Here is a 57,671-nt window from a genome sequence, read left to right as displayed (position 1 = left end):
CGCTCGTCATCGGGACGGTCGGGTAGGTGGGTGAAACCACACTCCCCCCCCATTTCCATGATTTGCTTTGCGATAGCCCAAGCGATCGAGTGATCATTGGCAACGCCTAAGATAAGACCTTTTTTACCTTCAAATTGCATTATTTCTTTTCCTGAGAAGCTATTCGTCAACCTATCCGGTAAGGGATAGCTGGGTAAAGGATACCCGTAACGGCCATGTTCGTCTATTTGCCTAAAATAGGCCTCATCGGTTAGCGCTTGGCAAGAGCGTTATTAATAACTTTGACGGTCCTGATGATTTTGCCCAAAACCACGGACCCAACTCGACAACATGAACAAAAATGCATTATACCTATCAAGCCGAAGTCAAATTCAAGTGAACCCCGTCATGCAATCTGCTATCGACCCAAGAGCACATCACGTAAAAATGCCGAATGACGAGAGACCCGAAGCGGGCGGTATCCAAGGTATGCTATCGTTCAAAATCCTAAAATTATTGCAATCGAGTTCGAACGTCAAAGAGTTTCTGGGCACGGCCGTTGCGGAGGTCGTGCAACTGCTCGGCCGCACCGAGGGTGGGTTGGTGTCCCAGCAATCAGGCGAATGGGCGGTGGACGCGTGGACGGGCGAACGGACCCGTTTTCCTGCTGGTTTGGTGAGCGAAGCGATTGATTTGGCAGCACCCAAACGCTGTGACGACTGGTTGGCCGTTCCCCTGGATCCGCAGCAATCGTCTTCGTTGGCCGCAAACTCCCCAACCGCGTTTGTGATCCGCGTCGCAGGTAACCCAACCAATGCATTGCCAATCGAAACGAGCGAGACGATACAAGCGGCGGTGGATTTATTGGCGACGGGACTGCATCGGATGCAACGTGATACTCAAAACGTTCAACGAATCGAGCAGCTTCAGGCCGTTTTAACCGAAGCCGCCCAGTGGCAACGCATTTCGGAGGATGAGGCGTTGCTGAAACAGATCGCTGCCGCGGCAACGAAATTGCTGAATTGTGAGCGTGCCAGCATTTTTTTGTGGGATCGCCGCCGCAAAAAATTGATCGGCCGGCCAGCCTTGGGTGTGGAAGGCGTTCCTCTCGAAGTGAACGACCATGAGGGCGTGGTCGGCGAAGTGCTGACCAGTGGAGAGCCCAAAATATGGAACGCCAACAGCCAAGATGAAGAGCGGCGAGTGAATCGAGCGGTCGACCGGTCTCTCGCTTTCCAAACGCGATCGCTCGTTGCGGTGCCGATGCTCGGTCATCGTGGCGACCCGCAGCGAGAAGATAAAATCGGTGTGTTCGAAGCGATCAACCACCTCGACGACGGCTTTGATACTCTCGATGTTGCGGTCTTGACCGATTTAGCCCTTCACGCGGCGGTCGCGATTGAAAGTCTGAAAACTCGAAAATCATTGACCAAATCCCGCGACCAATTGGTTGCCACAGCGGCGTCGGCGGCACCCCTTATCGGCAACCACCGCTCGATCGAGTCGGTTCGTAAAAATGCGGATCGAATTGCCAAGACAGACCTATCGGTTCTGGTCCTTGGCAATAACGGCACGGGTAAAGAAGTGCTGGCCCGACATATCCACTACCACAGCGATCGTCGGCACGCCCCCTTTGTCGCCGTGAATTGTGCGGCACTCGTCGAGTCGCTACTCGAAAGTGAACTCTTCGGACACGAACGAGGTTCCTTTACCGATGCATCACAGACCCGGATCGGGAAATTTGAGTTGGCCGACAGTGGAACTCTGTTTCTTGACGAAGTCGGCGACCTCAGCCCCGGCGGGCAAGCCAAATTGCTGCGAGTGCTGGAGGATAAAATGGTCGTTCGTGTCGGCGGCTCCCAACCGATTCCGGTAGACGTCCGCGTGATCGCCGCAACGAACCAGCCACTCGAAACCCACATTGCCGAAAAGCGGTTTCGCGAAGATCTGTTCTTTCGCCTCAACGTTGTTTCGCTTACCCTTCCGCCGCTCGCATCACGAGGCGATGACGTCCTGTTGCTGGCCGAACACTTCCTCAGCCATTTTTCTCAGCAAATTGGTCGGCTACCTCCGAAGCTCGATCCTCAGGCGCAACAGGTATTGAGAAGCCATCCTTGGCCCGGCAATATCCGCGAACTGAGAAACACGATGGAACGCATTTGCTATCTAAGCCCCGAGGAGACGATTACGGCGGATGACATCAGGCAAAACGGATTGTCGACGTCACAAAACGATGCGCAGGGTCCCAGCAGTCTGAACGACTTGTCCGAGGCGCCAGCAGCATTGTGCGATGCAACGCGGATCTTCCAAGTGGGACACATCGAAAGAGCGATCGCCGGATGCGGAGGCAACATGACCGAAGCCGCCGAGTACCTCGGTTTGCATCGCTCCAACCTCTACCGCAAAATGCGTCAGCTTGGCATGTCCACAACGAGTGACTAATCGGGCGTATCGAGGTAGGGGTCCTGGCCGATTTCCCGTTGCATTTTCTTGCGTTCTTTTTCGTGGTGCATCAGCACCATGCGGTCGCGAAAGTGTTTTCGCTCGACCTTGCGTTGAGCCCTCACAAAGAGGCTGGCCAATTTGTCGGAAGATCCCTTGAGCAGTTCTCCTTTGGACTTCAACTTCTCTGCTTTGTCTGGCCCCAACCCTCCCTTCAAAATGTCGTCATCAAGCGATAGGTATTGACGGTACGAGCCTCGGTCACCTTGCCGACCACAACGTCCGATCAATTGGCGGTCGATTCGCGCGGCATCGTGAAATTCGGTACAAATCACATGCATTCCGCCCATCCGCTCCACGTCATCCGACAATTTTATGTCTGTACCGCGTCCAGCCATGTTGGTTGCGACGGTAACCTTTGCTCTTGCCCCTGCCGCCGAAACGATTTCAGCTTCCTTGGCGACGTTGTTGGCGTTGAGAACTTCGTGTTCGATGTTTCGTTCGGTCAGCATTTTGGACAAGATCACGCTCTTGTCGATCGACCGAGTTCCGATCAGAACGGGCCGGCCTTGCCTGTTGATTTCTTGTACTTCATCGGCAACGGCTTCGTACTTCGCCAGCATTGTCCCGAACACACGATCGGGCATCCGCTCTCGACGTGGCGGACGATTGGTCGGGACGCGAATAACGGGAGTGCGATAGATCTTTCGCATTTCGCGAGCACTTGTCGCCGCGGTACCGGTCATACCGGCCAAGTGCGGGTAACGCAAGAATAGATCCTGTACGGTGATTCGAGCCGCCTGACCCGTCGGCACGCTGATTTCAATCTTCTCCTTCGCTTCGATCGCTTGGTGAATTCCATCACGCCATTTGCGTCCCTCTGCCAAGCGACCGGTGAACTCATCGACAATCACGATTTCTTCCACGCCCTTTTCATTGGGGCGGACGACGTACTGACGATCGAGCAGAAATTCGCGGTAAACCTTCACCGAACGTTCGATGTACTCGTACAAGTCGACCAAGCCCATTGTGCGAACGAGGTCACTCTTCGGTAACGCTCGGACCTTTTGTCGGCCTCGAGCGGTCAATTCGTATTGCTTCGTTTCATTATCGATTTCGAAATGCTCGTCGAGTTCGAATTCGGGCGCATGCTCGGATGCCCACTGGTAGGTTTCGACAATCTGGTCACGCACGGTATCTTCGATACTGCCGATGATGAGCGGGGTTCGGGCTTCGTCAATCAGAATACTGTCGGCCTCATCCACCAAACAGAAGTGCATTCCGCGCATCACGATTTCGTCACCGCCGCCTGAAAAGCCAACACCTCCATCGCCGAGCATCTCCGTTTGCAGGCGGTTCTGTGCACGAAGCAAAAGTCGGTCGCGGAGGAAGTCAAAGCCGAACTCTTTGGCCGTTCCGTAGGTCACCGCACAGGCGTACGATCGACGCCGATCTTTTTGGTCATCGCTCGTTTGAATCACCCCGACGCTAACCCCTAGCTTCTCGTAGAGGACTCGCATCCACTCGGCATCCCGCTTGGCCAAGTAGTCATTGACGGTCGCCAAATGAGCTCCTTTGCCGACGAGTGAATGCAGATACAACGGCAGCGTTGCGGTCAGTGTTTTTCCTTCTCCGGTTTGCATCTCCGCAATACAACCTTCGAAGAGTGCAATGCCACCGATCATTTGGACATCGTAGTGCCGCATCGATAAGGCTCGGCGTCCGGCTTCCCGCACTAACGCATAAGCTTCCGGGAGGAGCATTGCCAACTTTTCACCCGCCATCGCGCGGTAACGCAACGCAAGGGAGCGTTTGCGGAGACTTTGATCGTCCTCGGCCTTAAGCATCGGCTCGAGTTCATTGATTTGATTTAGCTTGCGCCGCCAACGGATCATGCGCGGGCTGATCCCTTGCCGCGAAAACGGCGAGAGAGCCTTATGGGTGCCGCCGATATGTCGATCGCTCGTCCCCGGTGCCCCGAGTAGCTCCCCTTCGACAACCTTCGGTTTAGACGCTTCGGACTTTGGATTGGATGGTAATTCCGATCCCCCATCCTGTTCGCCGGTGGAAATCGCAGTTTCTTCGTGTTTTTTTTCGGTCATATCGTTGCTTGTTCGGCCCAATCGCACCGCTAATTCGCGTGAAACATTCATTCTAACATTTAATCCAGGAATGCTAGATAAACATTGACCGCATTTTGTTTCAAACTAGGCAGCTTAGGCGGAGTGTTCCTGGAGTTCCGGCGGTGCTACATCTGACGGTCAGTTCAGTCGATTGAGTTATACCAGTCAATCCTGTGTTCCCGGACTGTACGAGATTTCTAATGAAAATGAATATGCGTGGCATTACCCTGGCAGCCGTCTTGCTGTCTGCCTCAAACGTGAGCTTTGCTCAACAGGGTGTAACGAGCGTTGGCGACCTACCAGGTTACGACGAAGACGCCTACTTCGCTGATGAAGCGACTTACCAAGAGCAGGTGGCACCCGTCGCACACGCTCAGGGCGACCAAGCTGAAAATGATTATGGCTATGACGACCAGCCGGCTGCTGCCGAAAACTTCGCTCCGGTTACCCCCGAAGCGTTGCAACCGGTTGCATTCCTGGACGGACAAATGCTCCGCAAAACAATGAACATGGTTTCCCCGAATCGCAGCTCCTACCAACCGCATGGTAGCCACTGTGACGGTGGCTGTGATGGTGGCTGCGACAGCTGCGGTGGCGGTTCCTTGGGAATCGGCAAAATTTTCGGCTGCGGTAGCAACACCTGGGCAACCACCGAGTTCCTCATGTGGTTCGCTCCTGATCGCAACATGCCTGCTTTGGTCACGACCAATGCCCCCGGCGTTTTGCCGACCTTGACGACTCCAACAACCGTGTTCGGTGACGATATCGAAGGCGACATGTCGGTCGGATTCCGCGGCGATTACGGTAAGTACATTACCAAGAACGTCGGTGTCGGCGGTCGATTCTGGATCATGGATGAAAATAGTGATTCCTATGCGAACAGCGGAGACGGTACAAGTGAAACCATTGGCCGCCCTTTCTTTGATACCAACACGAGTGCAGAGAACTCACTGCTGATTGCTGCGGACAATGCATCGGGTGCAAACTTCACCGGTTCCGTTCAAGCAGAAAGCGACTTAAACCTGTTCGGTGCCGAAGCCTACGCACGTATCAACTTGGGTAGCTGCAGCACGCACAAGCTAGAACTAATCGGTGGCTACACTCACCTAAGCATCGACGACGAACTTCGCATGACCAGCCGTTCGCTCAATCGAGACACAGGTGACGAGACACGATTTAACGACTTGTTTGAAACCGAAAATCGTTTCGATGGAGGGCAACTTGGTTTTGAATTGAGTGCGACTCGTGGTCGTTGGATCGTCCGTTCGCTAACCAAAGTTCACTTGGGTAACATGAACCAACGCGTCAATATCGCTGGCTCGTCCCAGTTCGGTCCTGTTGGTACCAACCCACCAGTCTTGCCAGGCGGGGCGTTGGCACTGGACAATCAAGGGGTATATGAGCGTGATGTCTTCGCCTTTGTCCCCGAAGCCAACTTCAAGCTTGGTTACCAGTTCCGCGAAAATATCGCCTTCACGGTCGGCTACTCGTTCCTGTACTTCGACAACGTGGCATTGACGGGTGACTACGTGAACCCAACCTTTGACGGGACGACCAATAGCACCGGCGGCCCCTTCGGCAGCCCAGCGTTCCAGTTTAATGATTCGAGCCTCTGGGTCCAAGGAATTGACTTGGGACTCGTTATCAGTCTCTAAGAGTTGGAAATTGGCCCAGCGGCTCCGGCAAAGATGACTTTGGTCCGGAACACCGCACCGGAGTCCGCTAGATGAGTCAAACCCCAAGAAGGGCGTGAAGGAATTTCCTTCACGCCCTTTTTTTTGTGTGTGGCCTAGGCCTTTGTGTGGCCTAGGCTTCCAGCCTGGGATAGTGCTGGTCCCAGGCCAGAAGTCTAGGCCTTTGTGTGGCCTAGGCTTCCAGCCTGGGATAGTGCTGGTCCCAGGCCAGAAGCCTAGGCTTTTGTGTGGCCTAGGCTTCCAGCCTGGGATAGTTGCTGGTCCCAGGCCAGAAGCCTAGGCTTTTGTGTGGCCTAGGCTTCCAGCCTGGGATAGTGCTGGTCCCAGGCCAGAAGCCTGGGCTTTTGTGTGGCCTAGGCTTCCAGCCTGGGATAGTGCTGGTCCCAGGCCAGAAGTCTTGGCTTTTGTGTGGCCTAGGCTTCCAGCCTGGGATAGTGCTGGTCCCAGGCTAGAAGCCTAGGCTACAGCCTGGGATAGTTGCTGGTCCCAGGCTAGAAGCCTAGGCTACAGCCTGGGATAGTTGCTGGTCCCAGGCTAGAAGCCTGGGCTACAGCTTGGGATAGTGCTGGTCCCAGGCTAGAAGCCTAGGCTACAGCTTGGGATAGTGCTGGTCCCAGGCTAGAAGCCTAGGCTACAGCCTGGGATAGTGCTGGTCCCAGGCTAGAAGCCTGGGCTACAGCTTGGGATAGTACTGGTCCCAGGCTAGAAGCCTGGGCTACAGCCTGGGATAGTGCTGGTCCCAGGCTAGAAGCCTGGGCTACAGCTTGGGATAGTATTGGGTCCCAGGCTAGAAGCCTGGGCTACGACCTGACCTCTCGCAACTGATCCTTCTAGCGACTATTATTCCCCTATGGAAAAAACAAATATAGCTATTGTTGGGCTGGGCACCGTCGGTGCAGGCGTTGCTCGTTTACTGTTGGATCATGGTGATCGCACGGCGCGCCACGCCGGGCAGACACTGTGGCTGAAGAAAGCGGTCGTTCGTGATTTGTCGAAAAAACGCGATGTCGATCTGCCCGCGGGCGTCCTCACCGAATCACTCTCGGACGTCATCAACGATCCTGAAATCGAAGTCGTCGCCCAACTGATAGGCGGTCTCGAGCCTGCTCGGACGATCATGCTACAACTTCTCGAAGCGGGCAAGGACATCGTCACGGCTAATAAGGCACTTTTGGCCGAGCACGGGGCCGAGCTGTTCACGCGAGCTCGTGAACTGGGCCGCAGCATCGCCTTTGAGGCTGCCGTCGCAGGCGGGATTCCGATCATCGCCAACATTAGCCAATGCCTGTCCGCAAACCAAATTTTGTCACTCGAGGGCATTCTCAATGGGACGAGTAACTTTATTGTCACTCAAATGGACGAAAAGGGCAGCTCTTATGACGACGTTGTCCGCCAAGCCCAAGAACTGGGCTATGCCGAAGCCGATCCTACGATGGATGTTGACGGCACCGATGCAGCCCAAAAATTAGCGATTCTGTCTCACCTGGCCTTCGGTGCGACGGTGGTTTGGTCTGACATACCAAAAGACGGCATCGATCGGCTTGATCCCGATGATCTGCGATACGCTCGTCAACTGGGTTATCGTATCAAACTTATCGCCAACGCCCGATTGGCGGATGATGGCCTCGAATTATCCGTAGGTCCTACCTTGGTTCGTATTGGCACGCCGCTAGCCGAGGTGCGTGATGCGTTTAATGCGATTCGCGTGATCGGTGATGCTGTCGGGCCGGTTTTCTTTCATGGACTTGGTGCGGGCCAAATGCCAACCGCTTCGGCGGTAGCCGCGGACCTGATCGATACCGCGGTCGGTCGAACGCGATTGACGTTTCAAACTTTGGAGTATTTCTCGATTGACCAACCGCCGCGAGTTAAACTTCGCGATGCTGACACGATCGTCGAGCGATTCTATTTCCGCTTGAGTGTTGCGAACCATCCAGGGACACTTTCGGCGATCACCGCCGTCTTGGCTAAACATAAAATCTCGATCGCTTCGGTCATCCAGCACGAAAGTGAGGACGGAGCGACGACGGCGAATCGGGTCCCGCTTGTGATTATGACCCACGCCACTCCAGCTGGAGCGGCGCGTCGTGCCGCGGATGAAATTGAGGCATTGCCGGCGATTTCGGGTCCGGTTGTACGGCTTAGAGTGAAGGTTTGACCTTCGGGCAAGAATCGTTCCACCGATGAGCTGCTTTTTCAACTGGCCGTTTTTGTTGCAGCTAAGATGGGGCTAGGTTTAGTAGCCGCGTCTCTCCGAGACGCGATCGGTACTCTGCGTCTCGCGAGATATCTCGCGAGATGCCCGAGGCACTTCGCGTCTCGGAGAGACGCGGCTACTAATTAACGAACCTGTTTGATCGATGGAATGCCCTAATATGATTCAAGTCCAGCATTTGAGCAAGCTTTATGAAGACTTGCACCGGGGCACGTTTGCAGCCGTCGACGGCGTTTCCTTCACTGTCGCTCCAGGCGAAATCTTTGGGCTACTTGGCCCCAACGGGGCTGGGAAGACGACGGTTTTGCGAATTCTAAGCACCGTGCTGCGGCCAAGTTCGGGGATCGCCAACGTTGCGGGTTATGACGTTGAAATCGATCCTGCGGAAGTTCGGCGACGAATCGGTTTTGTCAGTAACAACACCGCGATGTATGACCGAATGACCGCTTGGGAAATGGCTGAATACTTCGGTCGCCTTCATGGTATGGAGCCCGCTCATCTAAGAGATCGGCTCGAAAGATTATTCACCCAACTCAGGATGAATGATTTCCGTGACGTACCGGGCGGAAAAATGTCGACAGGGATGAAACAAAAGGTCTCGATTGCCAGAGCCTTGGTCCATGATCCTCCCGTCCTGGTATTTGACGAAGCAACCCTTGGTCTCGACGTCTTGGTCGCACGCAACTTGCTTACCGTGATTCGCGACCTGCGGGACTGTGGCAAATGTCTGATTTTCTCGACTCACATTATGAGCGAAGTGGAACGACTTTGCGACCGCATCGCGATCATGCACCGAGGGAAGATCCTAGACAGCGGCACGCTCGAGACCTTACGAAACCGGCACGGACAAGAAGATTTTGAAGAACTATTTTTTGGACTGCTTAGCCAGCATGAACGGGCGGAAATTGATCAATTGGATACAGGTTTGTTGAGCACAGGAGCGGGCGAATGAGATATTGGAAAACGAGCGAGCCCCAAACGTCCGAGCAAAAACGTCGGGCGGCGAAAAAGGCAGGCCAGCCAAGGTTGTCCGCTGTCGGTTTGATCTACATGCGTGAAATGCGCGACCAACTACGAGATCGCCGGACACTCTTTACGATCGCCGTGCTGCCGATTTTGCTGTACCCAATCGTCGGTTCGCTACTCCTGCAAATCGCTCAATTTACTCAGCAGCATCCGACCAGTGTTTGTGTGATCGGGACCGAGCATTTGCGGAATGCACCTCCACTGATCGGCGAAGAGGGCTTCGTGCCGGCGGTGCCGGAGGAGCATCAACCGATGAAAGTCATCACCTATCCTTGGAGCGAGATCGAACGAACGACTGCGGTTGAAAATCGCGCCAACGATTGGGTCGAGTCAGGGATTTTTGATTGTGTCGTCATGATTCCTCCAAAATTCGCCAACGCAAACGAGCGCACAACGAACGATGAGGCGTCGATACGCTTGCTCTACAATGTCGCATCCGATCAATCGATGGTCGCGCGCGTACGCGTCATCAGTGTGCTTGAGCAATGGCGAAAAGATTGGATGCGTGATCGTTTGGCTCGTTCGGGAATCGACATCGATGCGCTCGCACCCTTCCGACTCTCGGATATTGATGTTGCCCCCCTGCGAACACGCGAGGCGGCTTTATGGAGCAAACTATTGCCGTTCATCATGTTGATCTGGGCGATGACCGGTGCGTTTTATCCGGCAATCGACCTGGTCGCGGGCGAAAAAGAGCGTGGTACGCTCGAAACATTGCTTTGCTCACCTGCCCTGCGTTCCGAAATCGTACTTGGCAAGTTGGCGACCGTGACCACGTTTAGCATGATGACGGCAATCCTGAACGCAGGGAGTATGCTTGTCACCAGCTCGCTCGTGTTTCATCAAATCGGTGTCGGGGGCGTCGGCAGCTCGATCGGAGCGCCGCCGCTGATCCCCATGCTTTGGTTGCTAGTCGCACTCGTTCCCTTGTCAGCACTCTTTAGCGCTTTGGCGCTTGCTGTTGCTGCGATGGCACGCAGTAGTAAAGAGGGCCAATACTACTTGATGCCGCTGATGATGGTGACACTCCCATTGGTGATGTTACCGATGCTGCCGGGTACGACATTATCGGTTGGCACGAGCTTGATTCCAGTAACCGGAATGTTCTTGATGGTCCGAGCCTTGGTGGAAGGTCAATACGGCGTGGCACTCATCCATTTGCCAATCGTTGCATCGGTAACCGCAGCCTGTTTGTACATGGCCGCAAAGTGGGCACATCGGCAATTTGAAAGCGAATCGGTACTGTTTGGTGGTGACGATAGCTGGGAACTTCGCCGCTGGGTACGCCATTTGTGGCGAGACCGACAAACCGCTGCGACGCCTGCCCAAGCCGCCGTATGTGGAGCGATCATTCTGGTCGCGTTATTCTTCGGTAAACTTGCTGTCACGGAAATGCCTAGCGATTTCCCAGGCATCGCCAAACTCGTCATGATGCCACAAATCGGATTGATTTTGGCACCGACCCTATTGATGGCGGTTGTCTTAACGACCTCACTTCGCACAAGTCTTCGTCTTCGAATGCCTCATTGGCCGACTTTGCCGTTAGCCGTACTTCTGGGGATCGCATTGCATCCTCTCTACGTCGAATTGGCATCATGGATTAGCTACATGTATCCGGTTAGCGAACAAGCCTCTGCTGCGATCGAACCGTTCGCTCAGCAGATTGCTTCTGCACCATGGCTGTCGGTCCTATTTCTGATGGCTGTCTTACCAGCGATTTGTGAAGAGCTGGCGTTTCGCGGCTTCATCTTTGCTGGGCTCAATCGCGAAAAGGGCGCGTTGCGAGCGATTATTCTGACGTCGGTTATGTTCGGCTTATCGCATGGCGTGCTTCAGCAATCGATTGCCGCAACCTTCATGGGTCTACTGCTCGGCGGTATCGCTCTAAAAACAGGTTCGGTGTTGCCATGCATCCTACTGCACTTCACGAACAATGCTTTATCAGTCTCTATGGGCCGGATTGCCGAAAGTAGCTGGGGTGGATCCGCGATCATGTATCGTATGACCGACGAAGGACCTGCCTATCATCCGCTTTGGATCGTCGGCAGTGTGATGATTGCAGCGATCTGCGTGTGGTGGTTCGCGACGTTGAAAGCCGAAACCTGCGACAGCGATGCGGATCGAATCGAAGTGGACAATACGATGGTTGACCCTGCGGCCCAATTGGCATCGACCTAGACCTTTCATCGCTGGGCTGGAAGAGCTGTTCAAAACTTGGTGTTGACGTCCCAATCAGGAATTGTACGTCTTGCTAAAGTCAAGACGGTTCCGCTAGCCCGGATGATTCATGGGCTTGCAAATTGTTTTGCTAACGTCTACGCCTTCAAGCGTTTACGTTCATTGCTCGAAAAACAGTCTGCGTATTAGCCGTTTTGGCGTTAGCGGGCTGATGCTAGAAGAGCAAAACAAACCAGCACGACATCTGCGGAGCGGCGAACTTTTATGGCCTGAGGGGCGTCGGGCGTCAATTGTATGACGGAGCGTAACCACCTCCCTCCACCAAAGAGGGCGTGCCGCTTTCAAGTGCTTGTTTCACAAGCGTTTACGCTTCTTGTACCTCCCCCGGCGCAGCCGAGCGACCGTGTCTTCACTTGGCAAGGGCAACTTGCTAAAAAGGATTCTATCTTTTCGCTGCGGATTTATTTATTGACCATTGCGTTGGCTTGCGAAGCACTCTCTCGGGGCCCAGCGAAAGGGACTCACCGCAGCTTATCACAATAGGTTATCATGTTTGATCAAGCGATCGTAGAAAGCCTTCATACTTGGGTCATGCTGGCGAGCACAAAAGGCTGCCAAAAATAATGCGTTGCGGACCTCCGCTCAACCTCCTCGCACTCGAGCATCAATGGTGTCTGTTTTTTCGCGTTCCCCCTGACCTTCGGCAAAATGTCGAATTTGTCTTGGGTTGGCAACAACCACGTCGATATCATGATCGTGAAGCAGATCCATCATTGTCCAATGATAGGTTGCCGTGGATTCGCAAACGACAAGCGTTTTCGTATCCCCGTCGATACGTTGAATCGAGTTCTTGAGGATCGATTTTTCGTCGTTGTCGAACTTCGCCTTGAGAACTCCGGCGGAGTCGTAGAGATCGAGTTTGTCTTTGGCGACATCGACTCCGATGACGCGTTGGTATCCTGATCGAGAAAGAGAACCTGTGGTCAATTCTGCTTTGATACTAGGTCGAGCGATGCCATTTAGGCATTCGCGAAGGAGGGGGCCTGCAGAATTCACATCGTGGAGGCCCCCTCCCGAACGGCGGCTTTAGGCCGCGTTCGACCTCCCCCAAGCTGCGCTCGGTGGAGGTGGTGTAGGGCGTGGGCAAACAAATGGTTACGGCATCAACCAACCAAACCGCCAAGAAGGCTAGCGAACTAGCGGGCACCTTCGCGGTGCATGGTCAACTCGCGAACGATGTCGCCTCGAAAGTAATGTATTGGCACAAAGCTGTTACCCACTAGAGGAACGGCAATCTCGACGGTGACGTCTGCCGTATCGCGATCGATGGTAGCGGGAGTGACCGTAACGTTCACGCCACTCACTCCGAGGGAACTCATGATCGCCGTAGCTGCTTGCCGAGCGTCGGTAGCGGTCGCTCCAGGGATCATCGCGGTTCGCGCGGCCTCGTAGACAGCGTTATCAGCGGTATGACGGATCATCGAAACGCGGCAAAACTCGAAGGCGGCAAAGAAGAACAAAAAGAGGATCGGAACAACGATCGCAAATTCGACCATGACGGCACCACTTCGCTGCGACGGTTTTCGTTTGTTCATCGAATTGTATTTCTGTGCAAGATAGGTGATAGGGAAATGCTGTCTACTGCGTCATCATCGTTGACAGTGTTAAGGCGATCTCACGATAGATTCGCTCAAGTTCCTCACCGCTAGCGGCATGATAGTGCTTGCCACCGCCGATGGTGGCTACTTCACGCATCCGCGTAATATCAGCGCCGCTGCCAAAAGTGATCGTGTGAATCGTCACTCCCTCATTGGCAATTCGCAGAGCGGATGTTCGTGGTTCTGGACCACGGTTGTGTTGGCCATCCGTCATGACAATCATGGTTCGTTCGACAAATTTCGAATCGCGACTGTTGTTCATAATCGCTTGGCCAGCATCCATACCACGTGAAATACTGGTCCACCCACCCACAGGCATTACCGACATGGCAGATGAGATTTGAGTCAAGTCTGGAGTCAATTGGACATCTTCAGTCGCTCGATCATTGTAGGATGCCAAGCCGACTTGCTCGTCGACGGATGTATCGTTCAAGGTGGTGACAAAGATGTCGATTGCGGAACGAAGGGCCGCTATTTTTGAGCCGGCCATCGAACCGCTGCGGTCCACGACGAGAACAACGTCTCGTTCAATGTAGGTAGCGGTTGCCGTAACGGATGGTTCGAAGGTGTTGATTCCCCAAATGTTTCCAAAAAACAGCGGCACTGCCCCTGAACGTGAACCAGCGGTTCGGTTGCCTGTGACACGGACACTATTGAGCGGAAGGCTTCCTGAAACGAATTCGAAACGCCCATCGGCGCTCTCTTCGCTGTGTCCGAAATCAAACTCGTCGGGTGCCATCAGGAGTGGATTGCCATTGACCAAATTAAGTGCCCCAACCTCTTGGCCACGAGCGATTGCTTTGCTCTGATCTTGGGTCATCGAAAGCTCGAGAGCGGCTGCTTTGGATGCCGCATCGGTGGCGCTTCGCAGTTCCGTTCGCGCCAAGTGCATCTGAGCAACATCGACCGAAAAGGCGACAGCGATCATAAACGCAACGAGCAAAATGACAATCAAGACCAGCATTGCACCGGTACGAGCCGTTGGTTTTGGCAATCGCAAATTTAGTTGGTTTCGTTTCATTCTTTTAGCATTACTACACGAGAAACAAGCGTTCGGTTGGGTACAAATTGGCCCGCTAACGGGCTATTGGTTTGAGTCGGCGCGGAGACTTCTACCGTCACCGGTTGTCCTCGCAGCGCCGCATCAGGCGTGCCGCCAGGAAAAGAGATCGCATAGTCGGTGACTCCTCGCGAATCCAGGATTTGCTGTGAACGAGTGCTCGCAGCGGAGGTCGTTGAATTGCTCAGTGCGGCCTCTCTCGCTCCTTCGTAAGCGGCAACGCTGAGCGATTGCTTCAAGAAAATAAAACTGCACGCTTCGATCGATCCGAACACCAAGATCACGAGGATCGGCAAACAGACCGCAAACTCGACGGCTGCTGCACCACGCCGGTGCCTCCGCAGTCTTCGATTCTTTGCTCTTGCATTCGTCGCAGTCATTGCCTATGCCTCGGATTGATTGTCACGATGACAGTCTGCGGGGGCGGTCAAGCCTTCGCAGCGACCGACAACGCTATTGAAATCGGCTGCCAATTTCTGCCAAAAGTCGTTGTTTCGAAACACGAGTGGAGCGACGCTGTGCCCCGCACTGACGTCAGCCAATGCAGCACGAAAACGCAGCAACGGGCCAGCAAATCGATGAGTTAACTTGAGCGTATCGAGCACAAACGCAGGAATCAGTGCCATCGTGATGATGAAGAAAGGAAAGAACCGCTGAAACGTTGCACGGATCGTCGCGTTCCAATCGGCGTCAGGACTCTCGAACAAGCGAATCCAGATCACCAAGGCGACGGCATTACATACGAAAAAGATGACCCAATGAATGGCGATCTTACGGAGCAGGCCGCCTTGAACTTCGCGATCAACAAGGTGACGGCTACGACGTGCTTTGCGTTCGGACATAACAAGCGTTCTGAAAAGATAGATACCAAAGGGACTAAATTGCGAAGCGGGCGCAATTGAGAACCCGACGGATTCTCATTGTGAGTCTAGCTTGGGGTTACCCAACAGGCCCAAAGCTTCTGAACAGACGAAGCTAGATTGGTGGCAAAGCGTAGCGAGTGTAACAGATGAACGGGTTGCGATGCTTTTGCACTCAAACAGGTAAGCGATTGCGCATGATCTTCCTCGTTGGCCCGCCTGGCAACATCGTATCCCTCCAAAACTCGCTTTCAAATCGATAGCGAACTTGGATTGCCACCGCATCCCCTAAAACGAAGCAGCTCGGGCCTCCGAGAAGGTCACGGCTCGGTCGCCTGCACCCGAATGCATCGGCACATGTTCGACCTCCGCTCCTTCTGCTAGGTCACGAAACAACGCCATCACTTGATCGTTTCCCCACTCGGCTTCCAGTAGCTCAGGAAAGGAATCGTCATCATCGAAATCGGTCATCGGATGCAAGGAAGTTTAGGTCATGCAGGATTTTGGGTTGTTACATTGCAAGCGTTTACGCTTGCCTTTCTAAAAGCCTCCCCCGACTCCGCCAGGCGGAATGGAGCCTCAACCCGTGTTCAAGCCTACCTGCAATCCATCGTTTGCGAAAATGCTGCGGCCCCCGTCAACCGGCAGGCAGACGCCCGTTACAAACGCGTTTTCGCAGAGAAAGCCGACCGCATGTGCGATCGAGTCGGGCGTACCGACCTGGCCGGTCAAAGTACTCGACGCAATCTTTTTTCGCTTCGCTTCGCTGACGTTATCCGCCAACAATACCGGACCTGGCTGGATGCAGTTGACTCGAACTTTGCCATTTCGCGAACCCAATTCAACGGCTAACGAACGCGTCATCGCTTCAATCGCCCCTTTGCTTGGAAAATAGGCGGCGTGATCGAGGTAGGGTCGCACGGTTGCCCAATCTCCGATATTGACGATTGAACCGCCTGACGGTTGTTCTACCATGCGGAGGCCGGCTGCACGGGCACACAGAAAGGTTGCCACGGCGTTGGTTTGAAAGTATCGATTGATCTCGTCACGCGTCACATTCTCCAATCGTGTGGGCTGCCAAATCGCAGCTGAATTGACCAAGATATCCAATCGCCCGAAGGCGTTTTGTGTCTCAGCGACGATCCGCTCAGCAACCCCATCTTCGTCCAGTGCACCGCGAGTGACGAGCGGTTTGATCCCATAATTCGACAGAAAATCGGCTGCGGTTTGCTCGGCCTCTTCGAGGCTGGTGTTCGCATGCAGAGCGATTCGGCAGTGACGAATCGCTAAAAACCGGGCGATTTCCCGCCCCACACGTGGCGACCCGCTGCCGGTCACCAAAGCGACGGGCGAATCGCAATCAAATTGAGTTTGTAATAGGCTACGTGACAAAGTGCGCCCCGTCTTTGCGTAAATGTCGTAAATGTTCGCGGTCGAGAATCTTAAATGGATTGCGAAGCGGTTCCCAACGTTCCCCACGCTGCCGAATCCGTTGGTCGTCAATCGGTCCAAGGCGATCGGCCGCTAACGCGAGATAGGGTATCCGGTCTGGCAAGATATCCATCAATCGAGCCATTGTCGCATCGACCGCGGTTAAGTTCGTCCCCACCAAAATCAACCCCATCGATTTGGGCGTCCCCATAATCGGGCCGTCACCCTCCATGCAATCAATTCCATCGACAATCGTTATCCGGCGACCAACCGAAGCGTTGATATCGAAGACGGTTTGTGGAATTCCGTTAAAATGCAGAACATTTTTTGGCCACCCATACTTGATCCCAGGAATCACTCCATAAAGATTTTTCATTGCCCCGGTCATCCCCATCCAATGATGCGTTTTCATCTTGGGCATACTGACAACCAAATCGGCTTCGATCACAGCGCGGGGGAAATAGAAACTGGATAATTGACAGGCTTTCCCAGCATTTTCGACCATTCGGACTTCTTGATAATTCAAATCTTCAAATGGCATCCGCATATCGGCAAGCGCTTCCATGACGCCCGATTCGATTAACGCCTGCTCGCTATCGCGGACGTGTCCCGGCCCTTCACCAACGGTTACGTCTGCCCCCCAACCGCGAAAAACCTCGATCGCCGATTGAATCATCACCGGATGAGTGGTCATGTGAGGCGAAGCTCGCGAGGGTTCCACGAGATTCGGTTTCAGCAGTACCCGTTTGCCTCGAATCGTGGCGGGATCGAATTGACAAGCGATCAGACCATCGCGAATGGTACGGACCAAGTCGCCGTGGTACGTTTGGTTTTTGGCAATAAATACATCACTCGACGGATGCGTCCTCTGATACCAAACCGCAGCACCGGCCGCGGTCGCAGCGGTCGCAGCGCTTGCAATCAAAAAACCACGCCGATCTTGATGCTCATTCGGAACGTTGGTCATGACGTTTCCTGGCTTTTACGGTTCGATGATGCCTTGGTCGATAACTTCATCTTTGACATATTCAACAGCGGTGAATCGGCCAACGAAGCTGAAAGTAAAAGCAAGTTTTGACGATGCGGATTATCTTCGATCCGGTGCAATCGGTTGATTGCCGAACGAAGCGGCCAATCAAATTCCATGTCAAAACGTTGCTGCTGCGATAAACCAACCGAAACCAATGCATGGATGGTCCAAGCGAGTGAGACCGCGGCCATGGGACGGTTGAGTTCATTTTGCAGATAACGAATCGTCGGGCCAAGTGGATCAGAAAGTGATTCGATATGGTGCAGTGCCACAACGCTCATCGCACTTGGCATCACATGCGGCACAAGCGTCTGACCGAGTACGATCGTGTTGCCATAATTCGCGCCCCCCGATTCGATTTGACGATCGATCAGCAACTCAGCGGCTTCCTGAGCACGTGGATGCTCCGACGCGCCACAATGCCGCATCGCCAAAAGTGCCATTGCGGTCGGTTCGAGCCACGAGTGGGTTCCTTCGACCCAAGGCCATCCGACGAGCTGAGTATTGTGCCCCGTCGCTTCCGTTCGCGATATCCTTTCACCTTCAAGGGACAACAGGAAGTCGAGGCCCCGTTTGTAAGCCGTGCGATACTTTTCACCCGCTTGTATCCTCTGACGAATCTCGAGTTGCCGCCAAGCGATGCACGAAAGGGATGTGGTCCAATAGGGCCCGATAGCATCTAAATTCACCGCCACCGAACCATCCGGGTTTTGGGCCTGACGTAAACAATCGCATGCCGATATCGCTGCATCCATTTGCTCGTATGCAACAGCCGCTAACGCAGCAAATGCTACCGGTTCCGCTGCAACCGGCTCCCCGGCCGCATAACCAATCGTCGGTTTCGCGCGAAGCCGTTTGATTTGCTGCGCTTTCCAATCAGCTAAAACGAGATCCGTGCGGTCAGGTTGATTGCTAGAAAGCGATTGGTTTGCTTTGCTGGGCATGGGCGGCGAAGACACAATAGAAATCATATTGCAGTCAAAAAGTAAGCTATCATTTTCAACGATGAAGACTGCCTTATCGAGGGTCGATCCTACGAGGACCGAGAGTGAAATGCAAGAGACGTTGGGGGTTTGTCGTTGGTCATCGGTTGTCGGTCATCGGTTGTTGGTTGTTTCCTAGGCCGGGACAACCAATGGCTACAACGGAGCGGGCAAATCCCGTTTGTTGAAACAGACGGTTGCTAGCAGGTAGCTTATTAGCCCGAGCGATATCAAAATCAGCGGGTAGGCTAGCGGCGATAGAGCCATGTCATCAAAGGAACTTGTCAGCGACCAAGGTGCTGACAACCCTTCTTGGCTGGCAGCCAAGACCATTTTTTGTGGCTTATAGCAACTAAAGAAAGTCATCGACAAAAGATAATTGAGCGATTCGGCCGCTTTTCCCAGCCCATACATCACCATTTGCAAAATGTACAATGCCACCGTCGCACCGACGGTTCGCCATCGGTAACGATCGATACTACTGAAAAAGCTAGCAACCCCTAGCACGAAGAAACCGAATGCGAACAAATTGAACGTCGCAGCAGCGTACAGGTGGACGTCAACCCGATCCCGTAATCTCAACGTCTGCTTCTCCGGCTTATCGATGGTTAACGGCATGTCGACTTCAAAGAACGGGATTCGTATCGTCGGCGGTGGAACCGATTCTTCGACCTCGGTGGCGTAGACGCCTGCACCGACACCCGCCCACACCAAAAGGCACAACAACGCTAAGCCAAGAACGGAGATGGCTGCATGGGACAAAAGCAGTTGTGTACGGCTTATCGGTTGTGCCAAGACCATTTCGAGTGTCCCTCGCCCGAGTTCTCCGCTCACCACATCGCTCCCACGTGCGATGCACCAAATCACGATGCATAAAATGACGATCGGCTCGTCAAACGTCATTCCCACGCGACCGGTGTATGTAAACAAGGAATCAAAATCGATGGGGGCGAATTTTTCGAATTCGCGAAATTGCTCCAAGATGGCTTGAAATTGGCCCATATCGAGAAGGCTGACGACCCAAACGCGAATCCACGAGAACGCGAACAGTGTCGCTCCACACGATAAGAAGAGTAGCGAAGATTGGCCGATATACTTTCGCAGTAGGAAGCGGTTCCGCATCACAACACCACCGTTGGTTCAGGGGATGCTGCCGTTGTCACCTGAGAGATTTCCCCAGTATGGACGCTGTCGTAAATCGTCCTCAACCCGAACGGTTCAAAACGAACGTGGCTCAGTGGCAAGGTGTTGACCCATGTCAGAATCGGAGCCAAATCGCCTGACGTGTCGATTTGCACTCGGTACTGCGTCTCGCTAAGCCGAGTGGTTTGAAGCGAAACCTGCGAATTGAGGGCTTCGGGTACGTCGACGGCAACCGAGGTCAGCGCGGTCATACGGTGCCGTTGGAACAGTTCGCTCATTTTTAACTCATGAGCCAAACGGCCCTTCCTCAGGAAAGCGACACGGTTGCAAGTATCTTCGATCTCGCTCAGAACGTGAGACGACAACATCACCGTACGCCCATGGTCGCGTGCTTCCATCACCAACCGTAACACCGTCGCACGAACGGTTGGGTCCAAGTTTGCCGTCGGTTCATCGAGAATCAAAAACGGCGTCTGCGGCCCGAGGACGACTGCTAACGCTAACTTTTGCCGCATCCCAGTCGACATAAAAGCGACCCGCGTCTTGGTGTTCAGTTCCAATTGTTCTGCGATGCGACGGCTTCGATCGAGTTCGCCGAAGGGATGCATTTCCGAAAAGAATTTTAAGACTCCTTCACCTTTCATGTGCCGCGGTAAGCGAGCATCGCCGGGCAAGTAGGCGACTTGTCGGCGTACCGCCACGCTATCGGCAACCGGGTCGATGCCGAGCACCCGACAATCGCCACCGGTAGGATGCAAAAAGCCAAGGAGAATCCGAATCAAGGTGGTTTTTCCGGCACCGTTGGGCCCGAGCAATCCATACACGTCGCCGCGATCAACCCGAACCGAACAATCGGACAGTGCAGAAAAGTCACCATAGCGTTTGGACAATCCATTGCATGACAATACAGGTACGGCGTCAATTTGGACAGACAATTTTGAATTCAATCGTAATTACTCAGAGGTTAGGTCGCTTGCTGTGAATCAAGAAGCACTTTATGGTTTCGGCTTGTCCATTTCGTTTGTTGGTTCATCAAATTTGTGATTTTAGGGAACGCTATTCATGTCCAAGTCACCGCTGGTTCTTCCCAAAGGTTTCCGTTTCGCGGGCGTTGCTGCTGGCATCAAAGCAAGCGGAAAGCCGGACGTGTCACTGATCGTTTCGGACCAACGAGCGGTTGCAGTGGGAGTATACACGACGAATCAAGTTGTTGCCGCACCCGTCGTTTTGTCTCGTACACGAACCCCCTCCTCTACCGTGCGGGCCGTCATTACCAATAGCGGCAATGCGAATGCATGTACTGGCGAACAAGGTATGAGCGACGCCAAAGCGATGTGTGAACAGGTCGCCGAGCGAATTGGATGCGACGAATCGGACGTGCTGGTTATGAGCACGGGCGTCATCGGACAAGCGTTGCCGATGGCAAAGGTGAGTGCGGGAATCGATCAAGCATCTGCCAAATTGGCGGCTGGTGAAACAGCCTTTCTTGCCGCCGCGGATGCGATCACGACGACGGATAAAGGGCGAAAAATGGAAACGCGAGAAATCACACTCGACGGGGAAACGATCCGAATCGCGGCAATGGCAAAGGGCGCTGGCATGATCGCGCCAAACATGGCGACCATGTTGTCCGTCATCTGTACCGACGCCACAATCGATCCTGATGAGGCACAAGGAATGCTCACGCGAACCGCAAACGTCAGCTTCAACCGCGTCAGTGTCGATGGGCACACCAGTACGAACGATACACTTTTGCTGCTGGCCAATGGAAATGGAACACCATTATCAGGCGAATCCATTTGTCTCTTCGAGAGGGAGCTCACGGAGCTAGCCATCCATTTGGCGAAACAGTTGGTGATCGACGGCGAGGGAGCGAGCCGTGTGATGCAACTTCATGTCTTCGGGGCGGAAGATGATGATGCAGCCGAAAAAATCGCAAAAACCGTCGCGGCCAGCCCACTTGTGAAAACCGCGATCGCCGGATGCGACCCGAATTGGGGGCGTATCGTTTCCGCTGCAGGGTATGCAGGAGAAGCCATCGATCCTGAGAAAATGAGCTTGAAGATTGCGGGAGAAGCGATCTACCGTAACGGTACGCCGTTACCATTCGATGCAGCCGCGATCGGCGATCGGATGAAATCCAATCGCGAAGTCGAAATCGAACTAGGTGTCGGCGAGGGCAACGGAAAGGTGACCTATTGGTCGAGCGATTTGACCACCGATTATGTTCAGTTCAATACCAAGTACACGACATAGCGGCCGCATATCGTTTCCGGTGGCGATGTTTCTTGCGATCTCCCCTAGACAGGTCGGATTTTGCCTGCGCATCGCTGCTCAAACTCAACGTCTTCATCGTCGGCGTCCCGCTGTGGCTGGAAGGGTACGCCGTGTAACTTATCAGATCCTTAGGGCGTCAAAACACAGTCCCTGCAATAGCCGTCTCCTTCTATCGCGGCAAGACCGAGCCGCCCCACCGGTTGTTTTAATCGATGAACGATTACGGAAGTTATCTTTTGTGACGCCCTTCGCGTCGGATGACTGGCCGATGCTCGGTAACCACACGCACCAAGTCAACCAGGGATTTGACCTGCATCTTCTTGATAATGTGACTTCGGTGGGCTTCGACCGTCTTGGGGCTAATATCCAATTGTCGGGCGATTTGTTTCGTTAGCCTGCCCGCGATGACCAAATCCATCACTTCTCGCTCTCGCCTTGATAGCTTGCTCAGCCTGTCTTGAAACGTCTCGTCATCAAATTGCTGGCGGCGGCGTTCCTCGTCCAAACCAATCGCTTGCCATACCTGATCAAGAAAAGCATCGCGATCGAGCGGGTGTTCCATGACGTCCAACGCCCCATTTTTCATCGCGTCGATCGCGACCGACAATTCACAATCCGCCGCAATGGTGATCAGATACGGAAGTCGACACCCCTTCTCCACAAGTCGCTTGTAGAACTCCAAGCCGCTCATATCCGAGAAACAATGAGCGAGAACCAAGCATCCAGGCCTAGCGGCATCAAACTCCGCCAAAAATTTGCTCGGCGCTGCAAATGCTTCGACGGTATAGCCCCCACACTTCAGCATGCGAACGAGCGAACGACGTAACGTCGGATCCTTCTCGACGAGGAACACGGCAGGCTGAAGCATGGTCGCGGCTCTGATTGGAGGCTATCGATTATCCTATGTTCACCAAGTTTGGGGCTCAAGAGAATGATGAAGGAGGTGGTTGTTTATTCAATGGCTGGTTGTTTATTCAATGGCATTGAAAGGATGTGGGCCACTTCCGTGTCGTCTTCAATATCGACAGGCGTAGTCGAAACAGCCATAGGGAAAACCCTATGTTTCCGAATACTTGCCGCCCTGGAGCCAATTCCTGTTCAAGACTTGTTCAGGCAAGTGGAATGGTACAGCTATCCCAATCGGCATCGACAACGCAAGTCATTGATCTGTCAAATGGGGCCATTATAACCGCGATATTCATGTTTAGCAGCGTTTTGATGGGGGCATTCAAAATGAAAAGCGAGAGATACAGGTTGAGTCAGTGGCTTTCGCTAAGTAGCGAGCTACCAGCCATTTTGACAATCATGGGGCTAACCCAGATTAGCATGGTGCTGATCTGGCATCGTGGGATACCGATGAACACGCCGCTCGGAATAATCTTGATCGCTGGCTCACTATTGCTTGCCGGTGCCACGTCGGCTCTTTTTTTCGTCGGGGGCATCGCGCCGAGGCGGAAACCGAAGGGTTACGCCTCTCTGATCATGCAGACAATCTTTGAATCGCCGATCCATTGTATCGTGGGCATTGACCAGGATGGAAAGATCGTTGAGTTCAACCATGCAGCGGAGCAGGTTTTCGGATATCGCCGTGCGGAGGTTATCGGTCGGGATCTCATCGAGTACACCGTTCCGCAGCGACAGCGTCAACAACTTTACTCGGAGCTGAAGAAATATCTTGAGACCGGAGAATCGAACCGTCTCAACCGTTTGACCGAAATAAACGCCATGCACGCAACGGGGTATGAATTCCCAATCGAACTCGGAATGGTAGAAGGTGAAAGCGAAAGGGGCAAACGAATTCTGACACTGACATTTCATAGCATCGTCGATCGCAAGCGAACGGAAGGCCAACTACGAAAACTCTACCAAGCCATCGAACACTGTCCGGCGACCGTGGTCATTACCGACAGCGTCGGTTGCATTGAATACGTTAACCCGAAATTCACACAGCTCACCGGGTATGAACGTGTTGAAGTACTCGGTAAAGATGTTCGGATATTGAATTCTGGTAAAATGGCGCCTGAGTTCCACAAAGACCTTTGGAAGACCTTGCTGTCGGGCCAGGAGTGGCGTGGTGAGATACTGAATCGCAAACAAAACGGTGAGCTGTTTTGGGAGTCGGCTTCCATTTCTCCGATTTCCAACGACGCTGGAAAAATCACCCACTTCGTCAGCGTGAAGGAAGACATTACACAGCGCAAACAAGACGAAGAAGATCTATCACGATTGCATGGTGAACTGGTCGACACATGCCGGCAAGCCGGCATGGCGGAAGTCGCCACCGGTGTGTTGCACAACGTTGGCAATGTGCTCAATAGCGTCAATGTATCGGCGACGTTTGTGACAGAAAAACTCGAAAACAGCTGTGTGTCGAGCCTCGTCAAAGCATCCGACGTCATCTCCGAGCATCAAGAGGATCTCGCAGCGTTTCTGACCACGGATGAGCGAGGCAAATCGTTCCCTCGATTTCTTAAGGAGTTAGCCACCAATTTGTCGCAACAGCGTGACATGCAGCTTGAAGAACTTCGCTCGCTTGTTAAGAACATTGAACATGTCAAAGAGATCGTCAGTATGCAGCAAGTCTACGCCAAACCGCTAGGCAACATGCAGGCGGTGGACCTAGTCACTCTGGCAAAGGACGCACTCAAGCTAAACGATACCACAATGATGCGGCACAACGTGGACGTGGCATGCGAGTTCAACGACATCCCACCAATCGTCACCGATAAGCATCAAGTGCTGCAAATCCTTGTCAATCTAATTAGCAATGCCAAGGCAGCCCTATGCGAGACGGATCGGACCGACAAAGAAACGATATTGAGAATTACCACCGACGAAACGCGTGTGTATGTTTCCGTGCAAGACAATGGAGTTGGGATTCCGAAGGAGAATTTATCGAAGGTTTTTGCCAATGGTTTCACAACCAAGAAGGACGGTCACGGATTTGGTTTACACACGAGCGCTCTAGCAGCGCAAAAGTTAGGCGGTTCCTTATCCGTCCAAAGCGATGGTCCCGGGCAAGGGGCGACATTCACTCTGCAACTTCCCTTCCAACGAGAATCATTGTGCAAAGTATAGAGAGCGAAACCAATCGTCGCATTCTGATCATCGACGACAATCTGGCGATTCACGAAGACTTCCGTAAGATCCTCGTCTCGGACGATTCTGGAGCAGACCTAAAGAACGCTGAAACGGCATTCTTTGGTGCGGCGGAGGACACATCCCCAAAATTGAACGTCGAACTTGACAGTGCGCACCAAGGTCGTGAAGGACTCGACAAAGTCGTTGCCGCGATCGCAAACAACCGTCCCTATGCCGTGGCGTTTGTCGATATGCGAATGCCACCAGGGTGGGATGGATTGACGACGATTGAACATCTACGTCATGCCGATCCCGATCTTCAGATCGTCATTTGCACGGCATATTCCGACAACTCGTGGTCCGACATTTGTCGTCGACTTGGTTACACCGATCGTTTGTTGATCCTCAAGAAACCTTTTGACAACGCCGAGGTTTGCCAACTGGCGATTGCGTTAACCGAGAAATGGAACCTCTCCCGGCAAGCATGCTTGTCAACGGTAGAACTCGAACGACTCGTCGACGAGAGGACGAGCCAACTGCTGCTGGCCGAGACGTCGCTGCGACAAAAACAAAAACTCGAAGCGATCGGTTCTTTAGCAGGAGGTGTCGCCCATGAATTCAATAATTTGCTGCAGATCATCAGCGGGTACACTCGATTCGCCATGGATGATCGGCCGACGGATCGACTGCTGCACGAGGATCTTCGCAATGTGATGAACGCGGCAAACCAAGCCACTGAGATCACGGGACAACTGCTTCGTTTTAGCCGCAACGAATCGACGGAGAAATCATTTCAACCAACAAACGAGATCGTCACCGGCACGCTGAACCTGTTGCGGCCGTTGTTGGAGAGCCAGATTGAGATGGAAGTCAATCTCGGAGAGACGGATGCGAACGTGCTAGCCAATCGAGAGGCCATCTCACAAGCGATACTGAATCTGTGCATCAACGCGCGTGATGCAATGCCAGATGGGGGACGATTGACCATTACGACCGAGGTGGAGGAACCGTCCGATTTGCAGACGGGAACGGCTATGGCAGACGACCTGAGTTTTCACGATGGACGTTACTCGGTCATTGCCATTACCGACACCGGATGCGGAATACCAACGGATCTTGCCGACCGAATCTTCGATCCGTTCTTTACAACAAAAGAGGTCGGTAAGGGAACCGGCTTGGGACTTGCCATGGTGTTTGCTGCAGCTCAAGATCATGAGGGAGCGGTCACCGTCCAAAGCATCGAAGGCAAGGGCTCTACCTTTCGGATATACCTTCCGGTCGCAGTGCAACCCTCCGAAACCGCTGATTGCGGCCAGTACCCCCAAGCCCTTTTGCAGGCCCAGGGGTGACAGAATGACTGATTCGAAACCGAAAGCGTTGGTTGCGGACGACGAAGTTCTCGTGCGCAATCTAACGATGCGCGCGTTGTCGCAAGTGGGATTCGAATGTGACAGCGCCGCCGATGGAAATGAAGCGCTCGCCATGGCCGAGTGCACTCGCTATGACGTCGTCATTACCGATTTGCGAATGCCGAACAAGAATGGGCATGCATTGGCTATCGAGTTGCTCCAGCGCGAACAAGCTCCGCGAATTGTCGTCTTGACCGCCGTTTTGGAACCGCGACTGGTAAAGGACCTGATTCGGCATGGCGTGGACGATGTGATGTTTAAGCCTGTCGAGTATCCCGCGTTGGCTGCGAAGGTGAGGTCACTCATTGGACGATCAAGCAACGACGATGCCGATCAACCGCCGGTCAAGGAAAAAGCTGCACCTGTTGCAACTCGTATTGTCGATGACGGACTTGCGATTTTCCGCATGACCACGTTAGCGGAAACCGATGCCGACGATCTTGCTCGTGTCGTCACACCGAATGAAGGGTTGGCGGCAGAGGTATTACAGCTTGCCAACAGTCCATTCTACAATCCGAATCGCACGCTGATTACGGATTTAGAACGGGCGATCACACAAATCGGTCAAAAACGAATCGGTCAACTTGCACTGGCTACCAACGTGATTGACACGATTACCTCGAAAGAGTCCTTCTCGATGGATCTGTCATCCGTCCGACATCGCTGCCTTGCCGCCAGATTCGCGATGGAGTTACTCATCGCACAGGGTGGTCATGGGAACGTGTCGGATGGACTGCTGCTATGCGCAACGCTACATGAACTGATATCGCCTCAATGCGACCAGAACGTTTTGGCTGACCTACTTCATGCTTGGGGCATTCCGGCGACTTTGTATGGACCACTCCGATATGTCAACGACGACTATGAAACGGTCACGCGTCTGGCAAACCCGCTGCGAACTCAGGTAGAGCTGATCAAGCTCGCTGGCCTCATTGGACGTATTTCCATCAAGACTTGGGAACCCTCGAATCTCATTGAAATCCCATCTCATGAACTGCTTGAACGTTTAGAATTGCTGTCCATATCCAAAGTGATTGAACAGATCACACGTAACCTGGGCGGGATAGAGCCTTTCGCGCCGGGGAGCACCGCCGCGATCACCCCCACGCGACATTCCAATCGTGTGCATCAGGCACAAACTCTCGACTATTACGTTCCTGGGTCGATGCGTTTTGACTTCCTGGCTAAAATTCTATCTTCGATGAACGTCGTCCTGAATCCTTGCTCGAACCCCGCCTCGGCACGCAACACGGTTCTCGTCAACAGCGTGGGTATCAAAAGTAAGGCGTTGTTATCAATGGTCGGGACCGGTTTGGAATCGAGGGTATACGTCGTCTGTGACCGCAAAGATGCAAGCGATTACGCCCCTTTCAAAGGCGTGCTAAAAATGCCCACCAGCTATTCCATGCTCCAAGATCTCGTCCTCTCAGGCTAAAGCGAACGACACAACATTGTCGAGCAGTGACGCGAGATGAGCCAAGAGAAAGACGGTTCTCAAGGTCGTTGCCTTGAGAACCGAACCCATATCGCGATTCGTGGATGCACGAGCAATCGCGAAAATATCAAAACAGCGGCTCTGTAAAAAAACGGCTCTGCACAAAACGGGAACGACCGCAAAACCGACTCGTATCGAGTTGTCTACGATGAAGACGGCAGGTCGTCTTCGCTGTGAGACCGAAGGAGTTCTGGCCGGAAATCGGGTGGATCGCCCCCGCTTAGAGACTATTTGACCTTAGAGACTATTTAACGTCAAACAATTCAACGATGAAATGCAGCGTTGCGTTCGGTGGAATCGTTGGCGGCGCACCTCTTGTTCCATAGCCGATTTTCGAGGGAATTACTAACTCGATCATCCCACCCTCGCCGACTAGCTGCATGCCTTCGGTCCAACCGGGGATCACTCGGTTGAGTGGAAAGGCAATCTTTTCGCCTCGGCGATAAGAGCTATCGAAGATCGTGCCGTTATCGAGCCAACCTTTGTAATGCACTTTGACCGTATTGGTCGCGACCGGTTTTGCTTTGTCGCTTTTACGGAGAATGCGGTACTTCAAGCCAGATTCGGTCGACTTGAATTCGGCCGACGCGTCCGCATCGATTTTACCCGGTTTTTCTTTCTCTTGCGGATCTTCCGGCCCCGCCTTTAATTTAGGTGATTCCCCTTCCGCTTCCGCCGCCGAGGAGGCCCCCGGTACGACCATTGATAGCAAGGTAAAACCGAGAACCATCAGACTAAATTTAAGCATCATTTGAATTCCTAAGGATTGTTGTAAATTCGCGTTTTGTCTACTGCGTTTTTGTCTCAGGGAATTGTAGGCTAACGATGAGTTTCCGAAAAGCATCGCTGATTAGCAAGTATTCGTCAAAAGGCGCAGCAGATGGGTGCATGACCGGGTTTGTTAGGAATCCTTGATTTTGGTCTTGCGGCAGCGGTGGCGGAAACCATCGTTTCTTTGGCCTCGGCGTTTCCAGAAAGCGTCTCGATCGTGCGTTTCGCTCAAGTCGTCGGCTTTGAGTTGTAGCAGCGGTTCAAGTGACTCGTCTCGCCAGAACTTCTCGGTGCCTTTGATCCGTTTGTTAATTTGTTTTTGAGTCGACTCCACCGGCGATGTCGTGATTGGAAGCCCTAACTTGCGATACTCGGCGTATTTCATTCGCTGGGCATTATTACTCAGGTACGTAATCGCACGGCGAACCGCTTCGGGAACCTCGGGATCCCCTGCTGCTATTTCTTGAAGTGCCACGATCACCCGACTAACATCGCCAGACCAGGTCCAGCCAAGCCAGACAAGATACAACGACCACCCCTCTTCGATCCGGCTACGCGATGCGATCGCCGCACCATAGACATAGCTCAACGCATGCATCAAATCGGTTATCGGTGTGTAGTGTGAAAAGTGTGCCGACCACAGCGACCAGTTCACTTTCAAACCGTCGCCCATGAAAGCTTTGGATTTTGCCTTGTTGAACCCGCGAGCGAACGCTTCGCCCGCCATTGCTTGGCCCAAGTGGTCGTAACCGCGACGAGTCGCTACCACCGTTTTGACCAGCGGATCGCCGCCGCTCCAGCGGGGCTCGCGAGATCTTTTTTTCGCCTTAGCTGAGTCGTCTTTCGTCTCATCAAAAGTCTGCTCCGATGTGTCGGGGGGACTTTCCTGTATTTCTTCGGAGGAACCCGCCGGAGTGTGTTGACGGTGGATTTCGTTGAGTTTTGGTACGACCCACAGCGAATCCTTCAAGCATTCAGGAACCTCGGGCGTGGGATCGTTGAGGCCCCGAGTCGATTGATAGGTCTGCAAAACAGCTGCTTGGGTTTCTCGCCACCAACGATGTTTCCTTTCGGCAGGTTTCTCGTTGCCCCAATAGGCGTCTCGTATTTGAACCCGTCCGCCATCGCACTGAACCACCGCGACGCGATTGTCCCAAGAGTTCGCCGGAGCCTCGTTGCTTTGACCATGTTGTTGATCGGGGATGCTAGCCGAAGTGTAAGCATCAATGCGTTTTTGCTGTTCGTCGAGTCGCTCGTTACCGATGCGAATGGCAATGCGTTGGCACTGCTTGGCAGAGACCTTCAGTTCGGCAAGATCTTCGAGGTTGCGACTAGCGTCGACGTAAGAAGGGTTACGTGCCGCCGCGATGCAGACCTTCTTCAGGACCGCTGGTGTGTGACCATGATCGACATCACACTGCAGTGTTCTCATCTGAGGGAAAAAAATCGAGGCGGCAAGCCTCGCAGTGAAACACATCGGTCATGAAATTGACTTTGCCACGTCTGCTCTCAAGCGATCGATGTTGTGGCTTTCGCTCTTTCATTGCTCCTCCACACTTGGGGCAACTCGTCGGGGGGACCGCTTGCTTGGACTGTTTGGCGAGCAGTTCGCCCATGACAAGTCGAGTCACCTGATCGACTTGTTCGATGGTCTGTTCTTCGATCGTCATCAAGTTGGAGTTGGCTAAATCTGGCAGCTTACCGCTGTTTAGCAATCGCTCGACAACGAGGCTAGCAATTTCGTCCGCCGAGGGACTGTTGGAGGCCGATTCCATGGCAATTTACCTAAAATGTGTTCTCTAAAACTCCCAGCCTTCCGGGCTGCACGTCTCCTATTGTAAATCCCATGTCAATTTGAGCCCAGGCCAATCTTCCCCACAAACCCGGTCATGCACCCGGGGCGGGAATGCAAAACCGTTGGTCTTGACACGAGAATCCGCGTCTGTTTCACGTCGATTCTGCGTCGCTACCGCAACCGGATTCAGCCTATTTGCGACTTGCCGATGCGACTTTATTGCGGATTACTGATCGGTTGACTTGTTAGCATGAGGTAGGCGACTGCGAATAAAAGGACCGTCGCCGGCGTCGTGACAAAATGGCCGACGTAGCACATCATCGACCCAAGTGTTGAGAGCACGAAGGAGAACACAACGATCAACAGCGAAGTCAATTTGTTATTGATCGAAATCCCATAGGCGATGCGAATCGATTCGATTGCCGAGCCCTTGTCATCACTGACCACGAAAACCCAAGGCCAAAGCAACCATTGCCCGACCATGATGACGATCGATAGCGCTCCCAATAGGAGAAAGGTAACTCCAACGATAAGACCGTCATTCGCGACGGCCATCGCTAAACCGGCGGTGAAGGCGACGACGATTCCAATCGCCAATCCGAGCAGCGCCAACATGATGATGCCGCCTAAAATCAACCGGAAAACGAGGCGAATCGGCGGCAGCAAACGGGACAGAGGTTCGGGTTCGTTGCGAGCGACCGCAAGTGCCATACGGCTCCATCCGACCGTTGCGTAGGCGCTAAAGAAGAGGAGAAAGGGTAAAAAGCACACCATCAGCACCCCCGCGACCTCTTCGCCAACCCCATCGGCGACCACGGCAATGCCGAAGAATGGTACCACGATGACGACCATGGAAACGGCCATTAGAATCAGCATGCTGAGGACCAACGGTACCCAGCGAGCGATGAAGATGTTCCACGTTGGCGAAACAATATCCTCGATCGGACGTTGGACCACTTGAATCTTGCCGCTGCCAACGACCAAGGGTGTGTGAGCGGCCGAAGGTTGATAGGGATTGCGATTTCCCAATTGGTTCGGATCGGTCTGCGACGACAACGGCTCACTAAAAGGACTCTCGGAGCACTGCGGCGGCGCAGCGGCAGTGGGTTCGGAATTCCCCAAGGGTTCCGTCGCGGGTGTGGGGCCTTCCGCAACCGGGTCCGTCGTAGCGACCGGCGTGCTGTCTCCGATCCGAAACGTTGCTTGACAAGCAGGGCATTTTGCCAAGCGGCCAACAGAATCGGGCGGCAGTTCAAGCTGAGCCGCACACGAGGGGCACGCTTGGCGATAAACAGTCATGGCTGAGGTCCGAAGCGGATGGAAAAATAAGCGGGAGGGATAAGATTGCAAATTGCAATGTGCAACCATGCAAATTGATAATGGACCGTCAAACGCCGCTTGTCCCTACAGGGCAATGTTTGAAACCAAAGAAATGTCGCACGAAGGAAGGCTGCCCTCGCACGACATTTACTTAAAAACACTGCCTGCTTGCGGTGCAATTACAGGGCAGCTTTGCAGCGATCCGCAACAGCATCCCAGTTGACCACGTTCCAGAAAGCGGAGATGTAATCGGGGCGGCGGTTTTGGTAATTCAGATAATAAGCATGCTCCCAAACGTCCAAGCCAAGGATCGGTGTGCCGCTCATTCCGGCGATCTCTTTGCCCATTAGCGGGCTGTCTTGGTTGGCAGTGCTGCCAATCTTGAGCTCGCCACCATCGACGACCAACCAAGCCCAACCGCTACCGAAACGAGTTGCTCCCGCGTTCGCGAATTGTTCTTTCATGGCGTCAAGTGAGCCGAATGCCTTGTTGATCGCATCTGCCAAATCGCCGCTTGGACTGCCACCTTTCCCAGGTCCCATGATCGTCCAAAACAACGAGTGGTTCGCATGTCCACCACCGTTGTTGCGAACCGCGCCAAGCTTGTCCGCTGGCACTGCGGAAAGGTTTGAGACCAATTCCTCGATCGATTTGTTTTCTAAATCAGTGCCAGCAATCGCGTCGTTGACCTTGTTGATGTAGGCCTGGTGATGCTTGGTATGATGGATTTCCATCGTTTGAGCATCAATATGAGGTGCGAGTGCGTCGTATGCGTACGGAAGGGATGGTAGTGTGTAAGCCATATTCGATGTTTGCTCCGTTTAAGGGTCAGAATCAGGGTCAAAACGTTTAGTAACGTTACCCTAAACGATAGCGGCAATGTCAAGCAAAGGAAATAACCCCTCTAAATTGAGCTTGTTCCCAGACTCCTGGCTACTTTATCCCCAATCTCGTTTTTCAAGAAGCTTTTGGAGTTTTCCAAAGGCTTGCATTTGGCTTTGTGTCGCTCGCCTTAACCCACACGGTCACCCCCACCGGCAACGGCAAGACGTTGATGACCAATGGCGGATGGTTCGAATTCCGCTTCATCCCGCCATAAGGCAAGAGCCCTGTTACGAGTCAACGAGATCAGGATCAAGCGGCACGCACGATCTCAATAGATGTAGGCTAAACCGAAGTGCAATCCGTGAACGTAGAACGTCTTGTCTCGCATTTCGAGCGATGGCCGAAGTGGATCCTCGACGGGAGTGGCTAAGTTCGATGCCAATTCAGGGTCAATCAATCCTGATGCCTGAATCGCGTCGGTCATCGCAATCACGTGATAGCCAAACGTGACATCGAAATTCGGAAATTGATGCCAACCAAGTGACAGGTCCAATTCGGGGACCCAGCTAAACGTGTGATCGGTCGTTGTGCCCGCATTCGTGCTACGGACCAACAATCCGTTGGGCTCCGTCACGACAGGGCCGTTAGCTATCGCAGTACTACCAACGAGTTCTGCTTGTCGTGAAAGTTGTCCAAACGCGACCTTCCAAAGACTTCGAAAGGACCAACACCCTTCTCGGTAGCGTGTCGCCAAGCCCAATTGGCCGCCATGAAATTCGTTCTCTGCATCAAAAGAATCAGAGACCGCAATCGTCGATCCAAGCGGCAACGGGTTATCCGCCCCAGCGGTAGACGTGCTTGAGATCGACAAACTTTCGTTCATCCGCATGAATTGGTAACCATAGAGCGCATCAACCGTTCCGCCAAATCGTGAATACAAGTGTTGGCGTATCGACAAATCCGCTCCGTATACTTCGCTCGACGCATTGACGTTGGCAGCCCCAAAGGTTGTGAACCCAGGTGTCGCGATGACCTGAGTGTCCTGCTGGGCAACTTCACCTGTGGTGACGTTGAAGAAAGGACGGGTGATGATCGACGTTGTCGATTGATCCACGTCGTAATTGAAAGATTCCTTTCCAGCCAACCAGCCGCGAACGACCAGCGAACGAGATTGGCAATCGTCAAGCCAAGTGCCGATCGTCAACCGGCCTCCAGCGGTCATGTCGCCCAGAATCTCTTCGCCACCTACCAACATTTCTGTGTCAGGATCTCCCAACTGACCTGGGTTGTCCGCATCCGCAGGGCCAGTCGTTAGGAGTGCCGGCGGATAGTCGCCGCTACGAAACATCAACAATAATTCCAGCGATCCAAACCAGCGGTCAGAGCTAAACGCCAAATGGCTATTCGCCCATGGCGAACAACCACTGCACGAAAGGGAATCACACCCAGGAGAGTCACATGATTCGAGACCGCATGAAGGTTCGTCGTAATACGCAATCGCTCCCTGCTCGCCCGAATACGCATCGCCCGAATACACATCGCCCGAATACGCATCGCCCGAATATACATCGCCCGAATAGGCATCGCCCGAATACACATCGCCCGAATACGCATCGTTCAAATAGGCCTCCCTCGAATCGATTGGCTCGGAATCCGTTTCGTAGGCAACCTGCTTGACGACTGCATTTCGAGGCACGAGCGAAGGACGAGCGACCGCATCGGTCACTCGTTCGGGCCCCGTTGCGGACTCCTCTTCCTCTGTCGCGACCTCGAAAAAGCCATCATCCGCCATGACCACCGGAGGTCGGTAGACGCCACGATCCGGTTTCTTCGTACGAACCTGGCCGCTGACCACCAATGGATTGGCCATAACGCTAGCAAAGATGGCAAGTTTCAGGAGCAATGGGTGGCTGCAGTGGACCGATGGGAGTCTCATCGCGTTGTTTTCCAGCAAATGGATCAAGCAAAAGGTTTGGATTGGAGGCGCAAGCGTCCCTACAAACCTCTTTCGGCTTTTCCGGTCGTTCCGGTTGAATGTTTTCCGTCAACTTTGCCGGTTAGCTAGCCTGCAACGGCTTCGTTGCCGTCAAATGCAACGGTATAAAAAATGGAATCATCTCCAATTGGGAGTCACTTCGCCTCGTTGAGCATTTTCGGCTTGCAACAGGGCGGTTGGCACGATTCGCCGAAACTCCTTGGCATCGCCACGGATCGAGGCATTGATAAGCAGCAATCCAAGCCGCAGTTCCTCACGTTTTCGCAGCGGTGCTTCGGTCACCCCCTCTGCTAAGCTGAGCGCTTTGCCACGAATAAAAACCGATACATTATTCACCGCATCGCCCAGTCGATGGCCAGCGTTTCCTCCGATCACAATCGTGCCTCCGATCGCACCGATGCCCGCTTCGTCTCCAACATCGCCCCGAACAAAGATGCTGCCGGACCGCATGGCCGCACCGCATCGGGGGCCAGCATTTCCGAAGATAGCTAACGTCCCGCCCGTCATCGCGACTCCAGCGCCAACGCCGGCGTCCCCTTGTACCCTAACGGCTCCGCTTGCCATCCCTTCGGCCACTCCATGCCGAACCGATCCCGTCAAGCGGATATCGGCATCTTGGTTCATCGCAAATGCATAATCACCGAGATGGCCGTCGACTTGCAAGCGAACGGGATGCCTAAGTCGCATCATCGCATGGTGCTGGCCGACAGCACCCGCTACATCGACTCGCACCAACTCCTCATCCTCCTGCAATACGGGTACCGCATGTATCGCTTCGCAGAGCTGCGCATCGGTCATCGACTGCAACGAGAATTTGAAGTTTGGGTTACGCTGTGGTGATCCTGCAACCATCGTTTACTCAGATGAAAAAGAATAATGTTGGACACTTCTCGCTACTCGCTGCTTTTTAGCACCGCACGCACGATTGACTCCATTCTAACCTCGGCTCGTCTGCCTGCCTCTAAAACTTCATCATGATTTGTGCTAATAGCGATATCGGGATTGGCGACGTTACTTACCATCGATAAGCCGAGCACTTTCATGTTTGCGTTTTTGGCAGCCATTGCCTCGGGCACGGTGCTCATGCCAACCACGTCCACTCCGATCCGCCGCATCATTCGGTACTCTGCACGCGTCTCATAAGTCGGACCAAGAGTAGCTAAGTAGGTTCCTGGATAAGCGGTAAAATTCTCACAAAGAGATGTTCGTATGGCAATCTCGCTCATTGCCGAATCATAAAACTCTTCAAAACGGCTGAGCCCCGTCTGAGCCATGGAGACCACTCCACTCGAAACACCGCTGAGCCAATCGATATGGTCGCGAATCACCAGGATGTCTCCCACACGGAGTTTTGGATTCACACCGCCTGCTGCATTGCTAACGATCAACCGGCTTGCTCCCAGCGCGGCCAACGTGTACACCGGAAACGTCACTTTGTCATTGCCGTGTCCTTCGTAACGATGAAATCGTCCGGCCATCGCAGCGACCACGAGTCCTTCGATGGTTCCAAGGATCAATTGTCCGCGATGTCCGCTAGCGGTAGAGGTAGCGAACCCAGGAATTTCAGCAAAATCGATCGCCACCGGATCTTCGATCTTGTCTGCCAAACCGCCCAAGCCGCTGCCGAGAATCACTGCAGCCGCAGGAACGCGGTGATCATGGGAGCGGATAAGGTCGCAAGCCGCATCGATTTGTTGACGAGTATTGGGGGCGAACGTTCGCAGCATGTTTTTCCTTTATCTCGTGCCAGTCTCAGAGCCAGTCTCAGAGCCAGTCTCAGAGCTGGCATTTTCTATGCGACAACTTTCCCTTCTCGCTGGCTTGACCATCCTAGCAAAAAAATGCGGTTTCTGCTTGCCGATCCTATCCATGTCGCAAACCCGAATCAACGACACCCATTGACTCACCGTTTGCTGATACTTTGCGGCGGTACGGTACCATTTGATGCCAACGGTATCGATGATTGCCGAATCGGTGCGTCGCTATTTTTCTGACCGCAATTGGTCGGAGACCGTGGGTTGGTTGAACGCTTCGATATAATCGACGCCCGCAGCTGTGATCGACAACTGGCCACACTCTTCGCGACCGATCCAACCTTTTTCGCGAAAATACCAGATATGAAACTGAACCACTTCGGGCGTGTAGGGGACCAATGTTTCCAGAGTTCCCAAGCCGATCCCAGGCTTCTGGAAATTTCGTCTTCGCTGGGCGTAAAGAAGCGACAACAATTTGTATCGTTCTAAACAGTCGTCGCTTGCGGCATTGGCTCCTTCGACAAGCTCGACTTGGACCTGTTGATGCCGTTGGTGGGAAACGTCGTATGCCTTGCGGGCTTCCGGTTCGCGAAGCGTCTCGAATGCATCCACCAACCGGGTGAAGTGGCTAGCGTCGTGATCCTCGTTGATATCCGGATGATACTTTTTCGCCAAATAGCGAAACACTCTTTCGATCGTTGCCAAATTGGCGTTCGGACTGATTTCGAGCACTTCGTAATGGTCCACAAATTCTTGGGACGACATAAGCGTGGCTTTGATTGATAACTCAGGGTTGGGAAAGAGCGTGACGCTCCAACGTAACCCTACGTCGCAATTAGTCCTCGCGAACCGAATGGCTGCACGGATTGTTGTCTCTCGCTTAGGCAGCTTGAAAAACAACGGCTGTATCGGATAAACGGGGTAACAAAAGAACCGATTTAGGAACCTCGCCTGGTTTCCGGGTTAGGCAAAAGAACACATTTGGAAAGGCAGGAAATGCAAGACAAAAGTTTAGCGGAATGATTTTGTCGAGCCCATCTTGCCGTGCATTGTTTGCCGATTCCATTCCGTGAGCGTTCGTCTTGACGACCTCTGCTATCGGTTTTCGAGCCACTGGCGGACCACTTTGGCATCTGGCAAATCACACTGACGGAATTTGGCGATTCGACCATCCGTATCATCGTAAGAGAGCATGGTTGCCGCCGACAACTCTGCTGCGATGGGTGTGTCGATTAATAGCGACGAATCGGACGCGTTCATTCGTCCTAGAATCCGCAGTTCCAGATCATGTTGGTTGGCCCGGGGCAACCAACGTGACAACGTCTCGGTCGATCCACAAACAACGATGCAAAACACATTCACCGCTGGTCCGTCGCGAAGCACCTGCTGGAGTGCCGCCGCTCCACTGACGGAACCGGCCGCCGCATCGAGGGAAAAATTGAATGATTCCTCTTGGCGAAGGTCACGGAACCGTTCCAGCGGATCGATCACGAGGACAAGCGGCGAATGGTCGGCTTCGTCATCCATACGTGATTTCACCCGTTCACTGATGCGGACCAATTCAGCTTCCGAATCTCTCATTTTGATGCTCTTGAAATCGATCCCGCATTCATCAAGCCACGGCCTCAAGGTTTCTCCTTCATCGACTCGGTTGCCGTCGTAGTAAACAAGTTCTAAACGCGGGTCGCTGTGCTGGAATCCAGCGATACAAGTTGCGATGACACTACTTCGCGATTCGGGTGGCGCGATGATCAAGACATTTCGGCCTGTGTCGCGAGTTAATCGGATCGCTACGGGGGGCCCGATCTCAACCGCTTCGCCGAGCAGTCCGTACAACGATTTGTCCTGAGAAAGATTAGCCGGGTAGATCGCCTTGGCCAGTGCCGGTGTCCAACGGCATGGACGGTTCCCTTCAAACACAACCGCTGGCGGCAATGACTTCACATACTCCGCATCACGATCCGCGATGGACGCAAGCAGTTCGCGATGCTCTGCTGATGATAGCCACGCCACTTGGAATGGTTGATTGCCTTCGATCAAACCACCTGCGTCGTTGTAGATCGCTTCACCGGGGCGGGCGATCAAGCGAGCGGCGGTGTTGTCATCGGCAAGAATCAAAGCGGCATCCGATTCACTGCACTGCATCGCAATCCGGACGGCCATTTGCCCGAGCGTTGCTCGAGGTAGCGAATAGGCACCGGCCAACGATTGGCTGCTCAGTACCACGTGCATCCCAAACGAACGACCTTGACGAACCAAGCGGTCGAGCAGCATCGCACAATCGCCCGCCAATCGATCGTCGCGCATGAACAACTCTTGGAATTCGTCGACGACCAACATAATTCGCGGCATCGCATTGCCGCTGGCACGTCGGTATTCGCCAAGCTCTTGCACGCCAGCGGCACGGAATTGCTCACCACGAAGTTGCAATTCGCCATCGAGACGTTGCAACACACTTCGCCCAAACTCACGCTCACTTTCGATGCCAATCACGCGAGCGTGAGGAAAACTGGCGTCGGCGTACGGTTTGAACTCAACCCCTTTCTTAAAGTCCAGCAGATAAAACTGAAGTTCATCGGGCGTGTATCGGTAGGCGCCCGATGTAATGATCGCATGCAGAAGCGTGCTCTTTCCCGAACCGGTTTTCCCAGCGATCAGTACATGTTGGCGAACCCCTTCGCCCAAATCCAAACACATCGAGCGGTTGGCACCTTGGCTACCAACCGCGATCGCGATCCCATCACTGGTCGAACCCGATGCCGCATCCTCCTCTTTTAGAATACTACCGAGGGGAATTTCGACTCGTGACGCGGCGACGGCGGCTAAGCCGATCTTTTCGACGAGCGGCGAACGCATCCGGTCGGTCGGCGGTTCACAGGGACGAAACGCCAACTCGGACAAACCCGCTTTCTCAACATGAAACCTGCCTGAGGAATCGATGTCGATTTGCAAGATCTTGTTCGATTTTGGCATCGGCATGTCCGATGGCCATGGCTTCGAGGAATCGCAAACCAAAATGCTATAGATGCCGCAGCGCAGGCCACTTTCAATCAATGCTAACAGATGTTTGTAGGCGTCGCGTGACACCCCCTCCGGAAAACCGATCGCAGCGACCGCGCGGTAGGGTTCCGCCATCGACCCCGCTAATTCATTGTAGTCTTCGATCCGTTCAAAACGGTCCCGTAAACTGACCTGCAATACATCTTCGACATGATGCGACAGCTCGGCCAATCGCTCATTGATTTGTGCATCGCTCGTCCACACGCGATGGCCAACGATTGACGGATCGTGATCCGCTAATGCCATAAAACCTGTAAAGTTCTGGCCTCGTCCGAGCGGGTCGAGTAGCGTGAGTTTGCATCGCGATGGTGGTGCGCCGGCGAGTAACCGCCACAGCACTTGATGAGCCAAATCGATCGCCGAATCGAGTTGCGATGGCGGAGCGGTAATGACCAATCCGCTATGCAAACGACGGTGCAGTACCAATGGCAACGAATCGGGGATCGATAGATCGCTGATCGAATCAAGAACCGAATCATTATCGATGTTTGGCTCATTCAACACTTCATCAAGGCTCGAACCAACGCTCAAGGTTCCAACGGGAACATAGTCGATGCGATTGAGATCGACTGGCAAGGGCGAAGCAAGAACATTTTGCCAAGCTGGAAAACGATGCTCGACCGATTCGGTCGCCTTGCTGATGCGAGCGAGTCCTCGGCGGACCCCTTGCTCGAGTCGCTGCATCAACCGCCGCCGTTCTTGCCAGCGGGACTCGGCCAACCGAGTCCGCTTTTCCGATATCATTTGCTCGGTCGAGGCCAAGCTGTGCGTGATCTCCGCAGCGACCGCTTCCGCTTTCACTCGCATGGTTTCGGCCAACTGGGCGTAGTGGGACTTGAACCATTGATCTTTTTCCGCTAGCGACTGATCGAGCGCCGTTCGCTGTTGATCACGTTGCTTTTCGAGCTCAGCCTCCAATTGGGTCAATTGCTCGTTCTTCCATTGCGCAGCGGCCGCTAAGTGCGTATCACGTTTTTTTACCAATTCGGCAGAGGCATCTTTGGCGATTTTCGTTGAAATCGCCTTGGCGCGATCGGCGTTTTTCCCAGCTTCTGCCAATAACCATTCGGCAACGGGGTACAACCGCCGTGTCTGTTTCTTCACCGGCCACATTAACAACAGGTATGCAACGAAGCCCAAAACGGCGATCATCGTGAAGCCAGTGAGAACCCAAAGTATTTTTTTGTCCTGGACGAAGAAATAGACGCCCAGTGACCAGAGAACACAAAACACCAACGCGACAATGGGCAACAAGTACGAATCGATCAGTTTTGAAATTGCACCGCGGCGCATCTCGTCGACAATGTTTCGGCAACGCTTGGTCGTCGAGGCGATTTGCTCGATTGCCTCGTCAACCGATTTGGGTAGCGTCATCGGCTGTTCGCCTTCGGGAGTAACCGATGGGTCCGATTGCGGTAGATGGTCGAGTCGGGCGATCGTCAATTCTCTCGCTTCGCTCACGGTCGAATAAATCGACTGCAGCGAGTCGTCGATTTTTTGAATTTCCCGATCACGTGTTTCAATCGGCCGATGTTTTTGCTTTTCGTATTGGTGCCCAATCGCTTGGCACCGCGAGATCACTTTTTGTTCAATCGCTTCTTTTTCTTTGACTGCTTTGCGACGAAAGTGAGCCAAAAGTTCCGATTGTTGTTTGCGGTTCTCGATTGCAAACGTTTCGTACTCACTAACGAGTTGCTCTTCGGATTCATCCCAAACGCTAAGCGTCGAACGTCGGAGCAAACGACAATCATTCTTTTTGGCTGTTTGAATGGATTGAAATTCTTCGGCTTCTCGCTTGCTCGCGCGCGCATGATCGGCGATCAACGCACGATGCTCCGCAACACTCGATTCGAAACGCTGGCGAAGGGCATCGAGCAACCTCGTTTGCCGTGCGGGATCGAGCAATCCTGCGGGGCTTACCGATGCGTCTTTCATGGTCATTGTTTTCGTCTATTGATCTCGATGTTGATCGTCCGCGAGTGCCTCGTCGGCACGACGAATGACCTCGCAAAATTCTGTCATTGCCGATGCGAAACGATTCAAACTTGGCCCTAGACTTGACAGATGCTCTTGTTCGAATTGGCGACTGCGATCATCAACCCAACTTTCGCGAACCTCTGCCCAAAGTTTAGCAAAGTCGATAAAGTCTCGCCGGATTTTGTTCTCGGCATCCCGAATCGGTCCCAGTTTAATCGTCATTGGAAGCGTCATCCGGTTCATTAAAATCGGCAATCCCAGCTGATGGATTAAACGTTCGCAACATCTTTCGACCTTTGTACAGATTAAACAGATCACCGGGGTTCAAGGGACGCAGCCGACCGGCGGTTGGTTGATCGATGGTTTCGAGCCCGTCGGTCACGACGACACATGCCGTCCCATCTCGCTCCGCGGTCATGACGCCCGCTTGTTCATCCAAGAAAAAACCTAACAACGCTGGTTTGATCGATTCATAACCAAGTTGGTTGAGATGTTTTTCGAACTGCTCCATCGCTCGCCGCTGAGCCGCATTGAACTGGTCGGCTGCGACGGTGAAGATTTCGGCGTGTTCGGCATGCCAGCCTGCGTAGATCGCATAGATGTCATCAATGGGCATATCCGCCACATCCGCACTCATCGCAAACACGACGGGCCCCGTCATCCCAACGTTACTGTACGTTTTATCGCCAAACGAATACTCGAACCTCACCAAATGAACGTCAACCGGGTTGGTGAAACTCGGCCAAAGCAGACGCCGCGTGTCGACGACTTCAACCGATGTCGGTGGCACGCCCATCTGTTGGGGTTGAGTCAACCATAGTGACATTTCCGCCTCCGCCGTGGCGGTATCGGAGCGGACCGATTCGTCGACGCTGTCGCCCAACCCGAGTTCGTCGGCGTAGTGAACCGCTCTTAATCTTGCCGCGGGATCTTTGGTCAATTCCAATAACCGTTTTTTTCCGTCTTCGTCGCCAAGTTTCGCGAGTGCTCCGGCGGCCTCGCATTGGACGCGCCGGTGTTTCAAATCGATCGTTTGGTTCAGTTTGCCGATCGACGAGGGATCGCCGATCAAGCTAAGCGTATCACACAACGAAACCGCCAATGCGACCGCCTCACCAAGTGTCGCCTGAACCGTTTCTACATCATCGCCAAATTCGCGAGGGTTTTCTTCGAAACGAGCCAACCGGCCGCTGACTTCACCGAGCAACAGATTCAGCACGGGTAGTTTTTCGCGAGCCGGATGAGGATCGACGCCGCCGCTGCGAACCAAGTAGTTGGCCAAATCGAGTGTCGGAGCGGCAAGCGAGGGGAATTCAAGGCAATCGAGTATTTGCGGAAAGACCCAATTCGTCTTCCAATCCAAATGCTGCATCAGAGGACTGATTGCCTGAGCCGCTTCGATCCATTTGCGAGGCGGCGATGACGTCATCTTCTCGATCAAAAGCGCAAGCGATTCCTGACTTCGAAGCATTGCCAATAGATGCAATAGCAAGTGTTTATTCGATGCCCCGACAGGCAGGATGTCATGCAGACGCGCTACCTGATTCGGATCAAGGTTGGCCAAACCGGTGTCGGATCGCATCAAAAGCGTGTGAATCAAATGCAATAAACCGCCCAGAATCGCTGGATCACTGCGGCCCACGATGCCAGGCTGCTGCAACAGTTCAGCGATCAGGCCAGCCCCGTCGTGCTGGTTACTTTCAGCGATTTCACGCAATCGCCAGCCCGCCGCAACGGGGTCAGCTTCGGGGCCGAGTAACGATCCAAGGGTGTCGTTTTGCACGAGTCAAATTAGCTTTCGTTCTTGGTGAGTAGCGGTAGATCCGTAGCCGTGCCTCTCCGAGGCACGGGGATTTCGCGTCTCGGAGAGACGCGGCTACGGAAATGCGGGTTGTTTGTGCCTCGGGTTCGCGTCTCGGAGAGACGCGGCTACGGAGGTGCGGGTTGTTTGCGCCTCGGGTTCGCGTCTCGGAGAGACGCGGCTACGGAGGTGCGCTATTCACTTTAACAAAAACCACCCTGCACTAACACGGCAGTCATTTGGTTGGTTTTAGGCTGAACGAACCGAAATGAATTCCGGTCGGCTCGTTGTAGCCGAACACCCCGCCCGGTGCAAAGTATTGGCGAAATTCCTCGTAAGGAGGCAATTGGTTCCGTTCCAATAACTCCGAAAACTGTTTCGCCGCCGAACTCTTTTCGCCCTGCGTCCGCAAAAACTTTCTCGAATCGTCTGCTTTGGCCAACTCATAGAACTGGCGGAAATAATCGGCACCGCGAACAAATGAAACCATAAACGGTTTTTCGCCATCCAGCTTCCCGCCCAGTTCACTCACCACCAAATCAAAATCGGGTTCTGTCGCCAATCGTGGCGTCCCACTCTCGTTCGCTCGGATGATTCGTTCCAAAAAGACGCGGCTGTCGCTAAAAACAATCCATGTTCCCAAAATGACGATCCCAGGCGATGGTTGGCGAAACGAATCGGGAACCGGTCGCCGACTCGGGAAACTGTAGATCACCGAACCTGCCACGGTTTCGACCTTCAGTACATTTGGTTTCATTTTACGAAAACGAGCGATCGCACTCTTGGCACTCTCGGCGTCTTTCAACTCGAATCCGTACGCCGTGACTTGGCTGTTTAGTTTGACCGGCGTTTCCAACCAAGTCGTACTGGCGTAACGGCCCGATAGGTTTTGCAGGATATCCTCGTTGACCTGCAGGCGAGTCGCGTTTTCAAGTGGATCCTCCACGAACCGTTTGAGTGGCTCCTCGCCTTGAAAGAGCGCAAGGATCTTGTCGAGGTTTTCGTATGCCTTTTCAAAATTCCAATGGACGGTGGTGTAAGCGGTTACGTCGGCGGGAACCCAATCCGGAGGCATGATGTCACCGGTTTCAGGCCGAATCAAACCAAGAAATCCGTCGCGCGGAGTATCGATCAGTAGATGAAGATGAGAGATCGATTCAAACATCTCACCACCGTGAAAGGTGCTACCACCAATGCCGCGAATTTTGCCAATTCCGAGATCCTCAAGAATCGGCCATACGAAAACGGCTGCCGTCCCTCGCTTGACGACTCGTTCGACCACATGATAGGGATCCGCATAGAACGTGAATTGAGGGCGAGTTGATTCGGCCCCAATACAACGAGACATGGCGTTGCCAAAGTTTACATTGTCCGCCAGCGTCGGTTCGTCACTGTGGCCGAGCCATTGGTCGAGTGCCTTTCCCGCTGTTTCGTGTCCGACCCCCAAGACGATGACATCTTGATTTTGAAAGTACTCGATCTCCGGACGGCCTGGACGCGGTGGCATCAGTCGCACCAGTTCGATTTTCTCCAACCTGCTCGTGCGACGAACATAGCCTGACTCAATCAATCGAGCTTCCAATCGGTCGACGAGTGAGAGCAAATCGGCAACCTTCTCTCCAGCATCGACCATGAACAATCCAGCGATTGCGTTTTGTTCACGTCGTCTCCGGGCGATTCGACGACGAATTGCCTCTTCGGATTCGTCCCTCTTTGCTCCTTCGTTCGCGGCGGTATCCGATGATTCAGTGACCACGTTTCCGGGCATCATCGCCATCGCAACTTGGCCGCTGGGGATCGCCAACAATTCGTCAAGCGATAAGCCAACCTCGTCTCCGAACTGAGCAAACAGTTCTCTTAGCGTTTGATAGATGTCGCCAGCAAACGGTTTTAGTTTTGGGTCAGCGAGCATTCGGCCCAGTGAAGATTCTGACAATGTCTCCCGAAATTCATCCGCGCTATCCAAACGGGCGTATAGCAATGTGTCCTCGGGCAACAAATGGGGAGCCCCAGGAATCGAAACCGGGTTCGCTGCGGGCGCCGGCTGGGCCGGCATCATGATCATGAGCAAAGAGCCGAGACAGATTGGCAATGGGCTTTGGAAAAACGGGTTCATGGAAAGTCACTATGTGAGAGGTTGCGGATCTCCCTTTATATTCGAGTCGAATCACGAAGTCTTGGGTAGATTCGCTAAGGAGCACCCTATAATTGGGAAACATGTCGTGAGCGGATACTCGAGAGCTGCGATTTATGAAAAGATGCCCTCCAAACTGGATTTTGCGGAACGAGTTGGCGATTAGGAGGTTAGAATAGATTAGGAGTCTGTCGTTGATTCCGCGATTTAGCCGTCTCGTTCTCTCGAATTAGCCATGATGATCCGACGTATATTCACCTCTTGCCTATTTGCCGCTCTGCTATCGAGTCCTTTATTTGCTCAGGGTAATGCCGATACCTCCGATCAAGGCGGTACCCTCACTCCAGCGAGCGGCGGATTGGATGCCGATGCTGCTTTCTCAGCAATCGACCGCGGAACCGCTGTGGGGCAAACGGCTGAAACCGGACTCGGTTTCGGGGGAGTCGGCGGGACAACGACAACAGGAACGACAGCCCGAACCACTGGAGGCGTCAGCATGGGAGGTATGGGAGGAATGGGTGGCTTCTCCAGCATGTTTGGAAATCAAACAGGTCAGACTGGCAGTTCGACCCCACCCGTTATCCGCACGCGGTTGAGAAGTGCTATCGAAGTTCCACCGCGACCACAGTGGCAAACCGAGCAATCCGCTACCGCTCTCATTCGTTCGCTACCAAGCGGGAAGCGAATGCCGGGCGTCCAGGTCCGGGTAGAAGGCAGGACCGCCGTTATCGCAGGGACGGTCAGCAGCCAGCATGACCGCCGAATGAGCGAGCTGCTGATGCGACTGGAGCCTGGCGTGCGAAACGTCGACAATCAGATTGAAGTTTTGCCGTAGCGTTGACGGGCTGTCGATTTAATCGGTTTGACTCGACTGATTGTTTAACGCCAAGCCATAGGCGACCGCTTATGGGAAAGCTGACGCCTTCGGCTAAGCGTTAAACGATTAAATCGACAGGCCGTTTCCACGACGGTCGATCCACCACGGTCGATCCAACGCAGGGTAGCTCGTAGCCGAAGTCGCCAGACTTTGGACGTCCTTCACCGGCCCTTCATCCGCCCGGCCCTTCATCCGCCCGGCCCAATCGTTGGCGTGGCCGGCTTCTTAGGATCTCATCTTTGCTCGAGCCCGACTCAAGACGGGGCCGATGCTGTTTTCAGCCATGCCGACGGTTTGGCTAATCTCTTGATAGGATTTGCCCTCGAGGTGGTACATGCGAACCACGTTGGCTTCTTGGGGATCGAGCCGCAAGAGTAACTGTTGGACCTGTTCCTGATCTTCGATTCGGGAGGCGGCTCCGTTATCGGATTCGGCCTGAGAATCTGCAGCAGAACGAATATCGCCAACGGGGCGAGCCGTTCGCCCGGCTGCTGCCAAACGCCGAGCGATTACACGTCGAGAAATCACTGTCAAATAGGTCGCCAGCGAGCAATTGCGACGAAACCGGCGCAGCACGCCAAAGTCGTTTGCAATGATTGCCAAAAAGACTTCCGCGACCAAATCGTCTCGCGTCGAGCTATCGAGCGAAAAACCTCGCGACTCAGCCGTATGGTTCGCCACATGCACGACCAACCCCAGAAACCGGTCAGCAAAGTTCTGCCAAGCGCGCGGAGCCCCATCAAGACAATGTTGAAGAAGCTGGCGATCAACCTCAGAAAGACTCACAAGTAGGACACCAAAGAGGGGAAGATGGAACAAAACTCTATGCTAATAGTAAGTAGCGAGCATCCAAATCGCAAGCATTATCCCAACAATCGACGAGGATCGTTCCTGCAGCGGTGCAAAATTGCAAGAATTTGGCGTCTCCGGAGGCAATGATTTGTCCGTTGCTGATTTTGGTCCTTCCCATTCGCCTCGCTTCGCCCCTGTGTCGATGGCACAACGACACAGGGGCTCTGCTTCACAACGCACGAAAATGCATCTCCCCGCTCCCGCGCTCCATTTTCGCCCACCGAAGGCGGATCGGAAATGGAGCGACGTTTCGAATGTCCCGAGAGAGACGCGTCGACAATTAGCGAACGACCAACAACATCCGGCTATTGCCGCGGCGGACGACCAACCGCAGAGGCTGCCCTTGTTTAGCAGCCTCAGCGACAATCAGCGACAAGCGATCTGCTGAGGAGACTTCGATCCCCGCGGCCGATTCAATCACATCACCGACTTGCAATTCGCCGCGGTCTGCAACCGATCCGTCTTCAATTCCGGTCACGATCAAACCACTCTCGAGCTGATCATAACCATAATCGCGGGCCGATTCGGGAGTGACCGGAACGAGCGTCGCACCGAGCACGCTACCGCTACCGAACATCGCCATTGCGGCATTGGTTCGTTCTTGCAAATTGACGCTTACTTGAAGCGACGCCCCGTTTCGCGTGACGTCCATCACGACGATCGATCCTGGCGCCCGGCTCGCAATGTAGTTGCGAAGCTGCGTACCTGATTTGATCGGTCGATCATCGACCTTGGTGACCACATCGCCTGGTTGCAATCCAGCTTTCGCGGCAGGTTGGTTTTCCAAAACCGCACCGATCAAAGCCCCGGAGCGGACGGATAAGTCGAACTTCTGAATCGTCGCGGGCGTCACATCGACAACTTGGGCTCCCAGGAAGCCGCGATGCACCTGACCTGTTTCGATGATGGATTCAAACACGGGGCGGGCTAATGAAACAGGAATCGCGAATCCAATTCCCGCACTCGTTCCGCTGCGGGAAAGGATCGCGGTATTGATCCCCACCAATTCGCCTCGCAGATTGACGAGTGGACCACCCGAGTTGCCTGGGTTGATCGCCGCATCGGTCTGCAAAAAATCTTCAAAACCGTTGCCATCATCGACGATACCTTGAACGCGGTTCTTGCCACTAATGATTCCGGCGGTAACGGTTTGATCCAAACCAAAGGGGCTGCCGATTGCCAACACCCAGTCTCCGACGCGAATTTCATCCGAGCTCCCGAACGAGACGGGACGCAGCCCATCGCGATCGATCTTTAAAACCGCCAAGTCGGTTTGCGGATCGGCTCCGATCACCTTGGCTTGAATCATTGTATCGTCGCTCAGTTCAACCGTAACGGTATCGGCACCTTCGACGACATGATTGTTGGTCAAGATATATCCGTCACGACGGACGATGACCCCACTGCCCATGCCTTCGGACTCACGTTTCTGCGGACGCAACCGACCGCCGCCAAAGAACTCTTCAAAACCGGGCGGCAATTGACGCTGAAAACCTGGTGGTAAACCCTCATATCCTCCATTGATGATCTCGGTTTGCTTCGTGCTAATGCTGACGACACTCGGCCGTAGCATTTCGGCGACATTGCGAAACGAAGAGGACAAATCCTGAGCGGTCGCAAGATTTTGTGGCGAGTTCGCTACTGGGGGGGCGGCGGCGTGTAGACCCGACCTTCGTTGCGGCATTTGGTCCTGCGCCGATATGTCACCCTGCATCCGCTCGGGCAAACTCATCACCACGGCCGTCAAAAGGGAGCCGACAATCATGGCGGTAAACAGGATGCTCAATTTTTTCCACAATCTACTCATCACAGCTTCTCCTAGTTATCTATCGAAACGAATCGGAATATTCTAACCGATTGATATTGGCTTCTACGGGCCGAAAAAGAGTTGGAGTACCGGAACTTCCGGCAGAAAATAGGATAACGTTTGGGCCACTCAAAAGGCAAACCGTGGGTCGCGTTAAAGGATACGATTCTGCTATGCTCGTAGTGCGTTGGTGTGGCGAGAATGTTCGGGATTTCGTCGCTTTTTCAGCTTGGAAGCATTTGTGCAGTTAAAAAGCAAGGAGCAATCATTTCGATGCGCGACACTTTGACAGTCATTTTAGCAGGCGGACGAGGTTCTCGGTTGGAAGCCTTGACGCGAGACCGTGCAAAACCGGCCGTCCCTTTCGGTGGCCTTTACCGAATCATCGACTTTGTGCTCAGCAATTGTCTCAACAGCGGGATGAGACGATTGATGCTGTTGACTCAGTACAAAGCGCAATCGCTTGATCGCCATATCAACTTGGCATGGCGAAACTATTTCTGCCGAGAGCTTGGCGAGTTCATTGATGTCATGCCGCCGCAGCAGCGGATCGATGACAATTGGTACCAGGGCACTGCCGACGCCGTTTACCAAAACATCTATGCGATCGAACGGGCTCAGCCAAAAGACATCGTTGTTTTGGCAGGCGATCATATTTACAAAATGAACTACAAGCCGATGGTCGATTTTCACCGAGAAATGGGAGCCGATATTACGATCGGTGCGTTGCGGGTGTCGCCTCGCGAGGCGACTCAATTCGGTGTTTTGCAAACCGACCAAGAGCATCGCTTAACCGGTTTCCAAGAAAAACCCGACCACCCGATTCCGACACCCGAAGATCCCGAAGTCTGTTTGGCGTCCATGGGAATCTATGTGTTCAACGCCAGGTTTTTGTATGAGCAACTTTGTGACGACGCGACGCGCGAGGAAAGTTCGCACGATTTTGGAAAAAACATCATTCCTGCTGCGATCGATAAGCACCGCGTTTTCGCGTTTCCCTTCTTGGATGAAAACCGCAAATCGGATGCGTATTGGCGCGACGTGGGGACTATCGATGCCTATTACGAAGCCAATATGGATTTGATCGGTGTCGATCCTCAACTAAACCTTTACGATCGTGTGTGGCCGATCCGGTCCTATCAACCGATGTTGCCGCCACCAAAGTTCGTGTTTGGCAGCGAAGGCTCATCGCCGCGGCGCGGCGAAGCGCTCGATTCAATCGTTTGCCAAGGAGCTATTCTGAGCGGCGGCGTGGTCGCCCGAAGTGTGATCGGCTCCAACGTTCGCGTGAATAGCTACGCCCATATCGAAGACAGTATTCTGTTTGATGGCGTCGAAGTCGGTCGTCGTTCCCGGATCCGTCGCGCGATCATCGATAAAGATGTTCACATCCCAGAGGGGGTTGAAATCGGCTACGACCCCGTCGCCGATGCGCAGCGTGGGTTTACGGTCAGTGCCAGCGGTCTGGTCGTGATTGCCCGCGGAGAGCACATCGAGCCGTCCTAAGACGGCCTCACCGTAACCCTCACTCGGGTGATAACGGATGTGAAGCCGAATTCAGTCCGTTCTACGTTAATGGCTTCTAAGGCTTTCGACCGCTTTTCTCAACTGCGGATCGATCGACATCAAGCTGCCTGTTTCTATCGAGGCGCCAATTTCTGCATCTGGTATCGACTCGTCCTCCTCCGGGTTGGCCGGTTTGAATTTCGCCCGCACTTCCTCGAGCGCGGCCTCGGATAAACTCGGGTAGGACGCACGAGTCCAATGCTCTACAAGCGCCAACCGAGTTTTGTCGTCCAGTTCGATACGCATCGAGTCATCGGGAGAAACCCCCCATTCGTCCTCTTCGGTTGCCTCTTTACTACGGTGAATATTTTTGCCGTTGGGACGATAGTATCGTGCGACAGTCAGTTTCAGGGCACTACGTCCATACTGAAGTGGCAGAACATTTTGTACCGTTCCTTTGCCATAACTGCGAGTTCCGACGATGGTTGCTCGTTTGTTGTCCTTGAGAGCGGCAGCCAAAATCTCGCTAGCACTTGCCGAATTTTCGTCGATCAAAACCGCGAGCGGTTTATCGACGGCCACCAACGTTCCTGGTTTTGCCTCATATTCCGCTTCGATTTTCCCGCCTCGAACACGCGTTGAAACAATCGCTCCCGATTCTAAAAACATATCCGCAATATCGATCGCACTGTATAGTAATCCGCCTCCGTTGCCGCGGACGTCGATGACCATGCCACGAAAGTCATTGTCAAGCTCGACAAGAACTTTACGAAGCTCTTCGATCGTCCGATCACCAAAGCTGGTCAGGCGGATGTAGGCGATGGTGGAGTCTTCCTCGAGTCGGTAAATCCACTCATCGTTTGGGCCGCGTCTCGATCCAATCACCGATTCCAACTCAATCGTTGCTCGCTCGACGGTAAACACCATCTCCTTCCAACCGCCGTCTTCTCCGCTGCGGCGACGGATGCGAACCTCAACGGTCGTGCCAATCACCCCTTTCAACGCTGCGGTGACTTCCCCAAGGCTCATTTCAGAGACGTCTCGCCCATCGACCCGAATGATCTGATCAGCGGGTAGCAAGCCGGCTTTGATCGCCGGAGACCCGACCAAGGGTGTAATGATACGTACCGGTTCGCCCGCAACTGGCTGGTCCACATAGATCCCAATACCGGCGAATTCTTGCTGAATGCTATTGCGGAACGACTCATAGTACTCGGACGTGATGTACTCACTATTTTGATCGAGTAGCGATGTCATCCCGTTCATGGCCGCGACAAGCAGTTGGTCTTCCTCCACGGGGTCCACGTAATAGTTGTTGATCATCTCCATCGCATCCCCAACCATGATCGCTGTCTTGGCACGCCGGTGGGTGACATAACAAGCGGAGGAGGCGAGAAACGCGATAATCAGAATGGTCAGGTTGCGAGGAGGCATGTTGGAATAGAACCTTTGTAAAGTAGCCGAGTCTCTCCGAGACTCGTAAAAACTCATAACCGAGTCTCCCCGAGACTCATAAAAACTAGTAGCCGAGTCTCTCCGAGACTCGTAAAAACTCATAACTGAGTCTCCCCGAGACTCATAAAAACTAGTAGCCGAGTCTCTCCGAGACTCGTAAAAACTCAACGTCCGAAGAGACGCCGCTAATCTCGCCACGGATTGGCACGGCGATTGCCAGATACCGTCTGCTGTCGTGAGCGATGACCGAACTTCCGCTCGATACCCCGCAATTCTACCAGCTACCAACAAAACAGAGAACAATGATGCGTGTATGTAAAAGGACCTGCATTTGATCCGCACCCAACGTCTGCGATCTGCTTGAATACCGGATGGTTGCCAACACGGCGGAACGAGTATTTGGCGTTACTAAAATCGCGCTCTCTACGCTGGATGATTCCATGCCAAAGCCAAAAACTTCCCTCCGCTTCGCTGGCTGCTTGGCTTGAATCGATACAACAGTCACTCAGTGGTTGACAGTTAGACACCGCGCGTACTCCAGACACCGCGCGTATTCCAGACACCGCGCGTATTCCAGACACCGCGTGTATTCCAAACACCGCGTGTATTCCAAACACCGCGTGTACTCCAGAGACTTCGGACAATTGGATCAACGCTCAAAGGGAATTGGCCAAGAGGTTCCGTTCTGAAGGGGGGGGAGCGATTTTTGGCAAGGAGAGGTCTCCGCATGGGCGTGCCGTTTGGGGACGATTTTATCGCAATTTGAGGACAAACGTGGGGTTAGCAAACCCAGCATCCATGCCTGTTTGGGCATTCAAATACTGCATTGGCGGCCAATGTGGGTAGAAAAACGCCTTTTTTGAAACTTTTTTTCTACTTTTTGACGTATTCTCTCCCGTCCGATGACTTCGTGATACAATACGGCTCTTGAAAACCCCAACTACTCGACTTCAATAACGAAATATGAGATACGCTTTTCGGCTCGCGGAACTACTTGGCCACACCCCTGATCGTCGCAAGCGACCGGGCACGATCAAATCGATAGTTGAGCATACAGGCTTAGACCGGCATCAAGTAGCCTCATTGCTCAAGAACGAAGCAAAATACATTCCATTGGATGCACTGTCGCGTCTTTGCGATTACTTGATTGATCATGGTTATGCGACAGCCGAGCAATTGCCTGGTGCTTTGTTCGCTGTCAATGCTGAGAATTTCTGGGAGCTGCTGGCGCGGCGAAGCGAGATTGAGATCGTGGTCGGAGTTCGTCAAAACAACGGTGACGATTCGCCTGAGAACGCAACGGTCGTCGCCAGTGACTCGGTGCTGTTTGGCGAATTGCTCAATGGTGTTTCGACTCTTGGGGGAGCGGCAAAACACAAGAGTCATTTGGAGAATGAAGAAGGGAAAACGGTCGAATTGCCAATGCCCGATCGTTTGCAACAAACGCTCGTGTGGAGCCCCGGCCAAGTCTCGTTCGAAGATGCACGCCAACGGGCCGAAGAGGTGTTCGAAGGCTTTGTACAAGCTCAGAATGACCGTGGCATGGTGTGCATCGGCAGCGTCAAGAGCAATCCCGTCGTGGAACTGATGTTCTCCGATGCGTTTGGATGCACTCCGTTCGTCACCGAGGATGATGTCGATGATGTCTCGGCCCGCTCATGCCCATTCTTTTTGCGATACCGCGATAGTGATCCCAAACCGGGTGCGGCCTCGGCCGGTACGCGGTTGAGCAAAAACGAGGACGCCGCCGAGCCAGGCTTCTATTACGAGAAGGATGATGGGACGTGGGCGTATGCGGGCGGCAATGGAAAGGACTCAGCACTCGTGTTCTACATCTACCGTGAAGCGCTTGGCCGCTTGGATATGGTATTGAGTGGATTTTCTGGCCGCGCCACGAGGCTTTTGGCGAAGACGTTGGCGATTCGCGGTGAAGAGTTTTGGCCTCCCATCTACGAACATGCTGGAATGCAAGTCGGTGCATACTTGGTTCAATACGAAAATTCAGAGACAACGCCTAGTCGCGAGGATCTAATCTTCAACCCGGGTGGTGCCGCAGAAATCATGCCGCTTTCCGAAAAAGCACTGGCAAAGCGTTTGTCAAAGCGTTAATGTTCCTCCCTACCGCCATCCAAGCAACGGGCCAAGGGATCGTTGCGGATGAGTTTTGCCGTTAGTACCCTCACCACGTGTTAACGAACGGGCTGCCAACGGATTATTTCCTGCTTCTGAGTTCTTAGTGAACCCCCACCTTTCTTGTTTCCACAAGGTCAATCAGATGAACAATCGTAGTACAACTCGTCGAGATTTTATCGGCCGTAGCGCAGCCCTCGGTGCCAGCGTTGGCTTTTTTACAAGCTTGTCGCCAGCCACTCGGGCTGAGGATTCACCGCTGCAGGGTTTGGCCGCTGCATGTATTGGGGTCGGCGGTAAGGGCAGCAGCGACACCAGCCATATCGCTGAGCAGGGGGTTTCGATCGTCGGATTGTGCGATTGCGATGGACGCACGTTGACGAAGAAAGGACGCGAGTTCCCCGAGGCCAAAAAGTTTGATGACTTTCGGGAAATGCTTGACTCGCTGGGCGATAAAATTGACATCGTTACCGTTTCGACACCCGACCACACGCACGCCGCCGCCGCCGTTCGTGCGATGCGGATGAAGAAGCACATCTATTGCCAAAAACCTTTGACATGGTCGATCGGCGAAGCACGGTTGATGCGAGAAACAGCCGAGGAAACGGGGGTTGTTACTCAGATGGGTAACCAGGGCACATCCGAGGATGGGATGCGTGAAGCGGTCGAAGTGATTCAAGGCGGAGCCCTTGGCGACGTTTCGGAAGTCCATATTTGGTCCAACCGTCCGATTTGGCCGCAAGGCAAAGGCCGACCAGTTGGCGAAGATCCGATTCCCGAAGAACTGAACTGGGACGCTTGGATTGGACCTGCTCCGATGCGACCATTTGTAGAAGGAGCCTATCACGCGTTCAATTGGCGTGGCTGGGTGGACTTCGGCACCGGAGCTCTCGGTGACATGGCCTGCCACACGACCAATATGCCCGTGATGGCTCTTAAACTTTGGGATCCCATTGCGATGACCGGCATTAAGAATCCTGGCATCTTCGAAGGAGAAACCTACCCGAACAGCTCAGCGTTAATGTTCGAATTCCCCGAACGTGAAGGTTTGCCTGCTTGTAAATTGTTCTGGTACGACGGTGGCGAATTGCCTTCCGATGACGTCCTGGCTCAACTTCCCAGTTCGTTCAAAAAGCGAATTGAAGCCCAGAAAGCGGGTGGCAGAAAGACAAGTGGCGCGTTGCTAGTAGGAAGCAAAGGTTCACTGTTTTCGCCCGACGACTACAGCTCCAAATACCATCTGCTTCCCGAAGACGACTTCGCTGACTTTGAGGCGCCAGCGCAAACCTTGCCCCGCGTTCCTTTCAATGGAGACGTCGACCAGCGGCATAAGTGGGAATTCGTCGAATCGGTCAAGGGGCAATACGAACCAGGTCCGATGTCCAACTTTAGCTACGCAGGTCGGTTGACCGAAACCATCCTAGCAGGCAACTTGACCATGCGAGCCAAAGCAGGGCAACGAATCGAATGGGATGCCAAAACACTCTCTAGCCCCAACGTTCCGGAGGTCAATGAATTTGTCCGCCGCGATTACCGAGCAGGCTGGGAAGTCTAAAAAACAGCATCGATTCCATCGTGATGGTGACGCGGAGCGGATGCCTGGCATTCGCGAGCCTTCAACACGCACCTCCGGAACCAATGGTCGAGATAGGGTTGTCCCTATCTCGGAACCCATTAAGTACATTCTTTTCGCCTACATCCCCCCCCGCGACTTCCACGGAGCCAATCTTGAACTAGACTATCGTCTCTACAAGATATCGTATCGTCTCTATTTTTTCTCAAAGTGAAAAGTCTTTCATTTTATGGATCTGCAAAAAGTTCAGGACATTATTCGTTCCTCCGTTGCGGATCATTTACAGACGAATGCCAAGCCGTCACTCGCGGCTTCATCGGGTCAAGCAGCGTCAGGTCAAAAAGTACGTGCTGCCGTCTTGGTCGCCAAGCAACAACTGGAGATTCGCGAATTTCCACTTCGAGAAATTGCTGACGATGAACTGCTTATTCGTGTCGAAGGATGCGGGATTTGCGGAACCGACATTCACTGCTACAAGCACGACCCCTTCGATCTTTGCCCCGTTGTGCTTGGGCACGAAGGGACGGGGGAGGTGGTCCAGTTGGGATCGCAGTGGAAAATTGATAGCGTCGGAAAACCAATCCGAATCGGTGACAAGGTGGTCACCAGTATCATGGAGACGCTCGATTCTTGCATGATTGCAAAGTACAACCCGCAAAAGGCAAACCTTTGCGACGACATGCGGATCTACGGTTTGTTGCCCGACACACCCAACGATCATCTCAACGGATACTTTGCAGAATACGTCATTATACGGCCTGGTTCATCGATCTTCGTTGTCAACGACATCAGCTTGAAACTACGTGTCTTGATCGAACCGGCGACGGTCGTTTGCCATGCACTTGAACGAGCGAAGAACTGCGGTTCGATTCTGAATTTCCGTAGCCGCGTCATTGTTCAAGGCTGTGGTCCCATTGGCCTTTTGATGGTCGCCGTGCTAAGGACCTATGGCATCAACACCATCATAGCGATTGACGGCAATGACGACCGTTTGGCGATGGCCAAGCGGTTGGGGGCCGACCACACAATCAATTACCACAACTATGAAGATGCCGATGGAGTGGCCGCCCAGGTCGGTGATTGGACCAAGGGGCTCGGTGCCCATTTTGGTTTTCAAGTCACAGGTGTTCCACAAGCGGCAAGCAACCTTTTCAAATACATTCGCCGAGGGGGAGCGATTTGCGAAGTCGGGCATTTTGTTGATGCGGGTACCGCAACCTACAATCCACATCTGGATATCTGCAAGAAGGAATTGACGCTCCTCGGCAGTTGGGCGTACGGCAGTTGGGAGTACCCCAATGCCTACCACTTCCTTGAACGCGCTGAAAAGATTGGATTACCGGTCGAGGAATTGGTGACCGATTCCTATCCGCTCAGCGAGATTGAAACCGCTTTTCAAGCAAACCTCAAACAGCAAGGCGTCAAGCTTATGGTTACGCCCTATTAGGCATCGTAGAGCATTTTGTTTTTTTGATGTGGCTGGGGCTTCCAGCCCCAGTTGAGAAGAACGTGCGGCGGGAAGCTACAGCCACTAAACACGCAGCCTACGTTTTCAGGTAATGCCTAGCCCGGAGACAATGAGCCCCAAGAATTCATCCTCATTCAAAATCCGAATCGAACTTCCCGATGCTTGGTAGCGTCTAGCAGATACTTCTTGGACGCTTTGCGACGAATGACCTACCACTAATAGGTTCGTGCTCTCTTCGACATCCGCTTGGCACTCACCACCGAGTCGCTGCGCCAACGATTCGGCTTCTTCACGGTTAAGCGAACGGAGTTCACCCGAAAAGACGATGGACTGGTTTTGTAACGGCCGAATGAACTCTGCACGTACAAACAATCGCTGCAATTCGAATGCTTTCGCTTGATCAAACGTGTCGCCGTTAGGTGGTTGGACCTTTCCGAAACCATTTGGCTTGGTGGTGCCAGTTGATTTCCCTCGACGTGATCTCGA

Annotated in this window: 45 protein-coding genes (2 of these 45 cut by a window edge); 14 read left to right on the top strand and 31 right to left on the bottom strand. The window is 53.5% G+C overall.

The annotated features are described in order from the left end of the window. A protein-coding gene (locus Q31b_RS12810; protein ID WP_146600094.1) for an enoyl-ACP reductase FabI crosses the window boundary here: on the bottom strand, positions 1 to 140 show its beginning. It extends 673 nt beyond the left edge of the window; the window shows 140 of its 813 coding nt (coding positions 1-140); the start codon lies at positions 138 to 140; the stop codon falls past the left edge of the window. Positions 141 to 387: 247 nt separating this feature from the next. On the opposite strand from Q31b_RS12810, the gene Q31b_RS12805 reads away from it, so the two are divergent. After that, the gene (locus Q31b_RS12805; protein ID WP_197171460.1) at positions 388 to 2,421 is read left to right on the top strand and encodes a sigma-54-dependent Fis family transcriptional regulator; all 2,034 of its coding nucleotides are present in this window, start codon (positions 388 to 390) and stop codon (positions 2,419 to 2,421) included. Here the strand turns inward: Q31b_RS12805 and Q31b_RS12800 are convergent. Next, positions 2,418 to 4,574, bottom strand: coding sequence for a preprotein translocase subunit SecA (locus Q31b_RS12800; RefSeq protein ID WP_146600092.1), 2,157 nt, complete (start codon positions 4,572 to 4,574; stop codon positions 2,418 to 2,420). The genes Q31b_RS12805 and Q31b_RS12800 overlap by 4 nt on opposite strands. A gap of 170 nt (positions 4,575 to 4,744) precedes the next feature. Between Q31b_RS12800 and Q31b_RS12795 the strand changes: the two genes are divergently transcribed. The 4 genes from Q31b_RS12795 to Q31b_RS12780 all read left to right on the top strand — a co-directional run bounded on the left by Q31b_RS12795 (position 4,745) and on the right by Q31b_RS12780 (position 11,657). Beyond that, complete coding sequence (locus Q31b_RS12795) at positions 4,745 to 6,199, top strand: BBP7 family outer membrane beta-barrel protein (protein ID WP_146600091.1); 1,455 nt, start codon at positions 4,745 to 4,747, stop codon at positions 6,197 to 6,199. 889 nt (positions 6,200 to 7,088) lie between these two features. Continuing rightward, on the top strand, positions 7,089 to 8,396 hold the full coding sequence (locus Q31b_RS12790; RefSeq protein WP_146600090.1) for a homoserine dehydrogenase: 1,308 nt from the start codon (positions 7,089 to 7,091) through the stop codon (positions 8,394 to 8,396). 217 nt (positions 8,397 to 8,613) lie between these two features. Continuing rightward, positions 8,614 to 9,405 (top strand): ATP-binding cassette domain-containing protein, encoded by a 792-nt coding sequence (locus Q31b_RS12785; RefSeq protein ID WP_146600457.1) that lies wholly within the window; start codon positions 8,614 to 8,616, stop codon positions 9,403 to 9,405. Next, positions 9,402 to 11,657: an ABC transporter permease subunit/CPBP intramembrane protease gene (locus Q31b_RS12780; protein WP_146600089.1), complete on the top strand. Its 2,256-nt coding sequence runs from the start codon at positions 9,402 to 9,404 to the stop codon at positions 11,655 to 11,657. Before Q31b_RS12785 ends, Q31b_RS12780 begins: the two co-directional genes overlap by 4 nt. 642 nt (positions 11,658 to 12,299) lie before the next feature. On the opposite strand, the gene Q31b_RS12775 is transcribed toward Q31b_RS12780, so the two are convergent. The 11 genes from Q31b_RS12775 to Q31b_RS12725 form a co-directional block, all read right to left on the bottom strand. Continuing rightward, the gene (locus Q31b_RS12775; protein WP_197171458.1) at positions 12,300 to 12,644 is read right to left on the bottom strand and encodes an IS110 family transposase; all 345 of its coding nucleotides are present in this window, start codon (positions 12,642 to 12,644) and stop codon (positions 12,300 to 12,302) included. Between the two features lie 209 nt (positions 12,645 to 12,853). Next, entirely contained in the window at positions 12,854 to 13,252 is a 399-nt protein-coding gene (locus Q31b_RS12770) for a TadE/TadG family type IV pilus assembly protein (RefSeq protein WP_146600087.1), read from the bottom strand. A gap of 43 nt (positions 13,253 to 13,295) precedes the next feature. Then, positions 13,296 to 14,336: a vWA domain-containing protein gene (locus Q31b_RS12765; RefSeq protein ID WP_231617537.1), complete on the bottom strand. Its 1,041-nt coding sequence runs from the start codon at positions 14,334 to 14,336 to the stop codon at positions 13,296 to 13,298. Beyond that, the gene (locus tag Q31b_RS12760) at positions 14,333 to 14,755 is read right to left on the bottom strand and encodes a TadE family protein (protein WP_146600086.1); all 423 of its coding nucleotides are present in this window, start codon (positions 14,753 to 14,755) and stop codon (positions 14,333 to 14,335) included. The genes Q31b_RS12765 and Q31b_RS12760 overlap by 4 nt, the downstream gene beginning before the upstream one ends. A gap of 3 nt (positions 14,756 to 14,758) precedes the next feature. Next, positions 14,759 to 15,217: a hypothetical protein gene (locus Q31b_RS12755; RefSeq protein ID WP_146600085.1), complete on the bottom strand. Its 459-nt coding sequence runs from the start codon at positions 15,215 to 15,217 to the stop codon at positions 14,759 to 14,761. A 306-nt stretch (positions 15,218 to 15,523) separates the two neighbouring features. Next, positions 15,524 to 15,706 carry a hypothetical protein gene (locus Q31b_RS29020; RefSeq protein WP_231617536.1) on the bottom strand — a complete coding sequence of 61 codons (183 nt, stop codon included), beginning with the start codon at positions 15,704 to 15,706 and terminating at the stop codon, positions 15,524 to 15,526. 108 nt (positions 15,707 to 15,814) lie between these two features. Further along, positions 15,815 to 16,627: an SDR family NAD(P)-dependent oxidoreductase gene (locus tag Q31b_RS12745; RefSeq protein ID WP_231617535.1), complete on the bottom strand. Its 813-nt coding sequence runs from the start codon at positions 16,625 to 16,627 to the stop codon at positions 15,815 to 15,817. Then, entirely contained in the window at positions 16,617 to 17,633 is a 1,017-nt protein-coding gene (locus Q31b_RS12740) for a DUF362 domain-containing protein (protein WP_146600084.1), read from the bottom strand. The genes Q31b_RS12745 and Q31b_RS12740 overlap by 11 nt, the downstream gene beginning before the upstream one ends. Continuing rightward, positions 17,630 to 18,667 carry a hypothetical protein gene (locus Q31b_RS12735; RefSeq protein WP_146600083.1) on the bottom strand — a complete coding sequence of 346 codons (1,038 nt, stop codon included), beginning with the start codon at positions 18,665 to 18,667 and terminating at the stop codon, positions 17,630 to 17,632. Before Q31b_RS12735 ends, Q31b_RS12740 begins: the two co-directional genes overlap by 4 nt. A 168-nt stretch (positions 18,668 to 18,835) precedes the next feature. Next, entirely contained in the window at positions 18,836 to 19,801 is a 966-nt protein-coding gene (locus tag Q31b_RS12730; protein WP_146600454.1) for an ABC transporter permease subunit, read from the bottom strand. Next, positions 19,801 to 20,769, bottom strand: a complete 969-nt coding sequence (locus Q31b_RS12725; RefSeq protein WP_231617534.1) for an ABC transporter ATP-binding protein — start codon at positions 20,767 to 20,769, stop codon at positions 19,801 to 19,803. Before Q31b_RS12725 ends, Q31b_RS12730 begins: the two co-directional genes overlap by 1 nt. 115 nt (positions 20,770 to 20,884) lie before the next feature. Here Q31b_RS12725 and argJ point away from each other — a divergent pair, with 115 nt between their 5' ends. Further along, entirely contained in the window at positions 20,885 to 22,078 is a 1,194-nt protein-coding gene (gene argJ / locus Q31b_RS12720) for a bifunctional glutamate N-acetyltransferase/amino-acid acetyltransferase ArgJ (protein WP_146600082.1), read from the top strand. Positions 22,079 to 22,328: 250 nt separating this feature from the next. Here argJ and Q31b_RS12715 read toward each other — a convergent pair whose 3' ends face one another. Continuing rightward, positions 22,329 to 22,967: a response regulator transcription factor gene (locus tag Q31b_RS12715; protein WP_146600081.1), complete on the bottom strand. Its 639-nt coding sequence runs from the start codon at positions 22,965 to 22,967 to the stop codon at positions 22,329 to 22,331. Positions 22,968 to 23,221: 254 nt separating this feature from the next. Here Q31b_RS12715 and Q31b_RS12710 point away from each other — a divergent pair, with 254 nt between their 5' ends. From Q31b_RS12710 to Q31b_RS12700, 3 genes are read left to right on the top strand one after another with little or no spacing between them, the layout of a single operon-like run. Further along, positions 23,222 to 25,177, top strand: coding sequence for a PAS domain-containing sensor histidine kinase (locus tag Q31b_RS12710; RefSeq protein WP_197171456.1), 1,956 nt, complete (start codon positions 23,222 to 23,224; stop codon positions 25,175 to 25,177). Continuing rightward, positions 25,165 to 26,529: an ATP-binding protein gene (locus Q31b_RS12705; protein WP_197171455.1), complete on the top strand. Its 1,365-nt coding sequence runs from the start codon at positions 25,165 to 25,167 to the stop codon at positions 26,527 to 26,529. Before Q31b_RS12710 ends, Q31b_RS12705 begins: the two co-directional genes overlap by 13 nt. Positions 26,530 to 26,533: 4 nt before the next feature. After that, positions 26,534 to 28,024: a response regulator gene (locus Q31b_RS12700; RefSeq protein ID WP_197171453.1), complete on the top strand. Its 1,491-nt coding sequence runs from the start codon at positions 26,534 to 26,536 to the stop codon at positions 28,022 to 28,024. Positions 28,025 to 28,328: 304 nt separating this feature from the next. Here the strand turns inward: Q31b_RS12700 and Q31b_RS12695 are convergent, their stop codons facing one another. From Q31b_RS12695 to Q31b_RS12635, 13 genes are all read right to left on the bottom strand, one after another. Next, positions 28,329 to 28,835, bottom strand: a complete 507-nt coding sequence (locus tag Q31b_RS12695) for an FKBP-type peptidyl-prolyl cis-trans isomerase (RefSeq protein ID WP_146600077.1) — start codon at positions 28,833 to 28,835, stop codon at positions 28,329 to 28,331. A gap of 150 nt (positions 28,836 to 28,985) precedes the next feature. Then, on the bottom strand, positions 28,986 to 30,287 hold the full coding sequence (locus Q31b_RS12690) for a hypothetical protein (protein ID WP_146600076.1): 1,302 nt from the start codon (positions 30,285 to 30,287) through the stop codon (positions 28,986 to 28,988). After that, the gene (locus tag Q31b_RS12685) at positions 30,268 to 30,630 is read right to left on the bottom strand and encodes a zf-TFIIB domain-containing protein (RefSeq protein ID WP_146600075.1); all 363 of its coding nucleotides are present in this window, start codon (positions 30,628 to 30,630) and stop codon (positions 30,268 to 30,270) included. Before Q31b_RS12685 ends, Q31b_RS12690 begins: the two co-directional genes overlap by 20 nt. A gap of 236 nt (positions 30,631 to 30,866) precedes the next feature. Further along, entirely contained in the window at positions 30,867 to 31,949 is a 1,083-nt protein-coding gene (locus Q31b_RS12680; protein WP_146600074.1) for a hypothetical protein, read from the bottom strand. A 200-nt stretch (positions 31,950 to 32,149) separates the two neighbouring features. Beyond that, complete coding sequence (locus tag Q31b_RS12675) at positions 32,150 to 32,773, bottom strand: superoxide dismutase (RefSeq protein WP_146600073.1); 624 nt, start codon at positions 32,771 to 32,773, stop codon at positions 32,150 to 32,152. Positions 32,774 to 33,123: 350 nt separating this feature from the next. Beyond that, positions 33,124 to 34,731: a BBP7 family outer membrane beta-barrel protein gene (locus Q31b_RS12670; RefSeq protein WP_146600072.1), complete on the bottom strand. Its 1,608-nt coding sequence runs from the start codon at positions 34,729 to 34,731 to the stop codon at positions 33,124 to 33,126. Positions 34,732 to 34,908: 177 nt separating this feature from the next. Next, on the bottom strand, positions 34,909 to 35,643 hold the full coding sequence (locus tag Q31b_RS12665; RefSeq protein ID WP_231617533.1) for a tributyrin esterase: 735 nt from the start codon (positions 35,641 to 35,643) through the stop codon (positions 34,909 to 34,911). Between the two features lie 41 nt (positions 35,644 to 35,684). Further along, a complete protein-coding gene (locus tag Q31b_RS12660; RefSeq protein ID WP_146600071.1) occupies positions 35,685 to 36,518 on the bottom strand; it encodes a purine-nucleoside phosphorylase in 834 nt (277 codons plus the stop codon). Positions 36,519 to 36,773: 255 nt separating this feature from the next. Then, a complete protein-coding gene (locus Q31b_RS12655) occupies positions 36,774 to 37,310 on the bottom strand; it encodes a J domain-containing protein (RefSeq protein ID WP_146600070.1) in 537 nt (178 codons plus the stop codon). Positions 37,311 to 37,640: 330 nt separating this feature from the next. Then, entirely contained in the window at positions 37,641 to 41,546 is a 3,906-nt protein-coding gene (locus tag Q31b_RS12650; protein ID WP_231617532.1) for an FtsK/SpoIIIE domain-containing protein, read from the bottom strand. Positions 41,547 to 41,555: 9 nt separating this feature from the next. Beyond that, positions 41,556 to 41,804: a hypothetical protein gene (locus Q31b_RS12645; protein WP_146600069.1), complete on the bottom strand. Its 249-nt coding sequence runs from the start codon at positions 41,802 to 41,804 to the stop codon at positions 41,556 to 41,558. Continuing rightward, positions 41,794 to 43,365 carry a HEAT repeat domain-containing protein gene (locus tag Q31b_RS12640; protein ID WP_146600068.1) on the bottom strand — a complete coding sequence of 524 codons (1,572 nt, stop codon included), beginning with the start codon at positions 43,363 to 43,365 and terminating at the stop codon, positions 41,794 to 41,796. Before Q31b_RS12640 ends, Q31b_RS12645 begins: the two co-directional genes overlap by 11 nt. 253 nt (positions 43,366 to 43,618) lie before the next feature. After that, positions 43,619 to 45,499 carry a hypothetical protein gene (locus tag Q31b_RS12635; RefSeq protein ID WP_146600067.1) on the bottom strand — a complete coding sequence of 627 codons (1,881 nt, stop codon included), beginning with the start codon at positions 45,497 to 45,499 and terminating at the stop codon, positions 43,619 to 43,621. 253 nt (positions 45,500 to 45,752) lie between these two features. Between Q31b_RS12635 and Q31b_RS12630 the strand changes: the two genes are divergently transcribed. Further along, positions 45,753 to 46,352, top strand: a complete 600-nt coding sequence (locus Q31b_RS12630; protein WP_146600066.1) for a BON domain-containing protein — start codon at positions 45,753 to 45,755, stop codon at positions 46,350 to 46,352. A 267-nt stretch (positions 46,353 to 46,619) separates the two neighbouring features. Here the strand turns inward: Q31b_RS12630 and Q31b_RS12625 are convergent, their stop codons facing one another. Next, positions 46,620 to 47,180 (bottom strand): RNA polymerase sigma factor, encoded by a 561-nt coding sequence (locus tag Q31b_RS12625; RefSeq protein ID WP_146600065.1) that lies wholly within the window; start codon positions 47,178 to 47,180, stop codon positions 46,620 to 46,622. A gap of 346 nt (positions 47,181 to 47,526) precedes the next feature. Continuing rightward, positions 47,527 to 49,053, bottom strand: a complete 1,527-nt coding sequence (locus Q31b_RS12620) for a Do family serine endopeptidase (RefSeq protein WP_146600064.1) — start codon at positions 49,051 to 49,053, stop codon at positions 47,527 to 47,529. A gap of 273 nt (positions 49,054 to 49,326) precedes the next feature. Here Q31b_RS12620 and glgC point away from each other — a divergent pair, with 273 nt between their 5' ends. Then, entirely contained in the window at positions 49,327 to 50,559 is a 1,233-nt protein-coding gene (glgC, locus tag Q31b_RS12615; RefSeq protein WP_146600063.1) for a glucose-1-phosphate adenylyltransferase, read from the top strand. Positions 50,560 to 50,625: 66 nt separating this feature from the next. Here the strand turns inward: glgC and Q31b_RS12610 are convergent, their stop codons facing one another. After that, positions 50,626 to 51,993 (bottom strand): S41 family peptidase, encoded by a 1,368-nt coding sequence (locus Q31b_RS12610; protein ID WP_146600062.1) that lies wholly within the window; start codon positions 51,991 to 51,993, stop codon positions 50,626 to 50,628. A gap of 984 nt (positions 51,994 to 52,977) precedes the next feature. Here Q31b_RS12610 and Q31b_RS12605 point away from each other — a divergent pair. The 3 genes from Q31b_RS12605 to Q31b_RS12595 all read left to right on the top strand — a co-directional run bounded on the left by Q31b_RS12605 (position 52,978) and on the right by Q31b_RS12595 (position 57,164). Next, entirely contained in the window at positions 52,978 to 54,123 is a 1,146-nt protein-coding gene (locus Q31b_RS12605; protein ID WP_146600061.1) for a helix-turn-helix domain-containing protein, read from the top strand. A gap of 166 nt (positions 54,124 to 54,289) precedes the next feature. Next, entirely contained in the window at positions 54,290 to 55,699 is a 1,410-nt protein-coding gene (locus tag Q31b_RS12600) for a Gfo/Idh/MocA family oxidoreductase (protein WP_146600060.1), read from the top strand. Positions 55,700 to 55,946: 247 nt separating this feature from the next. Then, on the top strand, positions 55,947 to 57,164 hold the full coding sequence (locus Q31b_RS12595; protein ID WP_146600059.1) for a zinc-dependent alcohol dehydrogenase: 1,218 nt from the start codon (positions 55,947 to 55,949) through the stop codon (positions 57,162 to 57,164). A gap of 105 nt (positions 57,165 to 57,269) precedes the next feature. On the opposite strand, the gene Q31b_RS12590 is transcribed toward Q31b_RS12595, so the two are convergent. Beyond that, positions 57,270 to 57,671 carry the end of an exonuclease domain-containing protein gene (locus Q31b_RS12590; RefSeq protein ID WP_146600058.1) on the bottom strand. It continues 612 nt past the right edge of the window, so the window shows 402 of its 1,014 coding nt (coding positions 613-1,014); its start codon lies off the right edge, out of view; its stop codon occupies positions 57,270 to 57,272.

This window comes from Novipirellula aureliae, from assembly GCF_007860185.1.
GTDB classification, from domain to species: domain Bacteria; phylum Planctomycetota; class Planctomycetia; order Pirellulales; family Pirellulaceae; genus Novipirellula_A; species Novipirellula_A aureliae.
This window is presented reverse-complemented; position numbering and strand designations above follow the sequence as displayed.

Bases quoted from the DNA above. Each gene is read 5' to 3' on its own strand.
- Q31b_RS12660 (WP_146600071.1), bottom strand. From the start codon at position 36,518: ATGCTGCGAACGTTCGCCCCCAATACTCGTCAACAAATCGATGCGGCT.
- Q31b_RS12780 (WP_146600089.1), top strand. From the start codon at position 9,402: ATGAGATATTGGAAAACGAGCGAGCCCCAAACGTCCGAGCAAAAACGT.
- Q31b_RS12715 (WP_146600081.1), bottom strand. From the start codon at position 22,967: ATGCTTCAGCCTGCCGTGTTCCTCGTCGAGAAGGATCCGACGTTACGT.
- Q31b_RS12690 (WP_146600076.1), bottom strand. From the start codon at position 30,287: ATGAGAACACTGCAGTGTGATGTCGATCATGGTCACACACCAGCGGTC.
- Q31b_RS12605 (WP_146600061.1), top strand. From the start codon at position 52,978: ATGAGATACGCTTTTCGGCTCGCGGAACTACTTGGCCACACCCCTGAT.
- Q31b_RS12795 (WP_146600091.1), top strand. From the start codon at position 4,745: ATGAAAATGAATATGCGTGGCATTACCCTGGCAGCCGTCTTGCTGTCT.
- Q31b_RS12600 (WP_146600060.1), top strand. From the start codon at position 54,290: ATGAACAATCGTAGTACAACTCGTCGAGATTTTATCGGCCGTAGCGCA.
- Q31b_RS12800 (WP_146600092.1), bottom strand. From the start codon at position 4,574: ATGAATGTTTCACGCGAATTAGCGGTGCGATTGGGCCGAACAAGCAAC.
- Q31b_RS12655 (WP_146600070.1), bottom strand. From the start codon at position 37,310: ATGTCGTCCCAAGAATTTGTGGACCATTACGAAGTGCTCGAAATCAGT.
- argJ (WP_146600082.1), top strand. From the start codon at position 20,885: ATGTCCAAGTCACCGCTGGTTCTTCCCAAAGGTTTCCGTTTCGCGGGC.
- Q31b_RS12685 (WP_146600075.1), bottom strand. From the start codon at position 30,630: ATGGAATCGGCCTCCAACAGTCCCTCGGCGGACGAAATTGCTAGCCTC.
- Q31b_RS12790 (WP_146600090.1), top strand. From the start codon at position 7,089: ATGGAAAAAACAAATATAGCTATTGTTGGGCTGGGCACCGTCGGTGCA.
- Q31b_RS12695 (WP_146600077.1), bottom strand. From the start codon at position 28,835: ATGATGCTTAAATTTAGTCTGATGGTTCTCGGTTTTACCTTGCTATCA.
- Q31b_RS12785 (WP_146600457.1), top strand. From the start codon at position 8,614: ATGATTCAAGTCCAGCATTTGAGCAAGCTTTATGAAGACTTGCACCGG.
- Q31b_RS12765 (WP_231617537.1), bottom strand. From the start codon at position 14,336: ATGAAACGAAACCAACTAAATTTGCGATTGCCAAAACCAACGGCTCGT.
- Q31b_RS12650 (WP_231617532.1), bottom strand. From the start codon at position 41,546: ATGACCATGAAAGACGCATCGGTAAGCCCCGCAGGATTGCTCGATCCC.
- Q31b_RS12760 (WP_146600086.1), bottom strand. From the start codon at position 14,755: ATGACTGCGACGAATGCAAGAGCAAAGAATCGAAGACTGCGGAGGCAC.
- Q31b_RS12755 (WP_146600085.1), bottom strand. From the start codon at position 15,217: ATGTCCGAACGCAAAGCACGTCGTAGCCGTCACCTTGTTGATCGCGAA.
- Q31b_RS12700 (WP_197171453.1), top strand. From the start codon at position 26,534: ATGACTGATTCGAAACCGAAAGCGTTGGTTGCGGACGACGAAGTTCTC.
- Q31b_RS12770 (WP_146600087.1), bottom strand. From the start codon at position 13,252: ATGAACAAACGAAAACCGTCGCAGCGAAGTGGTGCCGTCATGGTCGAA.
- Q31b_RS12680 (WP_146600074.1), bottom strand. From the start codon at position 31,949: ATGACTGTTTATCGCCAAGCGTGCCCCTCGTGTGCGGCTCAGCTTGAA.
- Q31b_RS12595 (WP_146600059.1), top strand. From the start codon at position 55,947: ATGGATCTGCAAAAAGTTCAGGACATTATTCGTTCCTCCGTTGCGGAT.
- Q31b_RS12805 (WP_197171460.1), top strand. From the start codon at position 388: ATGCAATCTGCTATCGACCCAAGAGCACATCACGTAAAAATGCCGAAT.
- Q31b_RS12670 (WP_146600072.1), bottom strand. From the start codon at position 34,731: ATGAGACTCCCATCGGTCCACTGCAGCCACCCATTGCTCCTGAAACTT.
- Q31b_RS12675 (WP_146600073.1), bottom strand. From the start codon at position 32,773: ATGGCTTACACACTACCATCCCTTCCGTACGCATACGACGCACTCGCA.
- Q31b_RS12630 (WP_146600066.1), top strand. From the start codon at position 45,753: ATGATGATCCGACGTATATTCACCTCTTGCCTATTTGCCGCTCTGCTA.
- Q31b_RS12645 (WP_146600069.1), bottom strand. From the start codon at position 41,804: ATGACGATTAAACTGGGACCGATTCGGGATGCCGAGAACAAAATCCGG.
- Q31b_RS12665 (WP_231617533.1), bottom strand. From the start codon at position 35,643: ATGGTTGCAGGATCACCACAGCGTAACCCAAACTTCAAATTCTCGTTG.
- Q31b_RS12730 (WP_146600454.1), bottom strand. From the start codon at position 19,801: ATGCGGAACCGCTTCCTACTGCGAAAGTATATCGGCCAATCTTCGCTA.
- Q31b_RS12710 (WP_197171456.1), top strand. From the start codon at position 23,222: ATGGTACAGCTATCCCAATCGGCATCGACAACGCAAGTCATTGATCTG.
- Q31b_RS12610 (WP_146600062.1), bottom strand. From the start codon at position 51,993: ATGCCTCCTCGCAACCTGACCATTCTGATTATCGCGTTTCTCGCCTCC.
- Q31b_RS12735 (WP_146600083.1), bottom strand. From the start codon at position 18,667: ATGATTTCTATTGTGTCTTCGCCGCCCATGCCCAGCAAAGCAAACCAA.
- Q31b_RS12620 (WP_146600064.1), bottom strand. From the start codon at position 49,053: ATGAGTAGATTGTGGAAAAAATTGAGCATCCTGTTTACCGCCATGATT.
- Q31b_RS12740 (WP_146600084.1), bottom strand. From the start codon at position 17,633: ATGACCAACGTTCCGAATGAGCATCAAGATCGGCGTGGTTTTTTGATT.
- Q31b_RS12635 (WP_146600067.1), bottom strand. From the start codon at position 45,499: ATGAACCCGTTTTTCCAAAGCCCATTGCCAATCTGTCTCGGCTCTTTG.
- glgC (WP_146600063.1), top strand. From the start codon at position 49,327: ATGCGCGACACTTTGACAGTCATTTTAGCAGGCGGACGAGGTTCTCGG.
- Q31b_RS29020 (WP_231617536.1), bottom strand. From the start codon at position 15,706: ATGACCGATTTCGATGATGACGATTCCTTTCCTGAGCTACTGGAAGCC.